Genomic DNA, 57,671 nt, shown 5'->3' with positions numbered 1-57,671 from the left:
GGGTCACCGCCGGCGCCGTGAAGGACTGACCTCTAGGAGAAGGGCCTCCCCTCCGTGTTCTCCCTACGGGAAATCCCGTTCAGCTATCGCGGCTCCTGGTTCGGCTTCTCCCCGGTGATCGCCGAGAAGACGTACGCCGACGAGGTGCACCTGGTCTCGCACCAGACCGGGATGCACGCCGTCCTGCGGCTCGTCGTCGACCCGGAGGCGGCGCTGACCGCCACTCCGCAGCAACTCCTGTGGGAGCACGGCGAGGACCGGATCGAGCTCGCCTACGAGAACGCCGACACGGTGCGGATCCGAGGGCGCGGCCTCGGCCTGGGCCTGGTGGCGGCCGATCCCGTGCTCACCCCGTTCAGCGGCCCCTACTTCTATCAAGAGCCGGCGGACGGGTCGTACGTCTTCACGCTCTACCAGACCGGCCGCCGCTACCGGATCACCGTGCTGCGCGGCGCGGCCGAGCCCGTGGGCGCGCAGTCGCTCGGCGGCGCCGAACGCGGGGTCACCCTGTCGGGCGACTGGGAGATCGCCGTCGAGGAATACGAGACCGCCCGCGCCCCCTACGTCGAGGCCGACACGTTCGAGCAGGTGGTGAAGGCGGCCCGCGCGGAGTTCGACGCCTTCGCCGCGGCGGTGGCCCCCTGGCGCGACGACGCCACCCCGGCGGCCGAGCTGGCGGTCTACGTGTTGTGGTCGGCGACGGTCCGCCCGGCGGGCTTCGTCACGCGTCCCGGGGTGCTGATGTCCAAGCACTGGATGGACAAGGTGTGGAGCTGGGACCACTGCTTCAACGCCATCGCCCTGGCCGAGGGGCTGCCGGACCTCGCGTGGCACCAGTTCCGGCTGCCCTTCGACCACCAGGACGGCGCGGGCGCGCTGCCCGACTCGGTGACGCACTCCGAGATCCTCTACAACTTCGTCAAGCCGCCCATCCACGGCTGGGCCCTCGGCCAGCTTCAGTGGCGGCCCGAACCGGAGGAGACCTACCGCCTGCTGGAGCGGTGGACGGACTTCTGGCTGACCGCCCGGCGGGTGCCCGGCCACGAACTGGCCTACTACCAGCACGGCAACGACAGCGGGTGGGACAACGCCACCACCTTCGACCCCGAGCGCGTCGTCGAGACCGCCGACCTGGCCGCCTTCCTCGTGCTCCAGATGCGCGAACTGGCCCGCACGGCCCCCGGCCCCGCCGAGGCCGCCCGCTGGAGCGAGGCAGCCGACCGCATGAGGAACGCCCTGCTGACCGAGTTGTGGACGGGCGAGCGGTTCGTCGCCCGGGGCGCGCTCACCGGCCGGACCTGGAGCAGCGACAGCCTGCTCGACCTGATGCCCGTCGTCCTCGGCGAGGAGCTGCCCCCCGAGGTGAGCGCGGTGCTGGCCGGCCGCATCGAACGGCACCTGACGGAGTTCGGGCCCGCCACGGAACTGCCGTCGTCGCCGCACTACCAGGACGACGGTTACTGGCGCGGCCCCATCTGGGCGCCCTCGACGATCCTGATCGAGGACGGGCTGCGCCGCGCCGGGCACGTCGCGCTGGCCGACGAGATCAGCGACCGGTTCCGCCGCCTGTGCGAGAGGTCGGGGTTCGCGGAGAACTTCGACGCGCGGACCGGCGAGGGGCTGCGCGACCGCGCGTACACGTGGACGGCCAGCGCCTACCTCATCCTCGCGGCGGCACGGCGCAAGCGTGGCTGACGGTCACAGGGCGTCGAGGGCCTCCCTGGTCAGCGTGCCGAGCGACTTGCCGGTCGAGGCGGCCAGGCGGGCGAGGTCGTCGTACTCGGGCTTGACGCCCCAGGGGCCCTCCTTCATCCGCACGGTCCGGCCGTACAGCTCGACCGTCCGGATCACGCGGGGGACGGTGACCTTGTCGACCCAGCTGCGGCGCAGGCCCAGCGTGCCGGTCTCGGAGAACATCATCGTCTCCATGTGGTCGGCCAGGTCGACGGGCGTGAGCACGTGCAGGACGTGGGCCGGCCGGCCCTTCTTCATGACCGCCGGCGTGACCCACGCGTCGGCGGCGCCGGCCGCCAGCATGCGCGCGATGACGTGGCCGAGCAGCTCCCCGGTCACGTCGTCGAGGTTGGTCGACAGGACGACCTGCCGGTCCTCGGCGGCGAGCGGGCGTCCGAGGGTGGCGACGACGACGTTGGGGCGGTCGGGGAGCCGCCGGGTGCCCGCGCCGTACCCGGTCGCGTGCACCTCCATGGGCGGCATCCCGCCGTAGACGGTCTCCGCCGCGCGCAGCAGGGCGGCACCGGTGGGGGTGACGGCCTCGTGCTCGCCGCCGCTCCGGACCTGGGCGCCCCGGAGCAGGGCGAGGGTGGCCGGGGCGGGCACCGGCAGCACCCCGTGGCGGGTCTCGACGCTGCCGCTCCCGAGCGGCAACGGCGCGCAGTGCACCCGGGTCACGCCCAGGTCGGCCAGCGCGGCGGCGCATCCGACGATGTCGACCAGCGTGTCGTGCCCGCCGAGCTCGTGCAGGTGGACGTCGCCAGCCGGCAGGCCGTGCAACTCGGCCTCGACCCCGGCGACAGCCCTCAGCGCGCGTTCCGCGACGGGCAGGCCGGTGCGGGCGGCCATCTCGATCAGCACCGAGGCCGGGCGCTCGGTCGCGTCGTCGTCGACCTCGACCCGCACGCGGACCGCCATGAGCGCGCCGGTGCGGACGTTCTCGGCCTCCAGCCGCCATCCGGTCAGGCCGGTCCGGGCGACGGCCTGGCGGACGACGTCCACGGAAGCTCCCGCCGACAGCAGGGCCCCGAGCAGCATGTCGCCGGCCAGGCCGGTGAACGGGTTGAGATGGAGGATCACGGCCGCCGCCTGGTGAGCCGGTAGGCGGCCAGCGCCGCGCCGAAGCCCGAGTCGATGTTGACCACGGTGATGCCCGCGGCGCAGGAGGTCAGCATGGCCAGCAGCGCCGTCACGCCCTCCAGGGCGGCGCCGTAGCCGACGGAGGTGGGCACGGCGATGACCGGCGTCTCCACCAGCCCACCGACCACGCTCGCCAGCGCGCCCTCCATCCCGGCGACCACGATCACGCAGTCGGCCTCGCGGAGCCGCTCGACCTCGGCCAGGACGCGGTGGATGCCGGCCACCCCGACGTCCCGGATCACCGTGGTCTCCAGCCCGAGCGCGTTCGCCACGGCCGCCGCCTCGGCCGCGACCGGCCCGTCGGCGGTGCCGGCCGTCACCACGGCCACGCCGAACCCGAGGAGCAGGGCCGGCCGCCAGACCAGCAGCCGGGCCGCGTCGTCGTACCGGCCGCCGGGCACGACGGCGAGGACCTGCCCGGCGGTGTCCGGCCCGACCCGGGTCACCAGGACCGGACCGTCGTTCCGGTCGAGCAGCACCTTCACGATCCCGGCGATCTCGCCGGCCTGCTTGCCCGGCCCGTAGACGATCTCGGGCAGGCCCTGCCGCCTCTCCCTGTCGAGGTCGACCCGCGCGTACCCGATGTCCATCGCTACTCCCCCGCCAGGTAGGGGATCGTCATGGGCCCCTCGGGCAGCACGCACACGCTCCCCGGAAGGTCCCGGACGGTGGCCGCGATGTCGTGGGTCTGCTCCAGGTGGGCGGCGGCCAGGTCGGCGTCGCTGAGATGGGAGGTGTGCACGATGACCCGCGCGTGCCGCTGGATGCGCGCCTGGATCTGCACCTGCCACTGGTCGGGCACCGTCTCCGTGCGGGCGGAGATCTCCTCGAACAGCGCGTCGGGCGAGGCCGCGCCGGTCAGCGTCTCCCGGTAGGAGCCGTGGTCGGGGAAGCCGTCACGGCATTCGGCCGCGCAGATGACGACGCCCCCCGGCCGCACGATCTGCGCGGCGGCGCTCATGCCCTTGACCGCCTGGTAGAGGTTCTGGTCGAGCGGGAACCCGGCGTTGGTCGTGACGACCACGTCGAAGGCCGACGGCACGGGCCGCATCGCGGCCGCGCGGGCGGCGGCCATGGCGGCGGAGTGCATCGGCGCGAGGTCGCCGCCGAAGGCCTGGACGATCTTCTGTTCCCGGTTGAGCACGACGTCGAGGGAGAAGGTGACGCCGGTGCCCGCCGCGATGGCCCGGACGTCGTCGTGGACGGGGTTGCCCTCGGTGATCCCCCACGTCGCGCGGGGGTCGCCGATGCGGGCCGCGTCGTGCAGGGTGAGCACGGTCTCCAGCGCGGCGAGCCCGGGGGCGACCAGCTTGGGGCCGCCGGAGAAACCGGCGAAGAAGTGCGGCTCGACGAACCCCGTGGTGATGCGCACGTCGGCATCGACCCACTCGCGGTTGAGCCAGACCGGCACGTCCTTGCCGAACCGGCCCATCCAGCGCAGCGACGACGCGTCGCGCGAGTCGTGGTTGACGATGCGCACGGCGTCGACGACGGCGTCGCCGAACATGGCGCGCAGTTCCTCGGGGGTGTTGCCGCGGTGGGTGCCGGTGGCCACCAGGATCACCACGTCGTCGAGCGACACGAGCCCGTCGAGCTCGGCCAGGATCGCGGGGATCATCAGGTGCCGGGGCTGCGGCCGGGTGTAGTCGCAGGCCGAGATCGCCACCGTCTGGCCGCGCCGCACCCGGTCGCGCAGCGGCGGGCCCGCGACCGGTTCGCGCAGCGCCCTGAGCACCTCGGCCGCCTCGTCGGGCACCGGGGGCCGGGCGACCGGCGTGATCACGGTGGTGCGGTCGGCGGGCAGGTTCACCAGCAGCCCGTCCGTGCCGTAGGCCAGGTCGACGAGCAGGCCGCTCATGACGTCGCCGGCCGCAGGCGGAGGCCGGCCATCCCGCCGTCGACGGGCAGTTCGATGCCGATCGTCGACCCGGACGCCGGTCCGGCCAGGTAGGCGACGGCGTGCGCCACCTCCTCGGCGGCGACCAGGCGCCCGTGCGGCTGCCGGGCGCGCAGCGCCGCCCGCTCGGCCTCGGGGTCGGGGGCGGCGTCCAGCAGGCGGCCCACCCAGGGGGTGTCGACGGTGCCGGGCGTGACGCAGTTTACCCGCACGCCCTCGCGCACGTGGTCGGCCGCCATCGCCCGGGTCAGCGCGAGCACGGCCCCCTTGGAGGCCGAGTAGAGGGCCCGCTGGGGCAGCCCGGCCGTGGCGGCGATGGAGCAGACGTTCACGATCGCCGCGCTCGGCGAGTTCCGCAGGTGGGGCAGCGCGGCCCGGCTCATCCGGACGATGCCCAGCACGTTGAGGTCCAGGACCCGCAGCCACTCGGCGTCGTCGTTGTCGGCGACGGTGCCCTGCGCGCCGATGCCGGCGTTGTTGACCAGCACGTCGATCCGGCCGTAGCGGTCGGCGACGGCCGCGACCGCGCGCCGGACGGCGGCGTCGTCGGTCACGTCGCAGACGAACTCGGTGCCGGACAGGTCCAGGACCGCCACCTTGGCGCCCCGGGCGGTCAGCTCCTCGGCCACGGCGCGGCCGATGCCGGACGCGCCGCCGGTGACGATCGCGACGAGGCCGTCGAAGTCGCCGCTCATGCCTGCCCCATCCGCTGACGCTGGCGTCCCAGGCCGTCGATCTCGACCTCGACGACGTCTCCGGGCCGCAGGTAGGCCTCGGGCCCCCGGCCCAGGGCCACGCCCGCCGGGGTGCCGGTGTTCACCACGTCACCCGGCTCCAGGACCATGAACTGGCTGAGATACCAGACCACGTGGTGCACGCCGAAGATCTGGTTCTTCGTGCTGCCGTTCTGGCGCAGTTCCCCGTTCACCCACAGGCGCACGCCGAGCGCCTGCGGATCGCCGACCTCGTCGGGCGTGACCAGCCACGGCCCCAGCGGGTTGAACGTCTCGCACGACTTGCCCTTGTCCCACTGACCGCCGCGCTCAAGCTGGAACTCCCGCTCGGAGACGTCGTTGACGATCGTGTAGCCGGCGATGACCCCGGCCGCCTCCTCCGGAGAGGCGAGGTAGCGGGCCGTCGCCCCGATGACGACCGCCAGCTCGACCTCGTAGTCGGTCTTCACGCTGCCGCGCGGCACCAGCACCTCGTCGTCGGGCCCGACCACCGTGTTGGGCGCCTTCATGAAGACGACCGGCTCCAGGGGGACGGCCGCCTTGGTCTCCTCGGCGTGGTCGGAGTAGTTCAGCCCGATGCAGACGATCTTCCCCGGCCGTGCGACCGGCGGGCCGACACGCTGACCGGACGCGGCGGGCGGCAGCTCCCCGGCCGCGAGGGCGGCGCGCACCCGCTCGATCCCCCCGCCGGCGAGGAACCCGCCGTCGATGTCCGCCGTCAGCGACGACAGGTCGAAGACGTTCCCCTCGGCGTCGACGACACAGGGCCGTTCACCGCCCGGACTCCCCAACCGGCACAACTTCACGCTTTTACCTTCTTTCACTCAGAGTCAGGGGGAAGCTAATTCGTATGACGTCTGACGTCAAGACGGCAGCGACCTGGCACCGGGCGGCGAAACGGCCCTTGAGATACTGGAAGGACTTTCGGCAACGAAGGGGATGACCATGTCTTCCAGTACGTCTGCCGCCGCCTCCCCACTCGGCAGCTGGGTGGGGACCGACTACGAGGTCGTCGCCGAATTCGGCGACCTCATGCCGACCGGCGTGACCGTGACCGACGACGGGCGCCTGTTCGTCTCCTTCCCGAGGTGGGGCGACGACGTGCCCTTCACCGTCGCGGAGGTCGTCAAGGGCGAACCGGCGCCCTATCCCGACCCCGAGTTCAACGCGTGGAGCCCCGGGGCCACCGCGGACACCCTGGTGTCGGTGCAGAGCGTGATCACCGACCCGGCCGGGCACGTGTGGCTGCTCGACACGGGCAGCCTGGCCTTCGAGCCGTGGCTGGAGAACGGGCCGAAGCTGGTCGAGGTCGATCCGGCCACCGACCGGGTGGTCCGGGTCGTCCGGCTCGACCCGGCCGCGGCCACCCCGGTGACCTACCTGAACGACGTGCGCTTCGACCTCTCGCGGGGGCCGGGAGGGTACGCGTACATCACCGACTGCGCGCCCGAAGGGGCGCTGATCGTGGTCGACCTCGACTCCGGGGAGACCTGGGCCCGGCTCCGGGGCCACGAGAGCACCTCGGCGGTGCCGGGGTTCCGGGCGATCGTGCAGGGGGTCGTGCGGGAGAACTACCGGGTCGGCGTCGACGGCATCGCGCTGGGCGCCGACGGCTCCCGCCTGTTCTACTGCCCGCTGTCGAGCAGGCGGCTCTACAGCGTGTCGGCCGACGCGCTGGTCGACCGGTCGCTCGACGACGAGCAGGTGGCGGCCACGGTCGCCGACCTGGGCGACAAGGGCGCGTCCGACGGCCTGGAGTCCGACGCCGAAGGGGCCGTCTACGCCACCGCCTACGAGCACAGCGCCGTCGTCCGGCGCGACCCCGGCGGCCACTGGTCGACGCTCCTGCACGCCCCCGGCCTGCTGTGGCCGGACACCCTGGCGCTGGCGGGCGACGGCTTCCTGTACGTCAGCGTGAACCAGCTCCCCCGCAGCCCGCTGTTCAACGACGGGGCCGACACGCGGGTGCCGCCCTACCAGGTCATCCGGGTGCAGACCGGCGCCCGCCCGATCCGCCTGACGGAGGAACGATGATCGTCGCCGGAGTCGACGGATCCCCGTCCGCACTGGCCGCGGTGGACTACGCGGCCGCCGACGCCGCCCGCAGGGGCACGTCACTGCGGCTCGTGCACGTGCGCGAACCGTGGACGGGCATCCGGCTCAGCCAGTTGAACGACGTCGAGAACACCTACGGCGCGGAGGTCCTGGCCACCGCCGAGCGGCGGGCCCGCGCCGGCGCGCCGGACGTCACCGTGACCACCGGCCTGACGACGGGCGGCGTCGTCGCCCGGCTCAAGGAGGAGGCGGCCAAGGCCGACGCGGTCGTGATCGGCAGCCGGGGCACCGGCGGCTTCACGGGCATGATCCTCGGCTCGGTCGGCCTCGGCCTGGCCGGGCACACCTCCGGCCCGGTGATCGTGGTCCGCGAGCCGTCGTCACCGTCCCACGGGCGGCTGCTGGTGGGCTACGACGGCAGCGAGGACGCCGACGTCGCGCTGGAGTTCGCCTTCGCCGAGGCCCGGCGGCGCGACGCCGGGATCAGGGCGGTCTTCTCCTGGCAACCGCCGCCGTTCTCGTCGGTCGGCACCATGTACGACAACCTGATCCACTGCGTGTACGAGGAGCGCACCACCTTCGTCGAGGAGCGCTTCGCCGCCTGGCGCGACCGGCACCCGGGCGTGCCGGTGGAGTACACGAGCGTCTACGGCCACCCGGTGAACGTACTGGCCGAGGAGTCGCGCGAGGCCGACCTGGTGGTGGCGGGCTCGCGGGGGCTCGGCGCCTTCGGCGCGGCCGTGCTCGGCTCGGTCGGCCACGGGCTGCTGCACCACGCCCACTGCCCGGTCGCGATCGTCAGCTCGGGCGAGGGGCCGGCCTGACCCTATCCGCTGACCTATCCGCTGACCTTGTCGCGGCGCCTGACCAGCCGGGAGACGACGAACCAGACGACGGCCACGGCGACCAGCACGATGACCACGTTGGACAACACGCCCGCGTAGTCTTCGACGACGCTCCAGTTCTCGCCCAGGTAGTAGCCCGCGAGCACGAACACCGTGTTCCAGATGGCGCTGCCCAGCGTCGTGAACAGCAGGAACGTCGCCATCGGCATGCGGGTGACCCCGGCCGGGATGGAGATCAGGCTCCGGAAGATCGGGATCATCCGCCCGAAGAACACGGTCTTGCGGCCGTGGCGGGCGAACCAGGCCTGCGTCTTCTCGATGTCCGACAACTTGATCAGCGGCAACTTGGCCGCCAGCCGCATCATGCGCTCCTCGCCGAGCATCGCGCCGACGGCGTAGAGGGCGACCGCGCCCACGACCGAGCCGACGGTCGTCCAGATCAGGACGGCCGTCAGCGACAGGTCACCCTTGGCGGCGGTGAACCCGGCGAGGGGCAGGATCGCCTCGCTGGGCAGCGGCGGGAAGAGGTTCTCCAGGGCGATCGCGAGCCCGGCGCCGGGCGCCCCGAGCGTCTCCATCAGTCCGATGACCCACCCGGCGATGCCGCCGAGGTCGCTGCTCAATTGGTTCCCCCTGGAATTCGGCTCCGTCCACGCTAGGGCCGCGAAGATCAGCGCCGGATGAGCGAGGCGTTAACCCTGCGCTAACCAAGAGCCGGGGGCCACCAGGCCGTGACGGGTCTGCCGCACGATCTCGGCGAGCACCTTCTCGCCCGCCACGGAGGAGTCGAGCCCCGGCCCGACGTGCCCGACGAGCCGCCCGTCGACGGCCTCGACCCGGGCCACCCCGTCGCCGAGCACGAGATCGGCCACGTTCTGAACGCCCGGGACGTCGACCCAGCACGCCTCCGTCCGCACCCAGCCCGTCCCCCGCTCCACCTGCGGAATCCCGAACTCGCCCAGGTCGACGTCGCCGCCGGCGGCCGCGACCACCAGTCGCTCGACCCCGCCGAGCAGCGCGGCGACCTCGTCGGCGGTCGCGAGCCGGGCGTCGACGCCGAGCCCGCAGCCGAGCTTGCCGTCGAGCCGGTAGACGTCGAACTCGACGGGCGCGTCGAAGCTCCGGTCGCCCGCCCCGGCCTCCAGCCCCGACGCCGGCAGGACCACCCGCGAGTGCCCGGTCGTGTTGTTGACGACGACGTCACGGTGGCAGGGCATGCCCCGCGCCCGCTCCGCCGCCCGCATGGCGGCGTTGAGCCGGGCCGAGTCGTACCGGCCGTACTTGTAGGCGGCCAGCGCCGCCGCGTTCATCCGCGCGACCGCCTCGGGGAACGACGGCGTCGCGGTGAACGGGATCCAGGTCTCCTGGGAGATCGTGCCGACGTAGTCCCGCAATTCCGGCGAGAACCGGTTGCTGCACAGGCAGTTGAGCAGGCAGCCCGGCTCCCCCGTCCAGTGGGTCAGCAACGCCGCGAACGCGGCCATCACGACCGCCAGCGGCCGCACCCCCGCCGCCCCCGCGATGGCCGCCACCGCCTCGGCCCCCGCCCGCGACCCCAGCAGCACCTGGTGGTGCCCCCGCCGGTCGGGAAACCGGTGGGGCAGCCCGAGCGAGCACAACGGCCGCTCCTCCAGGTGCCGCCCCCAGTACCGGATCGACCCGTCGAGCTGCCGCCGCCCCGCCGGACTGTGCTCGAAGGCGGCCCGGTCGGCAGGATGATGACCGGCGGCCGGCAACTCCCGCCCCGCCAGCAGAGCGGTCAGCTCGGCACGCAACACGGTGATCGCCGACAGATCGGCCGCGACGTGCGAGACGTGCAGGACGATGAGGAACGGAACCCCGCCCCGGGTGACCACCCGCACCCTGACCGGCAGATCGGCGGCCGGATCGAACACCCGCCCCCCTGACGTCATCCAGTCCCGCTCGGTCCCCGTCGCCTCGACGACCTCGGCGACCAGCGTCCCTTCGGCCTGGACGATCTGCTCCCCGTCACGCAGGAACGTGCGCAGCGCCTCGTGGCGGCCGACCAGCTCGCCGAGTGCCGCGCCGACGGCGTCGAGCGTGCCCGCCCTCGGGACGCGCACGACCGCCGAGAGGATGTCCGCAGGGCCGGGGACGTCGGTCCTGATCCATTCGAGGACGTTCTTCTGCCCTACCGTGAGGGGCCACCGGCCGGAACGCGCGCCCGAGAACCGGATCTTGAGGTCGTTCATGGACGACCCCCGCTAAAGGTGACGGGCCGGAAGAGGCTGCCCTGATCGGCACTGCGCACTGTGACCGGACGGCTCGCTCAAGCCCCACTCCTTCGCACCCCGCCGAGAAATGCCCTCGACATCGGTGGGAGAAGGCTAAATAGCGCTTTTGGGGGCGTCAAGGCGGCGTGTAACTTTCATTTCTTTCGGGTGGCGGGAATTCTTGACATGACGGTGTGGTGAATTGTTACAGAACTCCTCACTGAGGTCCCGCATTTGTGCGGTCCGCATTTCCGGCCGGTCACGGTTCGAAATGCAGACAGGACATGCACCGTGGTCCGCGCCGCTTGAACTGTGACGCGGAGTCCAGCCATGCCGACTCCACGGCGGCCTGCCCATATCACTGTGATCAGCCGTTCGTCAGACGGAAAGTGCTGCCGGATTCCGACCTCAGTGGGCTGCGATCGAGCAGACCGCCACCGTCATCCGCCGACGTGAATCCGCGCCCTCGAACGGGAACTGCCGGTGTCACTCAGAACTGCGCCTTTTCCGGGAAACCGCCACACGAGCCGCACGGTGACTCACGCTGTCGTTACAGCCGGTAGCCCCTGCCCAAGCGGCCGACACCAACCGATCAGCCGGAGACCAGGCCGTCGAGAACCAACCGCCGGGCACGTTTCATCGGATCGCGCCATGAGGCGGCACCAGCTCTCGCCTCCTCAACGCACTGCCTGCTTTCCCAGCGGATAGGTCTCGACCGCCTCATACCGCAACGGGGGCCCAAGATGGCTCACGAACAACTGCGCGTGGTCGGCCGTCCAGAAGGCCGACTCGAAGGTGCTCAAGGCGGCGGCCAGGGGCCCCAGTTCAACCCCTTTGCGGCTTCTGACGAGGGTGAAGTGCGCCCGATAGGGCCGCCCGTCAGGTTGCCCCACGCCCGCCCGCCGTGCCCCCGCCGCCACCGACCCCGCCAGCCGCGCCAACCGGCCGGGCTCGCGCACCCCCAGCCACAACACGCTCACCCCGCCCCGCCCGGTGAACGTCCCCGCCGCGCCGAGGGCCAGCGGCAGCGGTTCGTGATGGCGTGCGGCGCGGGCCAGCCGGGCGTTCAGGTCGGGCCGCGCCCCCTCGGGCACCTCGCCCAGGAACGCCAGGGTGATGTGCCAGTTGGCCGGTTCGATCCACGTCAGGTCGGGCCAGGCGTCCCGGAGCGGCGCCACGGCCCGGATCACCTCTTCCAGCACGCCGGGAGGCGGGACCAGCGCGACGAACATCCTGCTCATTTCCGCAGTATCCACCGGCCGACCCGCACGTCCCGGCACCCTCCCGCCGGGCCGTTCGAGGCCGCCTTTCCCCGCTAAGGCACCCCGCAGCGGAAGTTCTGCTTTTGGTCATTTTGAACACCACCCCGCCGCCTGCCGGTTCACCTCATTGGGCTATCCTCGCCAATGCCTTTATGTCGTCCCAAATGCGGACATTGCCCTCTTGGCGGTCCGTAGACGGCGTACTCCGGCATTCCCTCCGTCCGAAAGGCGACTGGTGCGTTACCGTCTTGCGCCGCTTGCGGCTGCCGCTGTTCTGTCCCTCCCGTTAATGGCCCTCGCGGCCCCCGTTCAGGCCCAGGTCAAGCCTTGCGTCGGCCACGGCACCGACGCCGCGGTGCAGAGCCCGATCGAGATCGACCGGTCGAAGTCGTGCCCCGGGCACGGCCCGGCCATCACGATCCACTACCCGACCTCCGTCGACGGCACGATCCTCTTCCAGGACAAGGCTCCCCTGGGTGAGATCAGCGAGCACGACGACGTCCGGTTCGTGATCGGCACCGGCGGCACGCAGCCGTACATCACCTACGGCGGCGAGCGCTACAACCTCAACAACGTGCACTTCCACGGCCACGCCGAGCACAAGTTCGCCGGCCAGGCGACCGCGCCGCTCGAGGCCCACTTCGTGCACACCAAGGCGACCGGCACCGGCTACGTGGTCTTCGGCGTGATGATCGACGCCAGGACCTTCCTCGGCCAGACCCAGCACGACCGCCTGATCAAGTCCCCGCCCGCCCTCGGCGCGTCGAAGCCCGTCACGGGCATCCACCTCAACGACATGCTCCCGGCGGACCGCGCGACCTACCGCTACACCGGCTCCCTCACGACGCCGGACGAGGTGGGCAACTACTTCCAGCCGGTCAACTGGGTCGTCTTCGACAAGCACTCGAAGGCCCAGCGGCTGAACGTCCTGGGCTACCGCGCCCTGTGGGGCGAGGAGGGCAACTTCCGCGAGCTGCAGGAGAACCACCCGGAGGCGAACATCTACGCCTACCACTGACCCCAGTGGTATGAACCCACGCCGGCCGGGGCACACCCCCGGCCGGCGTGGCCTTTCCGTCCCTGTGCAGGCCCCGTTCTTGGGCAGGCCATACGGGTCGATGGGGTGAGCGCCGCGTTCACGTGAGGCCGATGAACTCGGTGCGTCCCAGGAAATAGGCCGCCTTCAACCCCTCAGGTCCGGCCAGTTCGCGGATCTCCTCGGCGGCCTGGGTGTGCCGTGATTCCACCACATCCGGCACCAGCGGCCCCAGTTCGGCATCGCCGCGCGACGCCTCCACGAACTCGGCGGTCAGCAGCTCCACCACGTCCTCCGTGAGTACCCGCCCGCCGGGCACCGATTCGGCCTTCTCCAGGTAGGCCGGGTGCGCCAGCCGGTGCAGAAGCTCATGCGTCAGCAACCGGTAGAGGTGCCCGGGCCACGCCTCCTCCGGCCCCCATCCGGTCCCGGGCACGGACGCGGGAACGTACGTCCACGTCCCGGTCGTCACATGGGCCGGAGAGTTGGCCAGCAGTACGCCGAGGGCCGGGTCGTCCCACTGTTCGCCGGGCTCGGCCGGATAACCGAACTCGTCGCGGAGCAGGGCCAGCCGGTGGGCGGGGGTGTCGTCGCGGGCGCCGGCGTCGGCGACGCTGCGGGCGAAGTCGAATCCGTCGTGCAGCGGGCCGTCGGGGCGGACGGCGGCGTGGAGGGGACCGTCGTCCCGCATCCATCGCTGCAGGGAGGAGGCCACGCTGTGCAGCCAGGTCAGGCCTGTGAGGCGGAGGGGAGCCTCCCACCATCCCGCCCGTTCGGTCAGTGTGCGGGCCAGTGCCACGCGGGTGGGCCGGGGAGGCGCGGTCTGGTGGATGCGGGCCAGTTCGGTTGTGGTGGCGTCGTCGGGTGGGGTGAGCGCGGCCGGAAGGGTCGCCTCCAGCATGCCCGACACCGACATGACCTCCCGTTCGAAGTACCGTCCTGCCGTGCCGGGATCGAATCGGCGGCGAGGCGCCCGGTCGACCAGCAGGGCGGCGGCCCGGAAGGTGTCGAACTGCGGCCCGGCCTTCTCGGCGGCCTTGGCGACCAGGTCCATGGCGTGCAGGATCCAGCGGCGTTCGGCCGGGTCGGCATGGGCGACGTCGCCCCATCGGGACGGGACCGCCAGTTCTCCGCGCCGCAGTCTGCTCTCCAGGTCGAGGAAGGTCTGTTCCTCGTCCTCCGGGCCGGTCGGCGTGCCGCGTTTGGTCTTGCTCAAGGTCATGCCGGCTCCGTTCATTTCAGGCCGATGGCCGGCATCACGCCGAGGAAGTAGGCCGCTTGCACATTGCGCAGGGAGGTGATCTTGGCGAGCGTGAACGCGTCCTTACCGGCCTTGCCGTAGCCCGGGGAAAAGAGTCTCGCGGGTGGTTCCTCGAAGGGCCGGTCGCCGAGCAGGGCCCGGGCGACCCGGTCGTCGGCCCGGGCGTGGTCGACGAGCAGTTTGAAGTACACCGTCGCGATGAACTCGGTGACCCCCTCGTCGAGGACCTGCCGGTAGCCGATGGTCTTGGCCGCGTCGTGGAAGTTCTGGTGGGTGAGGAAGTGCATGAACTCGTGGATCAGGGTGTGGATCTGGTCCCAGATGAAATCGACCTTGGATACGCCGATTTTGAAGAACGGCTGGATGTAGGTGACCTTGCCCGGTGCGTGGGAGGCGGTCAGCCGGACTACCTTGATCAGATCAGGGACGAATTCCTTGTCCTCCATCATCTCCAGCAGCAGCTTCTCGCGGAGTTGCGTGTCGGCTTCGCGGTTCGGGTTGTAGTTCGCCGCGACGTAGGGGGCGCCCCAGTCCTCGTCCCAGCCGACCAGGTCGCCGCGGTTACGCAACCAGCCGAGCTGGCCGCCGTAACCGGCCACCTTGCTCAGGGTGCTCTCGATCATGTGCCCGTACACGAACCCGGTGTGGTACCGGCTGTCGGGCGAGGCCAGCACGAACTGGGGGAAGCGATCCCTCATCCAGCCCTGGATGTAGTCGGCCACGGCACGGATGTCCTGCAGCGGCCGGGCTTCGGCCGGTGCCCCCGTGTCGGTCTGCCACTGGGACAGCTCACTTCGCACCACCGCCTTGAGCTGCTCGACCAGCTGCGCCTTCAGCACGTCCGGCTTCAGCGGACCGATCTGCGGCGGCGTGAACTTGTTGGCCTTGGCGGGGATCCGACCGGGGTTGTAGATGGCGTCGAGCTGCTGGAGATGGTCCTCCTGGAGCGTCGTGATCGTGCTGAGCACGTGGGCCTGGAGCCAGCCGCTCACCTGGACGACCTGCTGCGGGAAACGTGGGTCGGCGACAGCGACTCGGCAGTCGGCCTTGACGCAGAAGTTGCGCAGGCGGGCTACCGCCGGCCCCACCCCGTGCAGCCGGCGGATCGATTCCTGGTTGCTCGTCAGGAGGCAGAGGGCGGACATGAACCAGGCGACGGCTGCCGGGTCGCCCCCGAACGCCTGGGCGATGAGGACCTCCCCCGCCCGGATGGCTTTGCCGGCCAACCGTGACAGCTGGGCGTCGATGTACTCCGCCTCGCCGCCCTTCGGCACCCGCATCGCGTCGGTCAGGTCGACCGGCACGGTGAGCGTTCCGATGATCAGATCGGGACGTTTCCCGGGCCGGGATGGTAATTCGAGTTCGAGCTCCCGGAGTATGGCGTCGATCTGGGCGTTGACGTCGTGGGTCGGGTCCTGCCGGAGAGGCGTCCGGCTCCGTGTGGTGGTGGTCGTCGTCACCTGCCGCTCCGGGCTCGGCGACACGGGGCGGGTGGAGCCGGGAGAGGGATGGCGAGAGGAGGGTGGTGAGGAGGACTGCGGTCGCGGCCGGGGCCTCGAATCGTTGTCGTCCTGCTCCACGTTTTTCTCCGGCTGGGAGCTTTGGGGCTTCCCTGACTTCTTCTTACGGAACATAGATCTCCCGTGGGGGTGAACCATTGCGCGGGGCGGCGATCGGGGGTCGAGGTCGCGGATGCGCGGCCGTTCCCAACACGCCGGCGGCCGTCATCCGGGCCAGATGGCGCCCTAGGAGGGAAGTTCGGCGTCGTCCTGCCTGATGCGGCGCGGCACGGCCGAGGCCTCGCTCTCCGCCCCGGAGCCGGTGGAGGCGCCGTGGCGAAGATGCTGGCCGGACTCCGCTCGGCGACAGCTCTCGACCTGTGCGTGGGTCGTCCGGACTTGATCGGCCCGGGGTAGCTGCGGATCCGCTACGGCACGTGCCCGCCTGGGCGGGGGCGGCTGCGTGGTCTCAGCCATCGGGAAGCCTCCCTGCTGCACAGATGTGGGAGCACGGTAACTCAGCACAGATCACCTGGCCAGTCGCTCTCACCTCACGGACAGGAACGCCCACCCCATGGACCCCACCTCAGCTGCTGGGAGCTCCTCGGCGATGTGGCGGCGTCGAACGTCGTCAGCTTCCTGCCTTGAGCCCGGCCAGCAGCATCTCCACCAGCCTTCCGATCGCGGCCTCCCGGCTGATCCCCCGCGACCCCCGTACCGACGCGATGGCCAGCAACGCCACCTGTACATCCGGCGGAGAAACCCCCGCCCGTTCGACCAGTTCCCGCAGCAGCAGTTGGTTCGCGCGCCGGTCATCCCCGAACGGGTCTCCCGCGCCCTGTGTCCCGAACAGCGCCTGGACCAGCCCCACCGACCGGGCCTGGTGGGCCGCGAAGCGGCGGATGGCCGAGGCCAGGGCCGTCCACGGGTCGGGTTCGGCGTAGGCGGCGCGCATGTCGGCGCGGCAGGCGGCCACGTGGTCGGCGAGGGCGGCGGTGACGAGGTCGGTGCGGGTGGGGAAGTGGCGGTAGATCGTCGCGACGCCGAGCCCGGCCAGGCGGGCGATCTCCCGGGTCGGCACGTCCAGGCCCTCCCGCGCGAAGGCGTCGCGGGCGACGGCGACGATGGCGGAACGGTTCGACCGGGCGTCGACCCTCTCTTTCCGAGACACTCCGCCCGCACCTCCTCTCACTTCGCCCTGTTCCGGAACACCTGCTTCGGAACCGTGGTCTACCCCAGTGTCGTCCACGAAGGAGAGGCAACCATGCTGGCAGTGCAGTTCGACCGATTCGGCCCGCCGGACGTGCTGGAGATCGGTGTCGCGCCGGATCCCCGTCCCGGCCGGGGACAGGTGCGCATCAGGGTCAAGGCGGCGGGCGTCTCGCCGGTCGACCTGGCGCTGCGCGCCGGGAAGTCCCCGGGGAGCAGGAATCTCGTGCTGCCGCACATCCCGGGCGTCGACGCCGCCGGAGTGGTGGACGAGGTCGGTCCCGGTGTCGTCGACGTCTCCCCGGGTGACGAGGTGTTCGGCACGGTCGCCCTCGCCGCGCTCGGCGGGGCCACCGCCGAGTATGCGATTCTCGACTTCTGGGGACGCAGGCCTGAACGGATGCCCTGGCACGAGGCGGCCGGGGCGGGTTCCGGGGTGGAGACCGCGACCCGTGCCCTGGACCTGCTCGACGTCCGCGACGGCATGACCCTTCTCGTGCACGGCGCCGCGGGCGGGGTCGGGAGCATCGTCGTGCAACTGGCCGCCGCGCGGGGTGCCCGCGTGCTGGGGGCGGCGCGGATGGAGAGCCATCCGTTCCTGGAGTCCCTCGGCGTTCGGCCGGTGAGCCTCGGAGACCTCTCGCAGAGCGTGGACAGGGCGCTCGACGTCGCCGGGGCCGGGGTGCTGGACGACCTCATCAAGATCACCGGCAGCGCGGACGGCGTCGTCACCCTGGCCGACTTCGAGGGTCCGTCCAAAGGCGTGCGCCTGTCCATGGGACAACCGGCCGGGCAGGCCGACGGCCGTCATGGGCTGGTGGACGTCGCGGCGCTCGTCGAGCGGGGGCTCTTCCGGGTTCCCGTACGCGAGGTCTTCCCGGCCCACGACGCGGCGGCGGCCCATGCGCTGGCGGCGCGGTCACCCCGGCAGGGGAAGGTGATCATCGAGGGAATCCGGCCCTCCTGCGATCCCGAGTCAGACTGAATGTCAGTCGGGACTACCGTCCGCTGAACTCGTCGTCAGAGCAGCGAACGGCCGAACGCGGCCACGCCGTTGCGGAGGTCCCTGATCCCGGCCCGTCCCCGCAGCGGATGCACGTTGTTGGTCAGCACGACCACGGTCAGCCCGCGTTCGACGTCCACGACGAGCGACGTCCCGGTGAACCCCGAATGCCCGTGGGCGTCGGCGAGCGGTCCGGTGATCGCCGGATCCCCGATCCGGAAGCCCAGCGCCTGCCGGAACGGCACCCCCGTCACCTGGTGATCGCGGGTCATCTCGGCGACCGACTCCGCCGACAGGACCCCGGCGCCGCCGGTCCGCAGGATCTCGGCGAACCGCACGAGGTCGGCCGCCGTCGAGAACAGGCCGGCGTGCCCGGCCACTCCCCCGAGCGCGTGGGCGGTCTCGTCGTGGACCTCACCCCGCACGACCCCGCCGCGTTCCGGTTTGTACTCGGTCGCCGCGATCCTCGCCAGCGACGACGCCTCCGGGCGGTACCCGGTGTCGGCCAGCCCCAGCGGCCCCGCGACGACCCGCCGGACCAGTTCGTCGAGCGACGTGCCGGAGGCGATCTCGCAGACCCGTCCCAATGTGATCATTCCCACGTCGGAGTAGACGTGGGACACCCCGGGAGGCCCGATCGCCTTCGCCGAGAGCACGAAATCCCAGCGCGCCTCCGGCGCCACCCCGTCGGGCCGCCGCCCCGGCGGCAGCCCCGCCGTGTGCGTCAGCAGGTGCCGCGGAGTGATCGACGGCCGGTCGCCGTAGTACGACGGCAACCACGTCGCCACCGGCTCGTCCAGGGCCAGCGACCCCGTCTCGACCAGTGACATCGTCACCACGGTCGTGAACAACTTCGTCAGCGACGCCAGGTCGAAGACGCTGTCGGCCGCCACGGGAGGCCGTTCGGAGGCCAGGGTCTGCGCCGTGTCGGCGTACCGGACCAGCTCCCCCTCGGCCGCGACGGCCACCGGCTCGCCGTCGACCGCCACCACGGCCACCGCCGCCGACGCCACCTCCGGGACGGCCGAGGCCAGGAGGCGGTCAAGCATGGTGGAGGGCGGCGTCCAGGCGGTTGCCCGAGTCGGCGAGGATGGCGCGGGCCCGGTCGGCCGGGACGGCGCGTTCGATCATGACGACCGCCGTCTTGAGCTCCAGGCCGGCGGCCTCCAGCACGGTACGGGCCTCGTGGAGGCCGGTGCCGGTGATGTCGCTGACGATGCGGGCGGCGCGGTCGGCGAGCTTGGAGTTGGTCGGCGACATCTCGACCATGTGGTTGCCGTACGTCCGGCCGCTCCGGACCATCGTGATGGTCGACATCATGTTGAGCACGAGCTTCTGCGCCGTCCCGGCCTTGAGGCGGGTCGAGCCGGTGATCACCTCGGGGCCGACGACGACCTCGATGGCGTGGTCGGCCGCGGCCGACAGGGGTCCGCCGGTGTTGCACGACAGCCCCACGGTCAGCGCGCCGCGCCGGGCCGCCTCGGTCACCGCGCCGACCACGTAGGGGGCCCGGCCGCTGGCCGAGATGCCCACGACGGAGTCGAGCGGGCCCACGCCGGCGACCGCGCGCGCGCCCGCCTCGGCGTCGTCCTCGGCGCCCTCCACCGACCTGACCAGCGCCTTCTCGCCGCCGGCGATGATGCCGCACACCTGGTCGGGCGAGGTGCCGAAGGTGGGCGGGCACTCCGAGGCGTCCAGTACGGCCAGGCGGCCGGAGGTGCCGGCGCCGACGTAGATCAGCCGTCCGCCACGGGACATGCGCGCCGCTATCGCGTCGATGGCGGCGGAGATCTGCGGGATCACCCGGGCCACCGCGCCGGGCACGGTCGCGTCGGCCGCGTTCATGCGGCGGGCGATCTCCTCGGTGGGGAGCTCGTCGATGCGGCGGTGCCGGGGATCGCTCTGTTCGGTGACCAGACCGCCCAGTGACTGTGTCATGAGAACTCCTTGCGATAGAGCCAGAAGACCCGCTCGACGCGGGCGCCGACGGCCTTGGCGTAGAAACCGATGGGCCCGACCCAGGCGATCTCCGCGGCCGGCAGCCCGGCGGCGGCCATGTCGGCCAGGCAGCGCCGCAGCAGCGCCGTCCCGACGCCGAGGCCGCGCGCCGACGGGGTGGTGCCCATGGGGCCGAACCAGGCGGGACGCGCCCCCCAGGCGGCGAACCCGACGATCTCGCCGTCGACCTCGGCGTGGTAGCAGCGTTCGGCCTCCACGGCCTCCCAGGCCCAGGCCTCGTTCCAGTTCTCCCGGACGAACTCGGCGACCCCCGTCCGGTCGTCGGAGATCGTGAAGTCGCCCGGGGCCGCGGAGAAGTCGCCGTGGAGGTCGACCGTCATGTTGCAGGCGGCCCGGTAGCGCTCGTACCCGAGGCTGTCGGCCAGGCACAACGCCGGCGTGTAGCGGACGTCGATGCCGGGCCAGGCGTAGCAGGGCGGGTTGCCCGCGAACCGCATCTCCCTGGCCCCGTGGGATCGGGCCCACTCCTCGGCCGCGAGCACCAGGGCACGCCCGGTGCCACGCCGCCGGGCGGCCGGATCGACGGCCAGCAGGTCGACATGCCCGATATCTCCCCCGTGGGACATCGAGGCGAACACGACGCCGTCCTGCTTGGCGAAGGACGTCCATATGCGGCCGTCCGGCGGCGTGACCAGGCGGTCCACGAGCGCCTCGGCGGCGTCCGCGTCCCAGGTCAGGGCGTCTCGGAGTTTCACGCGACCGCTTCCACGGGGATCACGTCGCGCCGCTGCGGGTGGTAGCAGGCGTGCCGCTGGTCGCCGTCGGAGACCAGCGCGGGGGCTGCGGCCTCGCACCGGTCGGTGCGGAACGGGCAGCGGCGGGCGAACAGGCAGCCGGTGTCGGGGTGGGCCTCGTTGAGGGCCTCGGTCGGCACGACCCGCTCGGGGCCGGGCCGCTCCACGCCGTGCAGGACGGGGATGGCCGACAGCAGCGACTGCGTGTAGGGGTGGATCGGGCCCGAGATCACGCTCTCGGTCGGGCCGCTCTCCACCACCTGGCCCCGGTAGATCACGTAGAGCTCGCCGTCGCCGCCGATGTAGCGGGCGGTGGCGATGTCGTGGGTGATGAACAGGACGCTCACGTTCAGCCGTTCCCGCAGGTCCTTCAGCAGGGCCAGCACGCCGAGCCGCAGCGACACGTCGATCATCGAGACCGACTCGTCGGCGACCAGCACCTCCGGGTCGACCGTGAGGGCCCGCGCGATCACGACGCGCTGACGCATGCCGCCCGAGAGCTGGTGCGGGTAGCGCGGCAGCACGTAGCCGGGGTCGATGCCGACCAGGGCCAGCAGCTCGCGAGCCCGCTCCTCCATCCACGCCTTGTCGCGGCCGGTCTGCTTGGCGCGCAGGGCCAGCGGCGCGGCGAGGGTCTGGTGGATGGTCCGGGTCGGGTTGAGCGCCGAATAGGGGTCCTGGTGGATGAGCTGGATCCGGCGGAAGAACGGCTCGCGGTGCCGGGGCTTCAGCGACGACATCGGGGTGCCGTCGATGACGATGTCACCGCCGTCGTAGGTCTCCAGCCCGGCGACGATCCGGCCGAGGGTGGTCTTCCCGCAGCCCGACTCGCCGATGAAGGTGACCGCGCCGCCCCTCTCGATGGCGAAGTCGACCCCGCGCAGGGCGGGCACCGCGCGGGCGCCGAGCAGGTTCCCGCGCTGCTTGTACGTCTTGGTGATGCCGCTCGCGGTGATCACACATACTCCTTCGGGACGACCGGGGTGGCGAGCCGCCCGACCGCGTGACAGGCCACGGTGCGGGCGTCACGGGTGATCGGCTCGGGGTCGACGGTGTCGCAGACGGCGATGCGCAGCGGGCAGCGCTCCCGGAACACGCACCCCTGCTTGGGGATGGTGCCCAGCGTGGGCGGCCGTCCGGGCAGCGCCCGCGCCTCGTCGATGTCGCCCGAGAGCCGGGGGATCGCCCGGATGAGGCCCTTCGTGTACGGATGCCGGGGCGACCCCAGCACCTCGGTGGTCGGGCCGTGTTCGACGACGCGGCCGCCGTACATGACCGCGAGGCTGTCGGTGACCTCGGCCGCGACCCCCATGTCGTGGGTGATGATCAGCGTGGTCAGGCCGCGCTCGTGGTGGACGTCCCGGACGATCTTCAGGATCGCCGCCTGAGTGATCATGTCGAGGGCGGTCGTGGGCTCGTCCAGAACCACCAGATGGGCGTTGAGGACCAGCGCGAACATGATGCCGACCCGCTGCCGCATCCCGCCGGACAACTCGTGCTGGTAGGAGTCGAGCACCCGGCCGCCGTCGAGCCCCATCCGGCCGAGCAGCGCCCGCGCGTCCTTCAGCAGGGCGGGCAGGTCGTCGAAGTCGTGGGAGCGGCCCAGGTCGAGCAGCTGCTTGCCCACGGTCTTCAGCGGGTTGAGGGAGTTCTGGGCGGCCTGGAAGACGTATCCGACCTGACGGCCGCGGGCCCGCCGCAGCTCCTCGCCGGTCAGCTTGACGACGTCGCCGAGGCCGTCGATCTCGACGACGCCCTCCTTGATGCGGCCGGGCGGCTGCACCGCGTTGAGCAGCGACAGCGCCAGGGTCGACTTGCCCGAGCCCGATTCGCCGACGATGCCGGTGATGGTGCCGGGCGCCAGCGACAGGGACACGCCCCCGAGCGCGGGCAGCTCCCCGGCGGGGGTCTTGTAGACGACGGTGAGGTCCTTGACGCGCACGCCGGGCGCGGAAGTCCTGGTCATATCGGCCTACTCCTCACGCAGACGTGGGTTGAAGATCTCGTCCATCGCGTCGACGACCAGCACGATGCCGAGCGTCAGCAGCAGGATCGCCAGCAGCGGCGCCAGCAGGTAGGGCAGCGCGGCCGTGCTCGACAACGCGCCGCCGCCGAAGACCGACAGGTTGAGCATCACGCCCCAGTTGTTGGCGTCGAAGGGCAGCACGCCCAGGAAGAACAGGCCCACCTGCGCGTAGATCGCGCCGGTGACCGCGATCAGCATGTTCATCGCGATGTACGGCGCCATCGAGGGCAGCAGTTCCCGCACCACGATGTGGCGGGTCGGCAGGCCCAGGCCCTTGGCCGCCTCGATGAAGCCGCGCTCCCGCAGCGAGAGCGACTGCGACCGGACCGCGCGGGCGATGCCGCCCCAGCCGAGCAGGCCGAGCACCACGCCCATCTCGATCGGGCTGGTGAACTTCCAGACCGTCGAGAGCACCAGCAGCAGCGGCAGGCCGGGGATGGTGAGCTGGAGGTCGGTGAGCCGCATCAGCACGGTGTCCCAGCGCCCTCGGTGGAACCCGGCCAGCAGGCCGATGAGGGTGCCCAGGGCGACCGTGATCACGGCCGTGGCCAGGCCCGCGAGCAGCACGTAACGGGTGCCGGTGACGACCAGGGCGAGCACGTCGGTGCCCTCGAAGTCGGTGCCGAACGGGTGGGCCCAGCTCGGCGAGGCGTAGAGCGCGTTGTCGTCGCGCGGCAGCGGGTTCGGGTAGAGCAGCGGGCCGAACACGCCCATGAACACGAACAGGACGACGATGGCGACGCCGACCATGCGGCTCGGCTTGCGCCGCAGCACCCGCCCGACGCCGCGCCAGAAGTTGCGGCGCAGCGAGATGGGCGCGGGCGCCACGGGGGACGTGACGGTCATGCCTCGGCTCCCTTGCGGACTCGGGGGTCGATGACGGCGTACAGGAGGTCGGCCGCGATGTTGGCGACGACGATGGCGACGGTGAGCACCAGGAACGTGCCGCCCATCAGGGCGTAGTCGCGGGCGCCGATGCTGTTGACCAGCAGCAGGCCCAGACCCGGGTAGTTGAAGATCGACTCGATGAAGATCGCGCCGCCGAAGAGCAGGCCCAGCGACAGGGCCAGGATCGTGAACAGCGGCAGGATCGCGTTGCGGGCGATGTAGCGGAACAGGATGCCCCGGCTCATGCCGCGCAGTTCGGCGGCCATGATGAAGTCGTCGCCGAGCACGGTCGCCACGCTCGACTTCATCGCCAGGATCCACCCGCCGTAGCTGGCCAGCGCGTAGGTCAGCACCGGCAGGGTGGCGTGCTGGATCAGCGAGGCGATGTAGGGCCCGTTGAAGCCCGGGGCGAAGTCGATGTCGACCGGGCCGCCGGCGGGCAGGATCGGCCACAACGTGGAGAAGACCGCCACGACCAGCAGGCCGATGACGTACTGCGGGATGCCGTGCAGCAGCGAGCCGGAGATCGCCAGGGCGTCGCCGAGCTTGCCCGACCGCTTGATCGCCGCGTAGACGCCCAGGGTCACGCCCAGCAGGAAGCTCAGCAGCGTGCCGCCGAGCACCGGCAGGATCGTCCACTTCGCGGCCGACCCGATCAGCGTCGCCACCCCCGTGCCGGGGGTGCTGAGCGACTGGCCGAGGTTGCCGTGGAGCAGGCCGTTCAGATAGTCGGTGTACTGGTCCCACAGGCTCCCCGTCGGCAGGAAGCCGTAGAGGGCCGCGGTGGAACGTTCCGCCTGGTCGGGTGACATGCCCTGTTCGATGAGCTTCTCGTACTGGCCCCTGACGGGGTCACCCGGGATGTTGCGGATGATCACGAAGCTGAGCGTGGTGACCACCCAGATCATGGCCAGGCCGCGAAGCAGGTGGCCGGAGAGCCGCCGGACGACGGTTTTCATCGGGTCCCCTGTTCCTTGATCAGGCCGAGCTGCATCCACACGCCGGCCGGCAGGCGAAGCACGTCGCTGTCGTTGGGCGGCCACCCGGTGAAGCGGGTGTCGTTGACGAACTGGGTGTTGACGTAGTCGTAGAGCTGGATCACCGGCAGGTTCTGGTTGGTCAGCCGGGCCAGGGTGCCGACGATCTGCTTCTGCTGCGCGGGCGTGGCGGCGTTGAGCTCGTTGGTGAGCGCGCCCGGGTTGACCCCGTCGAGGGTCTCGGGGCCGCCCATCCAGTTGCCCTCCTTGCCGGGGGGCACGCGGGTGAGGTTCCCGGCGAGCAACTGCCAGCCGTTGGCCGCGCCGTAGATGCGCTGGTAGATGTTGTACGGCGCGGGCCCGAGGGCCATCAGCCACAGGCCGATGTCATACTTCCCGGCCGCCAGCTCGTCGAGGTAGAGCGTGTAGTCGGCCGAGGTCAGCACCGAGGCCTGGATCCCGTGGTCGTTGAGCTGGCTGGTGATCGCCTTGGCCGCCGCGACCCAGTCGGAGAACGAGGCCGGCACGTGCAGCTCCACGACCCAGGGCGACCCGTCGGGCATGGTCCACCTGCCGTTCTGGAACTTCATTCCGGCGGCCTTCAGCTCCTGCGCCGCCTTGGCGGGATCGGGCTTGTACTGGTCGAGGCCGTTGATCGAGTCGCCCAGCCACGACTTGGCCGCCTCGGCGTGGATGCCGGTCGTGGTCTGCGACGGGGTGCCGCCCTCGGGCGAGGCGACCTTGGTGACCTGCGAGCGGTCGATCAGGTAGGCCAGCGCCTTGCGGACGTGGACGTTGTCGTACGGCGCCTTCGTCTGGTTGAACGCCATCGACACGGCGACCGGCGAGAAGCCCTTGACGACCTCGTTGCCGTCGGTCTGCCGGATGCGGTTCAGCACGCCGCTCGGCACCGCCGTGAAGGGCGCGCTGTCGAGGCGCCCGGCGATCAGGTAGTTCCAGATCTGCTGGTTGCCGGTGTAGTTCAGCACCTTCACCCGGTTGGGGGCGATCTTGTCGCTGGCCCAGAAGTGCTTGTTCTTGACCAGCAGCGCCTCGCCCGGGTTCACCCGCTCGAGCACGAACGGCCCGGCCGAGACGTCCTTGGCCGGGGCGAAGGAGATGACCTTCTGCGCCAGCCCGGTGATCGAGGCCTTGGCCTTCTCGGCGGCGGGGCCGCTCCCCCGGGCCAGCTTGAGCTGGGTCCAGAAGTCGGCCGGCAGCAGCGAGCCGAACACGTGGGCCGGGACGACCACGGTCGACAGGACGTTGCGCAGGAACGTGTTGCTCTTGTTGGCGCCCTGGGTGACCTTCACCGTGTGGGGGTCGACGACGACCACGTCGGCCGCCGCTCCGGCGGCCTTCGGGTCGACCGCGTAGGCGGTGCCGCCCTGGGTGTAGGCCAGGCCGATCGAGGTCTTCACGTCCTGGCTGGTCACGGGCTTGCCGTCGGACCACTTGGCGTTGGGCTGGAGGTGCACCACGACCTCGCTCTGGTCGGGCGTGGTGGTCCAGCTCTGGGCGATCCCCGGGTAGAACTGGTTGGGGTCGACCGGATCGTTCTTGGGCCAGGCCAGCGACATGGCGTCGTAGCCGAGGAACGTGTTGCCCTGCGGGTTGAACGGGTTGATCGGCGCGGTGGCGTCGATCTGCTTGGCTCCGTCGATCGTGGTGTAGACGCCCGCGTCACCGGACCCCCCCACGCCGCTGCACGCGGTGCCCGTGGCGGTAGCGATCACCGCCACGGCTGCGATCGCCGCGAGTCGTCTCATGAACTGCTCCTGGTTGCCGGTTTATCTGGACGATACGGGCGGCTTCCGGAGAGGTCAATTTTTTTCACCCGTGGCGACGGATGTGGAGTTAATTTTTACCAACAGCTATCTAGCTGCGATGACGCTTTTCGGCGTAGCGATCGAGAGCGTCCTTGGTGACCCGAAGGGCGGCGTCGGCGGCGGTGAAGGTGCGCTGGGCGACGCCCACGAAGATGCAGTCGACGATGAGGAGCTGGCTGATCCGGGAGGCGAGCGCGCCCGGCCGGAACTCGGTCTCGCGGCCCGCCGAGACCAGGACATGACCCGCCAGCCCCGCCAGCGTGGAGCGCGGGTTGTTGGTGATCGCCACGACGGTCGCGCCCGCGTCGCGGGCGGCCCTGACCGGCTCGACGACGTCGGCCGTCTCGCCGGTGCAGCTCACCGCCACCCAGACGTCGCCGGGCGTGGCCAGCGCGGCGGCCGTCAGGGCGAGGTGGACGTCGGTGAACGGGTGCCCGGCCCGGCCGATGCGCATCAGCTTCTGCGCCATGTCGGCAGCGACCAGCCCGGAGGCCCCCACGCCGAGCATGCTGACCCTCCTGGCCTCCACGATGACGTCCACGACCTCGCCGAGCCGCTCGGGGGCGAGCTGGGCGGCGGTGTCGGCGATGGCGTCCGACTCGGCGCGGGTGACCTTCGTGATGAGGTCGGCGAGCGGGTCGGAGGGGGCCAGGTCGCCCGGCACGAGCCGGTCGGCCGCCCGCTGCGACTGGCTCTGCGCCGAGGCCGCCGCGAGCGCCAGGCGCAGCTCGGAGTAGCCCGAGAAGCCCAGCGCGCGGGCGGTCCGCACGATCGTGGCCTGGCTGGCGCCGGAGGCGGCGCTGAGCTCGGTGATCGTGCTTCTGGCGACCATCGCGGGATCGTCGAGGATCAGCCGGGCGATCGACCGCACCGACGGGGTGAGCGAGGGCAGCACCGCCCGCACGCTCGCCACCAGGTTCGCGGCTGTCGGTCCGCTCATGGGGGGCTCTCCTTCTCGGGGGGTCGGCGGGCCAGCCGGCGCGCGGCGGCCCTGGCGGAGGCGCGGGAGTTGCCGTGGGTGGCGACGTAACCGGCCCCGGCCGGGGGGCCGGGCAGGCCGGTCTCGACGACGATCGCGTCGGGCCGGGTCTCCAGGGCCCGGGCCAGCACCTCCCTTATCCAGCCGTGCCGGGCGGCGTCCTGGACGACGACCACGAGGGGGCGGTCGGCGCTGAGGTCGGGGAGGGGGTCGCCGACGGTGACGGAGACCGCCTGGGTGCCGGGGAGGAGCTCGGCCAGCGCGCGGGCCACGCCGGGCGGGGTGCCGCTGTCGGCCGCCTGGTGGGGGCGGGCGGTGACCTCCACGACCAGAGGGGCCCGGTCGAGGCGGGGTTCGCCCACCACGAGGAGGGCGGCGGAGGCGGCGGTGAGGCCCAGATCGTCGTCGGGCTCGGCCGCGGCGGCGGCCCTGGCGGCGGCCTGGCCAGCGTGCCAGCCGACGAGGTCGCGCACCCGCTGGGAGGCCTCGGCCAGGCGTTCCTCCGGGAGCCGTCCCTGCCGGACGGCGGCCACGATGGCGTCGCGGAGGGCGTACACGGACGAACCGTCGGCGGAGGAGATGCCCGCGCAGACCGCGTCGGCCCCGACGGACAGGGCGCGCACGGCGATCTCCTCCGGCGGCCAGTGGGCGGCGACCGCCCGCATCTCGATCGCGTCGGTCACCGCGAGCCCCCGGAAGCCCAGCGTCTCGCGGAGCAGCCCGGTCATGACGGCGCGGCTCAGCGTCGCGGGCACGTCGTCGAGGGCGGGCACGAGCAGGTGCCCGACCATGATCGCCCGCACCCCGGCGTCGATCGCGGCCCGGAAGGGGCGCAGGTCGCGTTCGGCCAGGATGTCGGCGGACACATGGACGGTCGGGAGCTCCACGTGGGAGTCGGCGATCGTGTCGCCGTGGCCGGGGAAGTGCTTGGCGCAGGCCGCCACGCCCGAGCCCTGGAGGCCGCCGACCCAGGCGGCGGTGTGCCGGGCGACCAGCTCCGGGTCGGCGCCGAACGAGCGCACCCCGATGACGGGGTTGTCGGGGTTGGCGTTCACGTCGGCGACGGGGGCGTAGTCGAGGCTGATCCCGGTCGTGCCGAGGAGCCGCCCGATCCGGCGGGCGACGTGTTCGGTGACGTGGAGGTCGTCGGCGACGCCGAGGGCCCGGTTGCCCGGCCACGAGCTGCCGTCCCGCGCCTCCAGCCGGGTGACCGACCCGCCCTCCTCGTCGACCGCCACGACGACGTCGGGGCTCTCGGCCCGGATGTCGGCCACCAGGTCGGCGGTCCGCACCTGGTCGGAGAGGTTGCGGGCGAACAGCACGACCCCGCCGAGGCCGTCGCCGAGCGCCCGCCGCAGCCATTCGGGGGGCTCGGTGCCGTCGAACCCCGGCTGGAGCACGCTCATCGCCATCCGCTCAAGCCGCATGCGCGTCCCCGATCACCCGGCGGTGCGCGTCGGCCGACGGGAAGGCCACCCGGAGCGCCAGCGCGGCGGCCCCGGCGGCGTTGTCGCGGGCCGGGATGGTCGCGACGTCGCCGAGTTCGGCCCTGACCAGCCGGGCGAGCTCGGTCGGCTGGGTGAGCAGCGATCCGGCGAGGACCATCGGGCCGGGGCCGGGCCCGAGCGCGCGGGCCGTGGCGGTGAGCCGGCGGGCGGCGTCGACGAGGATGGCGATGGCCGCCTCGTCGCCGTAGCGGGCGGCCTCGTCGACGATCGGCGCGAACCGGCCGAGGGAGGCGGGGCCCTGGTCGGCGACCTGGGCGTACACGCGGGAGACGATCTCGTCGGGCGAGCGGCCGAGGTCGAGCCGGCCGACCAGGTCGGTGCGCACGCCGCGGCCGTCGAGCGACTTCAGGGCCGCCGTCACGGCCTCGCGGCCGATCCAGACGCCGGAGCCCTCGTCGCCGACCAGCCAGCCGTGGCCGTCGGCGACCCGGACCACGTCCCACCCGGCGATGCGGGCCGCGACCGAACCGGTGCCGGAGAGCAGGACGGCGCCGGCGGGCTCGGCCGTCGCCCCGGCGAAGGCCACGAGCACGTCGGCCACGACGAACGGGCGCCCGGGGAGCCCGGCCGCCCGCCAGGCCTCCGCCGCGAGCTTCCCGGCCCGCCCGGAGCCCGAGCCGGCCAGGCCGAACACGCCGGCGACGACCCGCGCGGGGTCGAGCCCCCGCATGGCCTCGCGGAGCGCGGCCAGCAGGCTGGCGGCCGGATCGGCGGCCGAGACCACGTTCGCGCCCGCGGCCCGGCCGCGCCCGGCGACCCGGCCGTCCTGGCCGACGACCACACATCGGGTGCTGGTGCCCCCGCCGTCGACTCCGATGATCAAAGCTGTCACAGCGCATCCCCCTGGAAATACCTTCCAAGAAGGTATAAGAGGATGAAGATTTCCTACAACGACCACGCTGTTAGCCTCGTCACTTCCGGCGGCGCACACCCCATATGCGGTTATGGCTCGCAAGCCGGGTATGGGGATCGAATGGGACACCTGCCCCGGCCCCGAGGGCCGATCTCCGAGGGGATCATCTCCGCGTTGTCCGGCGGGCCCCTGCCGCCCGCCGGAGCCCCCGACCCGTTCGGCGAGGACCTCCAGGTGTCCCTGCACGTCTGCTACGAACTCCACTACCAGGGCTTCGACGGCGTGGACCCCGCCTGGGAGTGGGACCCGGGCCTGCTGGGCCTGCGCCGCGACCTCGAACAGGTCTTCCTGACGGCGCTGCGCGACGGCGTCGAGGGCGGCGCCGACGTCGAGGCCGCCGTCGACGCGGCCATGATCGACTCCCCCGGGGGCGTCTCCCACTTCCTGGAGGACAAGGGCGAGCTCTGGCACCTGCGCGAGTACGTCGTCCACCGGTCGATCTACCACCACAAGGAGGCCGACCCGCACGCCTTCGCGATCCCCCGCCTGACCGGCCAGGCCAAGGCCTCACTGGTCGCCGTCGAGTTCGACGAGTTCGGCGGCGGCCGGTACGCCCGCATGCACTCCAAGCTGTTCTGCGACCTGATGCGCGCCCTCGGCCTCGACGACTCCTACCTGGCCCGGCTCGACGACGTCCCGGCGCCGATGCTGGCCGTGGTCAACATGATGTCCCTGTTCGGCCTGCACCGGTCGCTCCGAGGCGCTCTGGTGGGCCACTTCGCCTCGGCCGAGATCACCACCTCGCCGAGCGCGGCCCGGATGGCACGCGCGCTCGACCGCCTGGGGGTCGCGGAGACGGTGTTCTTCACCGAGCACGTGGAGGCGGACGCCGTCCACGAACAGGTGCTGCGCCGCGACGTCGTCGGCGACCTGCTCCGGCGGGAACCGGAGCTGGCCGGGGACGTCGTCTTCGGTTTCCAGGCCACCGACCTGGTGGAGAGCCGTTTCGGCGCGCACGTGCTCGCCGCGTGGGACGCGGGCCGCACCTCGCTGCGGGAGGCCCCCGATGGCCGATGAGACCCGGATCAGGATGATCACCGGCGGCCCGATCCTGGTGGAGGGCCCGGTGGAGATCACCCTCGACGACGGCCGGGTGATCCGCAGCGACCGCTTCATGGTCGCCCTGTGCGCCTGCAAGCGCAGCCGGACCTACCCCATCTGCGACACCAGCCACCGGCCGAAACACCGCAGGGGAGAGTCATGAACATCGATCTCACGGGCAAGACCGCCCTGGTCACCGGTTCGACGCAGGGCATCGGCCTGGCCATCGCCACCGGCCTGGCCCGCGCGGGCGCCAGAGTGGGCGTGAACGGCCGCAACCCCGAGCGGGTCGAGAAGGCCGCCGCGGAAGTGGGCGGCATCCCGGTCGTCGGCGACGTGGTGGAGGGCGCCGACGAGGTGCTCAAGGCCCTGCCCGACGTGGACATCCTGGTCAACAACTTCGGGGTCTTCGAGTCGCGTCCCGCCCTGGAGATCACCGACGGGGAGTGGCGCCGTTACTTCGAGGCCAACGTCCTGTCGGCGGTCCGGCTGACCCGCGCCTACCTGCCCGGCATGAAGAAGCGCGGCTGGGGCCGGATCCAGTACATCGCCAGCGACTCGGCCGTGGTGACCCCCGAGGAGATGATCCACTACGGCATGTCGAAGACGGCCCTGCTGGCCGTCTCCCGCGGCTTCGCCAAGGAGGCGGCGGGGACCGGGGTGACGGTCAACAGCGTCATCGCCGGCCCGACCCACACGGGCGGCGTGGAGGACTTCGTGTACAGCCTGGTCAGCCGGGACCTGCCGTGGGACGAGGCCCAGCGCGAGTTCATGCGCCGGCACCGGCCGCACTCGCTGATCCAGCGGCTGATCGAACCGGAGGAGATCGCCAACATGGTGACCTACCTGTCGTCGCGGCAGGCCTCGGCGACGACGGGCGGGGCGCTGCGGGTGGACGGCGGGTACGTGGACGCGATCCTGCCCTAGACCAATTGAAGTGACGACATCCGCACGATCATGATGAACGTCGTGGACATCATCTCTTCTCTCCCCGCCTTCGCCCTCGCCGTGGTGCTGATCTCCGCGTCGCCGGGCCCGGCGATGGCGCTGATCCTGCGCCGCGCGGCGCTGCGCGGCTTCTCCGGGGCGGTGCCCACCGTGCTCGGCCTGGAGGCGGGCCTGTACGTGTGGGCGCTGCTCGCCTCCGCCGGGATCGCCTCCCTGGTGGCGGCCTCCGAGGTGGCCTATCTGGCCCTGCGGGTGGTGGGCGGGGCCTTCCTGGTGTACCTCGGGATCAAGGCCTGGCGTTCGGCGTGGCCGAGCCGACGGGGCGAGGAGTCGGTGGAGATCCTCCCGCCGGACGCCGGTCCGGGGTCGTCGTGGTGGAAGGCGTTCGGGGAGGGGGCGGTGGTGATGCTCGCCAATCCCAAGATCGCCGCCTTCATGATCGCGTTCTATCCGCAGTTCGTCCCCGCCGATCGGCCCCTGTTCGCCACGACCGCGTTGCTGGCCGCGTTCCAGGTGGCCATCGAGATCGTGCTGTATCTGGGGCTGGCGGCCGTGGTCGGCCGGGCGGGCGCGTGGTTCCGGCGCCCGGCGATCCGGCGGCGGCTCGACGCGGTCAGCGGTACGGTCCTGCTGGCCCTGGGGGTGCGCATGGCGGCGGAAAGCCGTTGAGGTCTGAGCTAGTTCTCGCAGGTGAGCACCGGTTCGGCGTCGTAGACCGTGTGGAACTTCTCGCGCCGGACCTCCTTGCCGTCCTTCTTGAACACCCGGGTCACGTCGATCGAGAACCCCTGCGCGCCCCCCATCGGCAGGCAGTCGGGCCCCGAGTCCGTGATGGGCGGGGCCGTCGTCACGTTGTACGGCCCTGAGCTCTCCGCCTCGATGTCCCACCGCTTGGTGCTCCAGAACGTCACCGTCACCGACGTCGAGGTGTACGACGTCGTCACCAGCACCCCGTACTTGGAGTCGTTCTTCCAGCGGAAGTCCGGTTGCGGATACGACACCGTCGACTCGCGCCCGGCCGGGTAGCGGGAGATGTAGTACTGGTGCGCCATGTGCTGGACGTCCTCGAAGCCGCCGAAGAAGACCGCGTTGAACATGGTCGTCACGAACTGGGAGATGCCGCCGCCGACGTCGTTGACGAACCGTCCGCTGGAGATCATGGGGGCCGGGACGAAGCCGCGCGCGGTGTCACGCTTGCCGACGGTGCCGTTGAGGGAGAAGGTCTCCCCCGGCATGACCAGGTGGTGGTCGAGGATGTCGGCGATGGTGTGGATGTTGGTCACCCGGGGGGCGCAGCAGGGGTGATGGGTGGTGTACGTCGACACCTTCTCCTTGATGCCGAGCGCCTTGGCCTTCTCCGTCGTCAGTTCCGGCTCGCTGGTGGTGAACGACACCTCGACGGTACGGCTGCCGCCCCCCGTCACCACCGCCTCGACCGAGGTCTTCAGCGCCGCCGCGTCGACCCCCTGGCCGGTCTGCGACGGCACGACCACCGGCCTGCCCTTGACGATCTTGAAGGTGGCGTCCTTGGGGGCCTTGGCCGCGTCGACCAGGCGTTCCTCGACCCCCGCCAGGGCCTTGCGGGCGTTGAAGGCCGGCCGTAACTCGCCCTGCTCGTCGGGCAGGAAGCGGAGGTTGGCCGCGACGACGGCGCTGGACAGTTCGGCCGACCGGCGGCCGTTGGTCAGCGTGATCGGACCGGTCGCCTCCTTGGCGGTGGAGGCGGCGAAGCGGCGCATCACGTCGGCCGTCGTGTACGGCTCGACGACCCCGAGCGGGAGGGAGACGGCCTGGGCGCCGTCGAGATAGGCCTGCCGGAGCTTCCCGGCGGCGTCGGCCTGGTCGACGGCGCGTCCGCTGGCGGGGGTGACGACCCGGGGCGTGAGGCCCCGGTAGAGGATGCCGCCCTGGCGGGCCGGGCGGTCGGCCCCCTCGGCGATGGCGGCGACGGAGGCCTTCAGGCGCTCCTCGTCCACCTTGAGCCGCAGCGGGACCTCCCGCCGCCCGAACAGCGCCTGGAGCGAGTCGACCACGCCGCCCTGCGCGGCGGCCACGGTGCCCTCGAGGTCGAAGGCGAGCCCGGCGTCGCCGGGGCTGACCTCGGTCTCCTTGCCGCCGGCCGTGACCGTGATCGGCCGGTCGGCGCGGCCGGCGAGTTCGGCCGCCAGCCTCTCCCGGGCGTGGGCCGGGTCGAGGCCGCCGATGTCGATCCCGGCGACGAAGGTGTTGCGGGGCAACTCCCCGGCGAACGCCACGGCCGGGCCGCCGACGGCCGCGACCAGCGCCAGGACGACCAGGCCGGTGATGATCAGCGGGGTCCGCGACCGGCGTCCCGGCTCGGGCGGCGGCACGCTCCGGCCGACCCCGCTGGCCCCATCGGTCACGTACGTCACAGCCGCCTCCCACCCATTTCGGGCATTTTATGGGGCTTGGGCGACCTTTCTGACTGCCTACGAAGTCAGCCGGGTTTTTATCTCCGCGATGAGCCCGGGGGCCGCCGCCTCGATCTGGACGCGCACTTTCTCGAAGTCGGCGCGGCCCCCGTAATAGGGGTCGGCGACGTCGGGGGAATCGGCGCCGGGGTCGAATTCGCGGAGCAGCCGGACTTTCTCCCGGTCGGCCTCGCTGGGGGCCATGGAGCGCAGGTCGCGCAGGTGTCCGCCGTCGAGGGCGATGATCAGGTCGTACCGGCCGAACCACAGGGCGCGGAACTGGCGGGCGCTGTGGGCGCTGGTGTATCCCGCCCGGCGCAGGGCCGCGATCGTGCGGTGGTCGGCGGGTTTGCCGATGTGCCAGCCCTGGGTGCCGGAGCTGTCGACCTCGACCTCGACGTCGAGGGCGGCGTCTTCGAGGTGACGGCGGAGGATGTGCTCGGCCATCGGGGAGCGGCAGATGTTGCCGGTGCAGACGAACGTCACGCGAAAGACCACGACGCGAAGCCTATACCTGAGCGATTTGTCACTCAATGTCCGTATAGACCATTTAGTTATCGAAACTTCCCAAATCGGTTGTTTCGACACCTTGACGGTGATCATCTTATGGGCGAAGACTTCAAAAATACTCTGCGTGCCCTCTCCCGCCCGGTAGAACCTCGCCTGGCAGGCACGCTCACCTGGAGGAACTTCAGTGAGGATCGTTCCCCGAAGGAGGAGCCGCCAATTGGCGGTCGGCCTCGCCATCCCCATCGCCCTGGTGCTCAGCCCGCTGCCGAGCCTCGCCGACCCGGTGCCACCGGTCAGCGCGGTCCCCGCGGACCGGCAGCCCGCCGGCGCCCAGAACGGTGTCGCGCTGATTCGCATCGTCGTTCCCGACCAGGCGGCCGTCGACCGCCTGAACGAGCTGGGCGTCGACCTCGCCGAGTACAAGAAGCCCGTCGATGAGGGCCTCGAGGTCCACGCGGTGCTCAGCCCCGAGGAGGCCCAGGCGCTCCGCGACCAGGGCTTCGACCTGCGCGGCACCATCTCCGACCAGAGTGACGTCGCCGAGAACCAGGCGCAGCGGCGCCAGGCCCTCGCGCGCATCGCGGCGGCGGAGGCCGCCGACAGCGACAAGCTGACCGTGCTGCGCTCGGAGTGGTTCACCAACACCGGCAACCAGCGGTTCCTGTCGGTCGAGGTCAAGTCGAGCGCCGTGGACGCCGAGACCGTGCTCACTGTGAGCTGGGACAACGGACCGGGCACCGAGCCCGGTTCGGGCGGCACCGCCACGATGAGCCGCTTCACCGACGCCGGCCAGTACATGTACCACCGCTTCAACTCGCCGCTGCCGATCAACACCGCTCCCTCGAAGGTGACGATCACCAGCAACCGCGGCGGCACCGTCACGGTCGACGTGAAGGAGTGGCTCGGCGCGCCGCAGAAGGCGCCCAGCCCCCACTACGTCTCGGACTTCATCGACCACTACATGGACCCGACGGAGATCACCGATCGCATCGTCGGCCTCGCCGCCGAGTTCCCGAAGATCGCCGAGATCGTCGACCTGCCGTACAAGACCAACGGCTACCGTCGCCTGGCCCAGGCGCAGTTCGGCGGCACCGGCGCGTCCGCGTTCTACGTGAGCTCCAAGGTGTACGGCCACGAGGGCGGCAACGACATCACCTTCGCGCTGACCAACCCCGGCAGCGCGAGCAGCCCGCTGTCCGTCGCGGTCAACGGCAAGGCGATCTCGGTCAGCCTCGGCACCGACGCCGCCGGCGCGGTCAACAGCACCTCCAAGCAGGTCGTGGACGCCGTCAACGCCAGCGCGCCCGCCGCGGCCCTGGTGAAGGCCAGCCTCTACCGCACCAACACCGGCGCCGCCGTGGCGCCCACCGCCGCGACGACCGCCCTGACCGACGGCCTCAAGGCCCCGGCGAACATCTCGCGCGAGCCCTTCCAGACCAAGGCGATCCGGATCGGCCGCGACCGCGACGGCTCCAAGACCGGCGTCTTCCTGTACTGCCAGGAGCACGCCCGCGAGTGGGTGACCCCGATCACCTGCCTGGAGACCGCCGAGCGGCTGCTGCGCAACTACGCGCACGACCGCACGACCAAGGACCTGGTCGACGACCTCGACATCTTCGTCCTGCCGGTCACCAACCCCGACGGCGCGCACTACAGCTTCTACGACTTCAACTCGCAGCGCCGCAACATGACCAACCACTGCCCCGAGAACAACGGCGACCCCGGCCGCCGCAACTCGTGGGGTGTGGACCTGAACCGCAACTTCTCCGTCGGTTCGCTCACCGACGGCTACAGCGGCGCCTCGGCCTCCTGCACCAGCGACACCTTCGCCGGCCCGGCGGAGCTGTCGGAGCCGGAGGCCAAGAACGAGGTCTGGCTGACCCACCAGTTCCCGAACATCAAGTTCGCGATGAACACCCACTCGTACGGCGGCTACTTCATGTGGCCTCCCGGCGCCTACAAGGCGGCCGGCCGTGAGCTGCTGCCGCGCGTCGACTTCGGCACCGAGAACTACTTCTGGGACGCCTCGTCCGAGATCCTGTCGGCCGTCCAGGCCTGGCGTGGCACGGGCATCTGGCCGGGCCGCACCGGCCCCGTCCCGGACGTGCTCTACTCGGCCGCCGGCAACAGCGCCGACGAGCACTGGTACAACCGCGGCATCATCGGCTGGGACTTCGAGGTCGGCGCCGACCTCTGGAACCCGACGACCAAGCGCTTCGAGCCCGTCGGCTTCCAGCCGCCGTTCGCCGAAGGGCACCAGGAGGCCATGGAGTTCGCCAACGGCCAGATCGCCATCCTGAAGGTCGCGAGCGAGTTCGCCGACGACGGCAAGCGGCCCACCTCCAGCCTGGTCAAGGTGTCGAGCGGTCCGGGCACCGCGACCTTCACCTTCTCGGTGAACGAGGCGGCCAACGTGTACTACACCCTCGACGGCGGCAAGCCGACGCTCCAGAGCACCAAGCTGGAGCAGGCCGGCATGCGCGAGGGCGCGGCGCACATCACCGTCGACAAGGACACCACCGTCAACTGGTTCTCGGTCGACATCGCCGGGAACGTGGAGCGGAACTACGACCCCGCCACCGGCACGGGCAACTACAGCTCGAAGGTCGTCAAGGTCGGATAACGCGTCACCAGATGGCCGCCGGGAACCCCACCCGGCGGCCATCGCCGTTCCGGTTTGATTAGAGGTTTCCCGACAGCTGGCGTGAAAAGATCAGATCCGGTACGTTCCAGCACGGCGGGCCGCATTCCCGGCTCCCCGTGCCCTCACCAGAAGCCAAGGATCAATGCTGTCCACTACCAGGCGAGGATTCCTCGCGGGCACCGGCGGTGTGTTCGCCGCCGGCCTGGCCTCCGCGAGCGTGGCCCAGCCGGCGGAGGCGCGTCCCCGCGCTCCGCGCAACATCGTCCTGATCCTCGCCGACGATCTGGGCGTGAGCGAGATCGGCCCCTACGGCCAGCAGATCATCGCGACGCCGAACCTCGACCGCATGGCGGCCCAGGGAGTGCGCTTCCGCAACGCCTTCGCGGGCTCCTCGCTCTGCGCGCCCTCGCGCTGCTCCCTGCTCACCGGCCTGCACACCGGTCACGGAACGGTCCGGGAGAACCCCGAAGGGGGCCCGCAGCGTGCGCTGAACCCGGGCGACCTGACGTTCGCCGAGGTCGCGCGGCTGGCCGGTTACCGCACCGCCCTCATCGGCAAGTGGGGCTTCGGGCCCGAGCAGCCCGACCAGGACTCCCACCCGAACGTGCGCGGCTACGACGAGTTCTACGGCTACATCACCCACATCCACGCCCACCAGTACTGGCCGACGTACCTGTGGCACAACCGCGAGATGGTGGCCTTCGACGGGGCGACGTACAGCCCCGACTTCCTGCGCGACCGCGCGGTCAAGTTCATCGACGAGTCGGCCAAGGACGGCAAGCCGTTCCTGCTCCAGTTCGCCACGATCCTGCCCCACTCGCCGAGCGAGATCCCCGGCGACGCGGGCCAGTACGCCGACAAGCCGTGGACCAAGGCCAACCGCCGCCACGCCGCCCAGGTGACCCGGCTCGACGCCCACGTGGGCGACATCCTGCGGGCCCTGCGCCAGGCGGGCGTGGCCGACGACACCATCGTGATCTTCACGGCCGACAACGGCCCCCACCACGAGAAGGGCGTCGACCCGAACATCTTCAACTCCAACGGCCCCTACCGCGGCGTCAAGCGCCAGTTGTACGACGGCGGCATCCGCATCCCGATGATCGCCTACAACCCGTCGTTCAGCCCGAAGGTCGTCGAAGACCCGGTGGCGCTGTGGGACATCCTGCCGACGGTGGCCGACATCGCGGGCCTGCCGGCCCCCGCCCACCTCGACGGACGCTCCTTCCGCGGCCTGCTGACCGGCGACCGCTACGCAGGCCACCCGTTCCTGATCTGGAACCGTCCACGGAAGATGCAGGCGATCCGGCGCGGCCACTGGAAGCTGATCCGCTTCAACCCGAACATCGCCGGCGCCGGCCCCGAGGGCCGCAACGAGCTCTACGACCTGCGCGGCGACCGGGGCGAACGCCACAACGTGGCCGACCGCCACCCGAAGCTGGTCGAGGAGCTCAACGCCCTGCTCGACGGGTCGATCGGCCCCGACCCGCGCATCCCCTACGGCCTGTCGGCCCGCGAGGAGGCCGGCGGCGTGGTGGTCTCGCTCGCCAACGGCTCGTCCGGCCCGTGGACCAAGGTCCGCCTCTACCTCGACAAGGACGACGACAAGAGCGTCGGCCAGGAGCGCCTGGTCAAGGCCGAGTCGTTCGTGGCGACGTTCCCGAAGAAGGGCAGGGTCGCGCACGCCCGCTTCGTCGTGGACGGCGAGGAGATCCACTTCCGGACCAAGGTCCAGAAAGCCCCCTTCTGACATGCGGATCATCGAAGGCGCCGGCGTGTGGGCGGGCGCGGACGGCGACTGGACCGAGCAGCTCCGTACCCCCGACCTGTCGGTGGGCACCTACTGCATCCCGGCGGGCGGCGTCGACGACCAGAGCCCCCACACCGAAGACGAGATCTACGTCGTGACGACGGGCCGCGCCCGCATCGTGACCCCAACGGGCGAGGCGGAGGTCGGGCCGGGCGCGGTCATCTTCGTCCCGGCCGGCGAAGACCACCGCTTCGTCGACGTGACCGAAGACCTGACCCTCCTGGTGGTGTTCGGCCCGGCCTACGGCTCCCGCGGCTGACCTGTGCACTCCCGGCTCCCCCCGGCGCTCGCCAAGGCCTACTGCCTCACCTACGTCCGCGGCCTGACGCCCGACCGGCTGCTGACCCGGCTGGGCGCCGGGCCCGGCCGCGCCGAGCTGACACTCGACGAGCTGATCCGGGGGCAGGCCCGCGGCGCCGTCGCCCTCGGAGAGTGGGCGCTCCTCGTCGAGTCGTACGGCGGCCTCGGCAGCACCGAGGAGGTCGTCCTGCCGTTGTCGGCGGGCACCCGCCTCGTCTCGCACTCCTACCTCGACGTCGACGACATGGACCACTTCCACTGGGTCGACGACGGGAGGATCCGGTTCCAGTTCCTGCCCGAGGAGGGCTACTCCCACGGGATCGTGGACGGGAGGATCCGGTTCCTGTTCCGGCCGCACGAGAGCTACTGCGGGGAGCCGCCGGACGAGATCGCGGACCTTCTGGAGCAGATGCACTCCCCGGTCCACCCGCTCCCCGAGCAGCCTCATCGGGGACCGGCGTTCTCGCTGGCCGAGCGCCTCACGGGGATCACGATGACCCCGCGGCTGCTGGAAGAGTCGAGGTACCTGACGGCTCATTAAGTAAACTTTCCTATTGACAGTGTGGATGACACGGGTGTTACATCCTCTTAATTTAAGCCGTAAAGCGCACCCGGAGGACTCCCATGCGCCGACCGAGGCTGCTCCTCGCCCTGTTAACCGCAGTCGCCACGCTCGTCAGCGGGCTGGTGGCCATGCCGCAGGCCCAGGCCGCCATCGGGCCTGTGACCTGGTCTGATGAGTTCAACGCCCCGGCGGGCACGTCGATCGACGGGTCCAAGTGGAAGTTCGACATCGGCGGCGGCGGCTGGGGCAACAACGAGCAGCAGTACTACACGAACTCGACTCGCAACGTTTACCACGACGGCGCGGGCAACCTCGCGATCACAGCGCGGCGGGAGAACCCGTCGAACCTCCAGTGTCACTACGGGACCTGCCAGTACACCTCCGGCCGCATCCTCACGGCCGACCGGTTCACGCAGGCGTACGGCCGGTTCGAGGCGCGGATCAAGATCCCCCGGGGGCAGGGCATCTGGCCGGCGTTCTGGATGCTGGGCGGCGGCACGTGGCCCAACGGCGGCGAGATCGACATCATGGAGAACGTCGGCAACCAGCCCAACACGGTCTACGGCACCGTCCACGGGCCGGGCTACTTCGGCGGCACGGCGGTCGGCGGGAACCGCTCGATCGGGGCCCCGCTCGCCGACGCCTTCCACACCTACCGCGTCGACTGGTCGCCCAACCTGATCATCTGGTACGTCGACGGCTCGGAGTACTTCCGCGTCACGCCCTCCAGCCTGCGCGGCAACGCCTGGGTGTTCGACCACCCGTTCTTCATGATCCTTAACGTGGCGGTCGGCGGTTACTGGCCCGGCTACCCCGACGGCACCACCCAGTTCCCGCAGACGATGCTGATCGACTACGTCCGCGTCTCGGCCTGGCAGCCCGACGGCGGGGGCGGCACCGGCGGCAACCTGCGGTCCGCCCTGAACGGCAAGTGCATCGACATCCCCGCCGCCAACCCGGTCGACGCGGCCAGGCTCCAGATGTACGACTGCAACGGCACCGCCGCCCAGCAGTGGTCGATCAACGCCGACGGCACGGTCCGCGCGATGGGCAAGTGCATGGACGCCGCCGCGGCCGGCACCGCGAACGGCACCCCGATCCAGCTCTACACCTGCAACGGCACCGCCGCCCAGCGGTTCACCCTGTCGGGCGCGGGTGACCTGGTGAACGTCGCCGCCAACAGATGCGTCGACATCGTCGGCCGCAACACCGCCAACGGAGCACAGCTCCAGCTGTGGGACTGCACGGGCGCCTCCAACCAGAAGTGGTCGCGCTCGTAACGTCCATCCAGAAACAGGAAGGGGCGCCCGCGATCCGGGCGCCCCTTTCTTTCCACCAACCGCACAGCGCCCTTCGTGAACGCGGTCCGTCGTGCGCACCGGCACCGGCCAGTCCCAGTCGACCGTCACCGAAGTCGGCGAGGAGCTCGACGGCCGGTCGCGTGACGCCGATCCAGCGCGGCACCGGGTGATCGAGTGGCCGCAAGGGGGTCGGGTGGCCGGCCAGGCGGAGCCGTAACGGAAGAAAGGCGTTTCGAACGAAGCGAGCGGCCTTCCGAGCGGAGCGAGGCCTGTCCGGGGAGGGCGAGGGGCGGAGCCCTTCGCGCGGGAGCGGCAGCGACCCCGGAGCGCAGCGACGCCGGGACCGCGGAGCGGGCCGGGGGAGCGTGAGGGGGCGGAGCCCCCTGACAGCGGGGGCTCGGGGGGTCGTCCCCCCGTTGACCTGGGTATATGTTCGGATTATGTATGACGACGGACTGGTGATCTGCACGGACACCGAGCTGATCATCAGGACGTACTACCTCTGGGGCGGCGACAAGAGCATCTCCCTGCGGGCCATCCGGGCGGTCAACGCGGTTCCGCTGCCCCACGGGAGCCGGCGGTTGTGGGGCACCGGCGACTTCGTGCACTGGTACAACCTCGACCGTGACCGCCCCCGCCGCCGGATGGCCCTGTGGATCGACGTGGGGGCGCGGATCGTGCCGTCGATCACGCCCCGGGATCCGGGGCGGTTGATCACTGAGCTGGCGTCGAGAGGGATTCGCACGAATCGGGCTGGGATGGTGCAGCGTGGTCAGGGCTGGATGCGGCTGGCCTGACGCGCCGGCCCGTCGCGAGGTCGACCACGGTGCCGTGGCGGCTGGTCGCGGCGTGGGCGGCGGCGTACAGGATCAGGACGTTCATGAGCTTCAGGAACAGCAGCATGCCCACCGCGCCGGCCACCACCGTGTAGGCCGGGTTCGACGAGCTCAGGTTGAAGTAGAGCTGCCCGGCGGTCTTGAGCACCTCCAGCCCCACCGTGATGATCAGGGCGGGGCCGATCACGCGGCGCGGCGACAGGCGCAGTCTCGGCGCCAGTGTCAGCAGCGCGGCCGACAGCAGCAGGTTGACCGCGAAGCCCAGTCCGAACGCGGCGGCCTGGAGGGCGAACCGGGCGGCCGGGGCGTCGGGGCCGACAGTGTGGCCGGTCACCCACAGCAGCGCCGACTGCGCGCCGAACGACAGTGCCAGCGACGCCGCGAGCAGCAGGCCCAGCGCCGCCAGCACGCCCAGGTCGATGAGCCAGCGGGTGAGGAAGCGGCCCGGGTATTCGTTGAGGCCCCACACCGCGCGGCTGGACGACCGCATCGAGTCGACCCAGAACAGGCCGGTCAGCGGGAGGCCGAACAGGGCGATCCAGCCGGCCGTGTCGCGGGCGTCGCGCAGGGCCGCGACGTCGAGGCGGGGGAAGGTGTCGGCCAGGTAGTCGGCGACCTGGGCCAGCGCGCCGGGGGTGTCCCAGACGTGGCCCATGATCACGAAGGCGAGCAGGCCGAGCGCGAAGATCGCGAAGAAGGCGTAGTAGGTCATGCCCGCCGAGAGGCGGCCGCCGTCGGCCTGGTCGAACCGCAGGACCGCGCGGACGTGGTGGTCGATCCAGGGACGGCGCAGGCGGAGATCGCTCCATCGACTCACCCGCATGGCCCCTTATTACCCGAGACGCGCTGTTTCAGACGGTGCCGCCACTGCGCCAGTAGACTCCGTCCTCCCTGGACAAGAGGTCATTATCGATGAGGTAGCGGCGCAGGGCGGCGTAGTCGTCGAAGAAACCGACGAGGACCTCGTTGACCTCCTTCTCGGAGTAGCGCACCCCGATCTCGAACGACTGGGCGACACGGTCGAGGACCGCCAGGCGCACCGCGTGTTTGGCGGGCATCTGCACCAGGCGGCCCCCGACCAGGAACCTGTCGATGACTTCTCGGCTGATCTCGGCACTCATGCCTCGATCGTAGGGCGGCTCCCGGTTACCAGAGGAACTGCGGCGGGATGCGGAACCGCCGGACCGGGGCCGTCACCGTCCGGACCACGACCGGCACGTACACCTCCCGCTCGTAGCAGCCGCGGGCGTACTTGCAGGCCTCGTTGTAGCCGTTCTCGACGTTCAGCGCGGTGCCCCAGTTGTCCCAGGCCCGGTCGCGGGCGCGGGCCCGGGCCTGGGCGGCCAGCGCGCGTTCCCGGTCCTTCTGGGCCTGGATCATCTTGAGGCGGTTCTGGTAGAGCCGCTCGGCCTCGATGTCGACCTTCATACCGGGTTTGGCGTGCCCCATGACGGCCTCGTCGATCGTGATGTCCTGTCTCCTGGCCTGGATGCGGTTGTCCGCCTCTCTGATCGCCTTCTTCGCCGCGTTCTTGGCCGGGCCGTTGGCCAGCACCTTGCCGAAGGGCACGAGCCCGGCCGCGCCCACGGCGCAGTCGACCTTCTTGCCCTCCTTGCACGACTTCACCGTGTCGATGACGCCGGTCACGGTGGAGACCGCGCCGAGCACCGCCGCGAACGGCTGGCCGCCGGGGATCACCGCGGCGGCCATCGCCGCGTACCCGGTGACCGCGGAGATCTTGCCGGAGTGCTCCCAGAGGAACTTGCCGGCGCCCTTGACCACGTTGACCTGGTGGTTGATCGCCGTGACGGCGACCGCCTTGGCGACGTTGGTGACCTTGTCCATCCAGGCCGGCTTCTTGATCCCGAACAGCAGTCCGTCGGGGTCGGTGAAGGTGAGCGGGTTGCCGTTGGAGTAGCTGTAGCCGTGCATCTGCTGCGGGTCGAGCGGGTCGATCACCGGGTCGACGCTGATGAAGGCGCCGAGCAGCGGGTCGTAGTCGCGGGCCCCGATGTTGACCAGGCCCGTGGGGTCGTTCGTGCCGCCGACGAAGCCCTTCTCCCCCGCCCAGAAGGCGGGGCCCGCGCCGCGCTGGGCGCCGAAGGGGAGGCTGCGCTTGCGGGTGGCCGACAGGTCCGCGGCCTTGATCATCGCCTCGGCCGTGTTGTGGTGGTCCTGGGCCAGCCAGAGCAGGCCGGTGAGCCCGGTCCCGGTCCGCACCGCGACGGTGTCGTCGCCCTGCGTGTAGTAGCGGGTGCCGGTCACCGTGGTGCCGACCGCCTTCACCTCCTGGCCGTGGGGCAGGTAGGCGGTGATCGCGCCGGGCTCCTTGCGGATCAGGCGGGCGCCCTCGGTGTCGTACAGGTAGGAGGTGGTCTGGCCGTTCTGGACGGTGGTGGCCAGGTCGCCCTCGGCGTCCCAGGTGAGGGTGGTGGCGGCGCCGTCGACGGTCCGGCTGTTCATGTTGCCGGCCTGGTCGTAGCCGTAGGAGTCGGAGCCGCCGGTGGACTTGTCGACCCGGGTGACGGCGTGCGGCTTGGAGCCGGCGGCGCCTCCCTGGGCGGGCTGGACGAAGTCGCGGATCGTCGTGGTGGTGGCGGTGCGCCAGGTCTCGGTGTCCCGGCTGCCCGTGGTCGTGTAGGCGTAGCTGTGCCAGTAGGGCGCCGGGCCGCCGAGCGTGCCGGCCGAACGGGCGGCCGGATTGCAGTCGCCGTTGGCCGGGGTCCAGGCCTCGGTCATGCGGCGCAGGTGGTCGGTGGTGAAGCACTGGTGGTCGGCCTGCTGGCCGCCGTTGGGCCGGTCGCTGACCTTGGTGACCGAGCCCATCTGGTCGTACTCGTAGTTGAAGTTGACCGTCTGGTTCTTCAGCTCCGGCGTGGTCGAGCTGGTCACCAGGCGGCCGGTGGGCTCGTCGTAGGTGTCGGTCTGCCAGACCCGCTTGTCGTCCTGACCGAGGATGCGCTGGATGCGCCCGCCGATCTGGTTGTAGACGGTGTCGTTGACGTAGATCTGCACGCCGCTCTTGATGTACGACTGCTTGCCGACCGCGTTGTAGCCGTACTCCAGCTTCTCCTCGGACAGGTTGCCGACGGCCGGCAGGGTCAGCGTGGCGGGCTGGCCGTCCTGCTTGTAGGAGGTCTTGTACTCGTACGTCTTCGCCAGCGCGCCCGTCTCGGCGGGCAGGGTGACCGTCATGCCGGTCGCGTAGCCGCCGGCGTCGTAGCCGCTGATCAGGGTCGAGTACTTGGCGGTCCCGTTGTACCTGATCGAGCCGGCGGGCTTGCCCAGGCCGCCGGGGGCGGTGTCGTACAGCCACTCGGAGCGCAGCGGGCCCGTCGCCGAGTCCTCGCGCAGCGTGGTCTTGCGGCCCAGCGGGTCGTAGGTGTACGCGAGCACGACGCCCCGCGCGTCCTTGACGCTGGTGAGCTGCCCGGTCGTGTCGAAGGTCTGCTCGCTGACGCCCTTGTCCGGGTCCTCGATCTTGATCTTGTTGCCGCGGACGTCGTAGGTGGTGCGCCAGACGTTCCCGGCCTGGTCGGTGATGGTCGCCAGGTCACCCTTGTCGGTGTAGGTGTACAGGGTCCGGTCGTAGGTGGCGGCCGTGAACGAGTGGAACTGGCGCAGTTCGACGGTCCGGCCCCGGGCGTCCTGAACGGTCTCCGTCTTGGTCCCGCCGATCGGCGGCGTGACGATCGTGCCGGTGCCGGTGTAGGCCGTCGTGGTCGCCCACTTGGTCACGCCGTAGGCCTTGAACTCGGCCTTGGTGACCCGGCCCGCGCCGTCGTAGGTGTTGGCGGTGACCGACGGGATCGCCTTGGTCGGCACCGCGATGGCCTCACCCGGCCCGGCGGTGTCGTGGTAGTAGGGCTCGGAGGTCCATTCGACCAGGCCGCGCGAGTCGTAGACGGTGTCGGCGATGACCCGGCCGCCGCCGACCGCCTGGCTCTGCGCCTGGCGCTGGCGCAGCAGCGCGTCGAACAGCACGGTCGAGGTCTGGTAGCGCCCGGTGCCGTCGGGGAGCAGCTTCTTCGTGGTGGTGACCGACGGCGCGTTGTTGCGCACCTTGTAGGCGTACAGGATGTTGGCGGCCTCGCTCCTGGCCCGGCCCGGCAGCCAGACCTTGGTCAGCCGGCCCGCGCCGTCGTATTCGAGCTCGGTCTTGCGCCCGCCCGCGTCGGTGACGGTCGTCGGCACCTGCCAGGCCGCCTCCATCAGCGAGGAGGCCGTGTGGTTCAGCGCGTTGGTGGTCTTCAGCTCGGTGACCGGGCCGGCCTTGTCCGGGATGTACTGGGTCTTGGTCGTCCGGTTCAGGGAGTCGGTGGCCGAGGTCGCGCGCCCGTTGGCGTCGTAGGTCGTGGTGGTGACGGCGAACCACTGCGGGGTGGCGCCGTTCCAGCCCTTGAGCTCCTCCTCCTTGACGACCAGGCCGCGGGTCGGCGCGGTGCCGAGCGGCTTGGCGGGGTCGTCGTAGTAGTTGCGCTCCTGCATGATCACGTCGCCGGGGATCGCCGGGGTGGCGGAGCAGGCGACGCCGTACTGGTCGGTCTGGAGCACCTTGTCCTTGATCCACAGGGTGCCGTTGTGGACGTAGGACGTCCTGGTGCACTGGTCGTCGGCGGGGGTGGACTCGTCGCCGAGGTCGCTGACCTCGGTCGGCAGGTTCTCGGCGTTGACCTTGGTCAGCACCTTCGACCACTGGGTCCCGCCGTCGGCGAGCCGGGTGCGGGTGAGCTGCACCGGCGTGTGCACCATGTACGCCTTGAGCGACCCCGACGCGCCGGTCTGGGTGAAGCCGGGCTCGGTGAGCTTCCCGGTGATCCACTGGCCGCCGACGCCGTCGAAGGTGGTCTGCTCGCGCAGCTGGCCCTGGTAGGCGTCGTGGTCCTCGATGCGCTTGGAGTGGGGGTCGCCGGTGCCGTCGAGGCTGTCCTTCACCCAGACGTCACGGGTCTTGTCGTCGGGCTGTCTGTCGCCGTCCATGCCGCGGAAGTAGCGGTACTCGGTGACCGACTGCGGCCCGGTCTCCAGGCCGACCCTGACGCGGACGTGGCCGTAGCCGCGCCACTGGCCCCAGGTGCGCTTCTTCTCCTCGACGAGCTCGCTGTCGTCGTACTTCCACATCGGGGTGTCGAGGTAGTCGTAGTTGGTCTGCTCGTGGGTGAAGCCGCCGCCGTTGTCGTACAGGTCGATGCGCTTGACCACGTACTTGTTGAACCAGTCGAGCGTCGGATCGGTGCCGTCCTGGGTGGCCCACTGCGGGAAGCAGCGTTTGCCGTTGGAGTGGACCGCGGGCAGGGAGGCGCGGGTGCAGTCGCCCGGCAGGTAGGCGACGCCGATCTGGGCGCCGGTCTCGGTGGTGATCGACACGACGCGGAAGCGGTTGAGCGCGGTCCGGCCGTCGTCGGCGCCGTCGACCCGGTTGGGGAACGGGTCGGCGCCGGGCGAGAAGGTCACCGGCGGGTCGGTGACCGTCGTACCGCCCTTGATGCCCGAACCCGAGTGGGTGATCGAGTCGAGCCACATGGGCACGCCCTCGTTCTGGCTCACCCCGGCGTTGAGCCACGAGTGCTTCAGCGTCCATGACTCCACGGTGCGGAAGCCGCTGCCGTCACGCACCTGGGCGCGGACCGCGGCCAGCCGCTTCTGCGTCCAGAAGGTGGGCGACATCTGCTCGGTGCACTTGTCGCGGCAGTACTGGTCCCACGGCACATCCGGCCACGACGCCGCGACCGCCTTGCCGTCCGAGTCGAAGCAGGTCGCGCCGGGCAGGCAGCGGTCGGCCACCTCGAACGCGATCCGCGCGGAGGCGGTCGGCTGGTCGGTGCGGGTGCCGTAGTCGATGGTGGTCAGGTAGCCGCCGCGGTCGTAGGTCTGGCGCTTGTCGGCGTCGAACTCGCGGCCGTAGGCGCCGGTCTCCTTGCCGTAGCTCAGCGTCATCGTGTTGCCGTGCGGGTCGACGACGTGGTCGAGGTTCCAGCGCCAGGCCTGGGTCTCGCGGCTGCCGGCGAAGTCGCCGGACTCGTAGCCGGGGTCGCCGGGGTGGTTGCCGTACACCTGGGTGGTCCAGGCCGAGTCGGTGCGGCGCCCGAAGAAGTACTGGGTGCCGTCGATCGTGGTGACCTTCCAGTGCTCACCGTTGTAGACGCCGTTGGAGGCGTCCGGCAGCAGTTCGACGCGGGAGCCGTCGTCGCCGGTGCCCTTCCACTTGCCACCGCCGAGGTCGATCAGCTCGGTCGAGCTGCCGTTGAGGCTCATGGTGGCATTGGGCTTCCACCAGCACTGGTCGCCGGTCTTCTTGTCCTTGTTGTTCGGGTCCTTCCCGCCGACCGCCTTGGTGTCGTCGAGACAACTCTTGTACGTCCGCTCGATGAAGCCGGTCCACATGTCCCAGCCGTCGCCGACCCACGACCCCTGCCCGTTCTGGCCCGAGGTCTTGCCGTCGACCGCCTGCGACGAGTAGGAGAAGGCCAGCGAGGGCGCCGGGCCGCCCACCGCGGGCGGGCTCTTGATCGGGTACTTCCAGGAGAACGCGCCCGTCTGCTGCGACACCTGCCACGTCGAGGCCGGGGTCAGCGACGTCGCCTTGTAGTCGCCGTTCGGCCCCGCCGGGGCGGCCGCGGCGGCCAGCAGCTGGGGCGCGCCGTCCGCGGGGAGGGCGACGTCGGCCGTGAGGGTCCGCGTCGCGGCGTCGTTCTTCGCGTCCACGCGAAGGGCGGCGTCCAGGCCGCAGCCCTTCGCGCCGGGGGTGGTCAGGGCGCAGGCCGGGAGCCGGACGAGCCGCAGGCGGCTGGCCCAGTCGCCGCCGAAGGCGCCCGCGAACTTGGAGTAGTCGAGGTTGACGCCGACCGTGCCGGCCGACCGCCGGCCGTCGCTGCGCGCCACCGACATCATGACGCCGCTGATCCCGGCGGTCTCGGCGGCGGCCCGGCCGTACACCCGGACCCCGACTCTCCCCACCGAGGCCGCCGCGGCGACCGTGACGGGCTGGCCGGCGACGGCACGCGCGCCGGGGGTGATCTGCGCGGCGGTGTCGGCCGGCCAGGTGATCGTGAAGGGTTCCTTGACCCGGGGCGGTTGGGCCGTCTCGACGACGGTGCGCCGCGTCTCGTCCTCGACGGGGACGGGGGTGACGTCGACCGGGACCGGGGGCTCCCAGTCGGCGAGGGCGTTGGCCGTCCCCCCGCTGACGATTCCGGCCCCCGACAGTACGAGGGCGATCAGTAACGCGGCCGGTTTCCTCATCCCTTGGCTCCGTCCGTGACGATCTCACTCTGGGTCAGTGCCTTCTGGTAGGCGCCGACCCTGTCGACGGCGCCGGTCCAGTACTGCGTGAGGGCGCCGGCGTCCTTGGCCCGGCCGACCGACCAGCCCTGCGTCGCCGACCACGTTGAGGTGAAGGGCACCTGGTCGGCCTCCTCCCAGTTCAGGCCGTTGACGTAGATCCGCAGGCGGGTGCCGTCGTAGACGCCGGCCAGGTGGGTCCAGCCGGTGCCGACCGACTCGGTGGAGCAGGCCCTGGTCTCGGCGCCGCCGTCGGCGGCGTACATGGAGAAGCACCAGCCCTCGGCGCGGTAGCCGAGACGGAAGCCCGAGCCGGTCGCGCCGTGGGAGGACACGGCGGTCATCGGGCCGCTCACGGTGGTGGAGTTCAGCTTCACCAGGGCGGTCACCGTGAAGGGTGTCTTGGTGTCGACGACCGGCTGGGTGGTGGCCCAGGCCGAGGCCCCGTCGAGGGCCAGCGCGTAGCCGCCGCTCCTCCCGGCGGTGCGGGCGGCCGGACCGGCCTTGCTGTCGAGCGTGGTCCCGGCCGGGTCGGAGGCGGCGGTGGTGCCGGACGCCTCGTTGAAGCCCCACCCGACCGCCTTGGCCGGGACGGGGCGGACCAGGAACTCGTAGGTGAACGGACTGCCGGCGACGTTGCCGGCCGCGTCGGCGGCGCGGGCGGTGAGCAGGTTGACCCCGTCGCGGTCGGGGGTGAGCGGGCCGGTCCACACGTCGCCGGTGGTGTTCACCCAGCCCTTGTTCACGCCGTTGAGGGTCAGCTCGAAGCGGTTCGCGCCGGACGCGGAGATCGTGAACGTGCCCGCCTGGCCGGCCGCGCCGTTCCAGGTGCCGGCGCTCGCGGGCGGATACTCGGCCGAGGTCACGCTGACGTTCGTGGGCGCGGTGGTGTCGACGGTGAAGTCGAACCAGCCGCCCCAGCCGCCGCAGACGTAGGCGTCACAGCCCCGGACCCGCCAGGAGTACGCGCCCTCGGGCAGCGCCGGCGTGACCTTCCACGCCGCGGCCTGGCCGGAGGCGCGGTTGGAGACGGCCGAGCCGGACGCCGCCTTGCGGCTCGCGCGGGCGCGGTCGTACACCTCGAACTCGACCCGGGCGAGGGTGCCGCCGTTGGGGTCGGCGGCGACCGCCGACAGCGTGGGCGTGCCCGAGCGCACCCAGGCGCAGGAGATGCCGCAGTCGGTGGTGATCTTCAGCGAGGTCGGCACCGACGGGGTGTGGTTGTAGGTGATGATCAGCGCCACCGAGCCCGGGATGAAGTTGCTCCAGCCCATGTGGTCGCCCTCGTCCGACGAGATGAGCGCGAAGGTGGTCTGCGAGGCGCGGGCGTTGGCCTGGCTCTGCATCCGGCCTTCCAGCACCTTGGCGCTGCCGTCGTCGTAGACCTTCCTCTGGTCGCCCGAGGGGCAGCTCGACTCGTTGGCGTCGAACTTCTCGGTGCCGATGGTCTGCACGTTGCCGCTGCTGGTGCTGTTCCAGGTCGCGGTGTTCATGGCGGAGATGTTGTTGCGGAACAGCAGGTTGGTGTTGGCGCCCGCACAGTTGGCGACGTGGTCGGCGGTCACCGCGAACTCGGCGGCCTGGATCGTCGCGCCGGCGAGCTGGGCGGTGTCGAACCGCATGTAGGCCCGCCACTTGCACGAGGTGTTCCACTGGCGGCCGACCCGCAACTCGCTGCGGTAGCTGGTGTAGAAGCTGGTGCCGGGCGAGCAGCTGTTCGTGTGGGTCCAGTTGCCGCCCATGCTGGGCTTGCTGAACGCCGGGTCGATGTAGATGGGGAAGGTCGCGTCGGGCGCGGTCAGCAGGGCCTGGTCGGGCACCACGACGAGCTCGTGCGCGGACACCTCGACGTCCATCTCGGCGGTGCGGCCGGGCGCGCTGTCGGCGCCCTCGTCACCCGCGCCGTCGGCGTCCCACATGAGCGCCGAGCCCGACGCGAACAGCACGTTCCCGGCGGCGTCGACGACCTCCAGGGCCGACTCGTTCTCGCGGATCGACGCCCCGCCGGACGCCTCGATCGGGAAGGCGATGCGGGCCAGCTCCGAGTTGGCGGCGGCCGTCGGCGTGTTCACCACGAGGTACTGCGAGAAGCCGTCGGGTTCGGCCCGCAACCGCAGGTCGACGCCGGGCAGCACGTTGACGTAGGTCGCGGTGTCGCCGTTCAGGGAGGGCGTGGGAAGGTTCCACGGTGACTTGATCCGGATGGAGGCAGCGCCCTCGGTGAGAGTCACCATGGGGTCGGCGCCGCCGGTGGAGAAGCGCACGTCGGCCGAGGTCGCGACCGGAGTCACGCCGCCCGACAGACGCAGGTCCGTGTTCACGTCGGTCCAGACGCCGTTCTTGACGACCTGGGTCGGGTAGAGGGAGGTGACGGACTCCAGCGTGCCGTCGGGCTGGGCGAAGACCTGGCTGGTCTCGGTGCGTTCCGAGAGCACCTCGACCTCGGTGCCGCACTGGGCGGCCATCCCGGCGGCGCCGTCGGGGTCGTCGGCGGCCGCGACGCACGTCGGGGCGGTCGGGATCGGCACGGGCACGGCCGCCGCCGGAGCGGGGAGGGCCACGACCGTGGAAAGGGAGAGAAGGACGGCTAAGGAGGCCGCCCGGGAACGGGACACCACGATGTCTCCTCAGGTATGGCTGGGGCTGAGGCACACCATGAGGCACCTGCGTATTTTTGCCGTATAGGCGATGTGAGAGGCGTATATAGCCTTGTGGACTTTCGTGGGATATATGGCTCTTGAACCAGATCCGATAATGAATAAGGCACATATAACGTTCGACCGGTAAGGTGCATCTCACTCCCGGAGATCACCCCCGAAGGTGGCGATGAGGCTTCGCGTTCTCGGTCCCCTCGACATCACGATCGACGGCGCGCAGGTGCCGCTGCGGTCGGAGAAGCAACGGCTGCTGCTGGCCGTGCTGATCGGCAACGCCAACGCTCCCACGGCGGGTTCCCGCCTGATCGGGGCGCTCTGGGAGGAACCGCCGGCCTCGGCCCACGAGAATCTCCGCCTGTACGTCTACCACCTGCGCAAAGCCCTGGGCGACCGCGACCGGGTGGTCCGCCACCCGTCCGGCTACGCCCTGGCGGTCGGCCCCGGCGAACTCGACGCGGCCGACTTCGAGGCCCTCACGGCCGAGGGCGCGCGGGCGATGAACGGCGGCGACCCCGCCACCGGGCGGCGGCTGCTGGCCAGGGCCCTGGAGATGTGGCGCGGCCCGGCCTACGGCAACCTCGCCGACCACCCCGCGATCTGGCCCGCCGCAACCCGCCTCGAAGAGGCGCGGTTACGGGCGGCCGAATTGCGGATCACCGCGGACCTGGCGCTGGGCCGCCACGAGGACCTCATCGGCGAGCTGACCGGCCTGGTGGCCGAACACCCGACCCGCGAGCGGCTGCGGGCCCACCTGATGCTGGCCCTCCACCGGGCCGGGCGGCGGGCCGAGGCGCTGGAGACCTTCCGCGAGGGGCGGCGCGTCCTCATCGGCGAGCTCGGGCTCGAACCCGGCGCCGAACTGCGGGCGCTGCACGAGGAGATCCTGCGCGGCGACTCCGGCACGTCCGCGCCGCGCCCGGCCGAGCCCAAGGCCGGGCCGACCCTGTTCCCCACCCCCGCGCAGCTGCCCCACGACGTCGCCGACTTCGTCGGCCGGGCCGAGGAGCTCGCCGAGCTCGACCGGCTGCTCGACCTGCGGCAGAGCCAGGGTGTGCCGGCCTTCCTCGGGCTCACCGGCATGGGCGGCGTCGGCAAGACCGGCCTGGCCGTCCACTGGGCCCACCGGGTCTCCGGCCGCTTCGCCGACGGCCAGCTCTACGTCGACCTGCGCGGCTACGCCGAGGACGCCGAGCCGCTGGCGCCCCGGCAGGTGGTCGACCGGTTCCTGCGGGCGCTCGGCGTGCCGGGCAGCCGGATCCCCGACGACGTCGACGAGCGGGCCGGGCTGCTGCGCAGCGTGTTGTCGCGGCGGCGGGTGCTGCTGGTGCTCGACAACGCCCGCGACGCCGGGCAGGTCCGGCCGCTGCTGCCCGGCTCCCCCGGGTGCGCGGTCATGGTGACCAGCCGCGACGGCCTCGACGGGCTGGTGGCGCAGGAACGCGCCGACATCCTCCAGGTCGGCACCCTCGGCGACCTGGAGGGCGTGGCGGTGCTGGCGGGCCTGGCCGGGGGCGCGGTCGACCCGGCCGACCCCGAACTGGCGCGGCTGAGCGAGTTGTGCGGCGGGTTGCCGCTGGCGCTGCGCATCGCCGGGGCCCGGCTGGCCGGGCGCACCCGCCTCACCGCGGGCGTGCTGGCCGGTCACCTGGCCGACGAGCGCAACCGGCTCAGCGAGCTCAGCCACGGCGGGGTGCGGGTGCGGGCCAACTTCGGGCTCAGCTACCGCGACCTCGACCCGGCGGCGGCGACGCTGTTCCGGCGGCTGAGCCTGCTCGGGGTGCCCGACTTCGGCGAATGGGCCGGCGGGCCGCTGCTGGGCATCGGCCGCGAGCCGCTCGGGGAGCTGTTCGAGCAGCTCGTCGCGGCGCAGCTGCTCGAAGTCGTGGCGCAGGAGGGCACGGGCGGGGTGCGCTACCGCTTCCACGACCTGGTCCGCCTGTTCGCCCGCGAACGCGCCATGGAGGAGGACGACGCCGCCGCCCGCGCCGAGGCGATGGGCCGCTCGCTCGCCCTCTGGTTGTCGCTGGCGCAGGAGGCCCACCGGCGCGAGTACGGCGGCGACTTCGCCGTACTGCGCGGGAGCACGCCGCGCCGGGCGCCCGATCCGGCGCTGGCCGACGCGCTGCTGGGCGAGCCCATCGAGTGGCTGGCCGCCGAGCGGGCCGGACTCGTGGCGGCCGTCTCGCAGGCCGCCGACCTGGGGCTGGCCTCGCTCGCCTGGGAGCTCGCGATGACGTGCGTGACGCTCTTCGAGGCGCGCAGCCTGTTCGACGACTGGCGGTCCACCCACGAGGTCGCGCTCGCCGCCGCCCGCGCCGCGGGCGACGCGCTCGGCGAGGCCGCGATGGTGTACGGCCTGGGCAGCCTGGCCCTGTTCCGGCAGGAGTACGCCACGGCGGCCGAACTGCTGGAGGACTCCGCGGCCCGGTTCGAGGCCCTCGGCGCCGACCACGGCGTGGGGCTGGCGCTGCGCAACCTGGCGCTGCTCGACCGCATCACCGGCACCCCCGAACGGGCCCACCATCGCTACAAGGAGGCGGCCGACCTGCTCAGCGAGGCCGGCGACCGGGCGGCCCAGGCCCACTCGGGCATCGGGATGGCCCAGATCCGGCTGGAGGAGGGCGTGTTCGCCGAGGCGGAGACGCTGCTGCGCGACGCGCTGCGCACCTTCGAGGACATCGGCAACCGGCGCGGCCAGGCGCAGGCGCTGTTCCGGCTCGGCGACGCCTACCTGCGCCAGGAACGCCCCGAACCGGCACGCGACGCCTTCGCGCAGGCGCTGCCGCTGGTGCGCGCCATCGGCGACCTCGTCGGCGAGGCCTACCTGCTGCGCGGCCTCGGCCAGGCGCAGCTCGCCTCCGGGGAACGGCGGGCGGCCGAGACCTCGATGAAGGCCGCCGTCGCCGCCGCGCAACGGGTCGGCGACCAGTTCGCCGAGGCCAGCGCGTCTCTCGGACTCGGCTCCCTCTTCGAGTCCGGCGATGACCTCGGCGCGGCGGTCCCCCATCTCGAGCGAGCGGTGACGTTGTTCGCCGAGATGGGCAACACGACCTGGCGGGCCCGCGCAATGGACGCCCTCGCCGTCACCCTCCGCAGGATGGGCGACGAGGAGGCCGCGCGGGCCCTGTGGGAGACGGCTCACTCCCTGCTGCTCGGCCTCGACTCCCCCGAGGCCGAGAAGCTGGCGGCGAGGCTCGCGCCCCGCTCCGAGTAGACCGGTCCCGTCCGCCGTCCACCCACCGTCTGGTGGCCGGCGGAAGTCACTAGACGCATTCGCCGTTGCCCCAGTGCATGTTCTCCGGGCACAGGTTGACGATGGCCTCGTTCCACGGCACCGCCGCGGCCGGCCCGGCGAGGCCGACCAGTGCGCCGACGGCCAGCGCCACGACGATCAGTCCGGCTTTCACACTCTTCTTCATGGTGATCCCCCGTCAGGATGGGACACCGTCCCGCGCAGCCGAGTCAGTCGCTGGGACGTTCGTTGCCCCAGTGCATGTTCGGGTCGGGCGGGACGACGCAGTCGTCGGAGTCGACAGCGTAGTCGCACGGCGGTGGCGGCAGCGGCCCCGGCGCCGCGAGGGCCGGCGCCCCGAACACCCCGAGCGCGCCCACGGCCAGCGCGGCGACGAGCACGGCCTTCTGACTGGTCTTCAGCTTCACTCGGCGCCCCCATGAGAGGTCTCGTCGATGTCGTCGGCGCAGTACGGGTTGCCCCAGTGCATGTTGTCCCCGCATGCGATGGGGTCGTGGTGGTACTTGGTCGGGTCGGTCTTGATTCCGATGATGACGACCCCGCCGACCGGCTCGGCCGCGGCGGCGGGCGCGCTGAGTGCCCCGAGAGCCCCGACCGTCAGCGCGACGGCGGTCAGGGCCGTTTGTGCTCTTTCTCTCATCTGGTCCCCCGTCAGAGGTGAGAGGCCAGAGTGGCACGTTCGCGTATATGAGGCGTATATCCGCTGCTTACGGACGGTGGACGACGACCTCCACGCCCACCCCGAGATCGCCGAGCGTGCGGGCGGCGTCGGCGAGCGACAGCCGGACCAGCGGGAACAGCCGCTCCGGCGGCACCGGGGTGACCGACAACACGACGAAGACCACCCGGTCGGGACGGGCCCCGCCCGCGAACCGCCCGCGCGCGGCGGACACCGCGGCGGTCACGACCGGGCCGAGGCCGGCGGCCGTGGTCACGTAGACGAGGTCGCCGCGTGCGGTGAGGAGGTCGCCGAGGTCGCCGCCGGGCAGGGCGAGCAGGTCGGGGCGGAGGTTGCCGGCGTTGGCCGCGTAGACGCGGGGCGACTCCCCCGGGTGCCAGGCGGGCAGGCCGGGGTCGGCCGTGAAGAGCGGGCCGATCCGGACGAGGGCGTCGGCCAGCCGGGCGGGGTCGAGCGCGGACCACTCGCCGTCGACCAGGGCCCAGCGGTCGTCCATCACCGCCTGGAGCCAGGCCGGCACGCGGGCTCCGCCGATGTCCGTCCGGCCGGCGTACATGCGGATGATCCCGGACCGGAGCGCGGCCACCCGCCGGCCGGCGGGCTGGAGGAGGGCACGCTGCAGCACGTAGGCGGCGTCGACCGACGAGCGGTAGCCGGAGACGCTGCCGACCTTGACGCGGAAGCGGTCGGCCCGCGCGTGGGCGGCGCGGCAGGCGGGCGGCACGACCACCGACCACCTCACGGCGTCGCCGTCGGGGCGGGTGTCGATGCGGGCGTCGAGCCGGGCGTCGAGTTCGGCCCGGGATAACGGGGGGCGGCAGCGGCTCATGGGTCGTCTCTCTTCTCGCGGGTGTCTTCAGTTGTGGAAATGTAATGCTGGAAATTACTGGAAGCAACTGGAATAGCTTGGCTTTCCCTGGGGGCGCTGTTAAGGTGCGGAAACGTGGATCTGGACGGGCTGGAAGCACAGATGGGGAAGCTGAGGAAAGCCATCCGGCAGGCGACGGCGGCCGGGCGGCACGCCGAGGCGCGGGCGCTGCGGGCCCGGCTGCGGGAGGCCGAGCGTCAGTGGGACGCCGAGGTCGAGCAGCCCGCGACCCAGCCTCCGCTGGTTCCGGTACGCGAACAGGTCCACCGGGCGCTGACCCTGCTCGGCGCCCCGACCGCCGCGAGGATGATCGTCGCGGTCGACGAGTCGTTCTTCGGCGGCCAGATGGCCAACACCCAGCTCACCAGCCTCCGGCGGGACGAGGAGAAGTCCTACCGGTCGGCGCCCGGCGCCCGGCCCTACTACCTGTGCGCGGCGCTGACCTCCGAACTGCTGTCCCCGGCCCGCGGTTTACTGGCGCTCAGCACATGGGCGCTGCCGCAGCGGATCATCGGGCCGCTGAGCCCGCGCACCGACTTCCTGACCTCGGCCGTCCGGCTCGCCGAGCACCTGATGCGGCTCGACGACGCCTCGCCCGGCGCGTTCCGGCTGCTGGGGCAGTTCGCGCAGAACATCCCGGGCGCCGGCGACGGCTTCGGACCGGCCGATCCGGCCAAGGTGATCGCCGCGGCGGGGGCGGAGCTGGCCGTACACCAGGAGAGGGATCAGATGGACAGGCGGGAGGCGGCCGCGCGGGCGGCAGATCG

Annotated in this window: 50 protein-coding genes (2 of these 50 cut by a window edge); 18 read left to right on the top strand and 32 right to left on the bottom strand. The window is 71.5% G+C overall.

Features of this window, described 5'->3' with window-relative positions; all coding sequences use genetic code 11:
• On the top strand, positions 1-29 hold the final stretch of the coding sequence (locus GT755_RS36420; RefSeq protein ID WP_161484111.1) for a carbohydrate ABC transporter permease. Its footprint begins 778 nt before the window's first position; only the last 29 of its 807 coding nucleotides appear in the window; its start codon lies beyond the left edge, outside the window; its stop codon occupies positions 27-29.
• Positions 30-54: 25 nt separating this feature from the next.
• Positions 55-1,695, top strand: coding sequence for an amylo-alpha-1,6-glucosidase (locus GT755_RS36415; protein ID WP_161484110.1), 1,641 nt, complete (start codon positions 55-57; stop codon positions 1,693-1,695).
• 3 nt (positions 1,696-1,698) lie between these two features.
• Here the strand turns inward: GT755_RS36415 and larC are convergent, their stop codons facing one another.
• The 5 genes from larC to GT755_RS36390 are packed head-to-tail and all read right to left on the bottom strand — an operon-like array spanning position 1,699 to position 6,311.
• Positions 1,699-2,814 carry a nickel pincer cofactor biosynthesis protein LarC gene (gene larC / locus GT755_RS36410; RefSeq protein WP_161484109.1) on the bottom strand — a complete coding sequence of 372 codons (1,116 nt, stop codon included), beginning with the start codon at positions 2,812-2,814 and terminating at the stop codon, positions 1,699-1,701.
• Positions 2,811-3,464, bottom strand: coding sequence for a nickel pincer cofactor biosynthesis protein LarB (larB, locus tag GT755_RS36405; RefSeq protein WP_161484108.1), 654 nt, complete (start codon positions 3,462-3,464; stop codon positions 2,811-2,813). The genes larC and larB overlap by 4 nt, the downstream gene beginning before the upstream one ends.
• Positions 3,465-3,466: 2 nt before the next feature.
• Positions 3,467-4,732 (bottom strand): nickel-dependent lactate racemase, encoded by a 1,266-nt coding sequence (larA, locus tag GT755_RS36400; RefSeq protein ID WP_161484107.1) that lies wholly within the window; start codon positions 4,730-4,732, stop codon positions 3,467-3,469.
• Positions 4,729-5,466 carry an SDR family NAD(P)-dependent oxidoreductase gene (locus tag GT755_RS36395; protein WP_161484106.1) on the bottom strand — a complete coding sequence of 246 codons (738 nt, stop codon included), beginning with the start codon at positions 5,464-5,466 and terminating at the stop codon, positions 4,729-4,731. Before GT755_RS36395 ends, larA begins: the two co-directional genes overlap by 4 nt.
• Positions 5,463-6,311, bottom strand: a complete 849-nt coding sequence (locus GT755_RS36390; RefSeq protein ID WP_161484105.1) for a fumarylacetoacetate hydrolase family protein — start codon at positions 6,309-6,311, stop codon at positions 5,463-5,465. The genes GT755_RS36395 and GT755_RS36390 overlap by 4 nt, the downstream gene beginning before the upstream one ends.
• 139 nt (positions 6,312-6,450) lie before the next feature.
• Between GT755_RS36390 and GT755_RS36385 the strand changes: the two genes are divergently transcribed.
• Both GT755_RS36385 and GT755_RS36380 read left to right on the top strand, forming a co-directional pair.
• Entirely contained in the window at positions 6,451-7,539 is a 1,089-nt protein-coding gene (locus GT755_RS36385) for an L-dopachrome tautomerase-related protein (protein WP_202610935.1), read from the top strand.
• Positions 7,536-8,384: a universal stress protein gene (locus tag GT755_RS36380; protein WP_161484103.1), complete on the top strand. Its 849-nt coding sequence runs from the start codon at positions 7,536-7,538 to the stop codon at positions 8,382-8,384. The genes GT755_RS36385 and GT755_RS36380 overlap by 4 nt, the downstream gene beginning before the upstream one ends.
• Positions 8,385-8,398: 14 nt before the next feature.
• Here GT755_RS36380 and GT755_RS36375 read toward each other — a convergent pair whose 3' ends face one another.
• The 3 genes from GT755_RS36375 to thpR form a co-directional block, all read right to left on the bottom strand.
• Positions 8,399-9,028, bottom strand: coding sequence for a DedA family protein (locus tag GT755_RS36375; RefSeq protein WP_407929448.1), 630 nt, complete (start codon positions 9,026-9,028; stop codon positions 8,399-8,401).
• A 69-nt stretch (positions 9,029-9,097) separates the two neighbouring features.
• A complete protein-coding gene (locus GT755_RS36370) occupies positions 9,098-10,618 on the bottom strand; it encodes a condensation domain-containing protein (protein ID WP_161484102.1) in 1,521 nt (506 codons plus the stop codon).
• A 698-nt stretch (positions 10,619-11,316) separates the two neighbouring features.
• Complete coding sequence (gene thpR, locus GT755_RS36365; RefSeq protein WP_161484101.1) at positions 11,317-11,880, bottom strand: RNA 2',3'-cyclic phosphodiesterase; 564 nt, start codon at positions 11,878-11,880, stop codon at positions 11,317-11,319.
• 310 nt (positions 11,881-12,190) lie between these two features.
• On the opposite strand from thpR, the gene GT755_RS36360 reads away from it, so the two are divergent.
• On the top strand, positions 12,191-12,919 hold the full coding sequence (locus GT755_RS36360) for a carbonic anhydrase family protein (RefSeq protein WP_161484100.1): 729 nt from the start codon (positions 12,191-12,193) through the stop codon (positions 12,917-12,919).
• Between the two features lie 118 nt (positions 12,920-13,037).
• On the opposite strand, the gene GT755_RS36355 is transcribed toward GT755_RS36360, so the two are convergent.
• The 3 genes from GT755_RS36355 to GT755_RS36345 form a co-directional block, all read right to left on the bottom strand.
• The gene (locus GT755_RS36355) at positions 13,038-14,159 is read right to left on the bottom strand and encodes a hypothetical protein (RefSeq protein ID WP_161484099.1); all 1,122 of its coding nucleotides are present in this window, start codon (positions 14,157-14,159) and stop codon (positions 13,038-13,040) included.
• Positions 14,160-14,170: 11 nt separating this feature from the next.
• A complete protein-coding gene (locus tag GT755_RS36350) occupies positions 14,171-15,658 on the bottom strand; it encodes a hypothetical protein (protein WP_161484098.1) in 1,488 nt (495 codons plus the stop codon).
• 670 nt (positions 15,659-16,328) lie between these two features.
• Complete coding sequence (locus GT755_RS36345) at positions 16,329-16,868, bottom strand: TetR/AcrR family transcriptional regulator (protein WP_161484097.1); 540 nt, start codon at positions 16,866-16,868, stop codon at positions 16,329-16,331.
• A 93-nt stretch (positions 16,869-16,961) separates the two neighbouring features.
• On the opposite strand from GT755_RS36345, the gene GT755_RS36340 reads away from it, so the two are divergent.
• The gene (locus GT755_RS36340; RefSeq protein WP_161484096.1) at positions 16,962-17,891 is read left to right on the top strand and encodes an NADP-dependent oxidoreductase; all 930 of its coding nucleotides are present in this window, start codon (positions 16,962-16,964) and stop codon (positions 17,889-17,891) included.
• Positions 17,892-17,926: 35 nt separating this feature from the next.
• Here the strand turns inward: GT755_RS36340 and GT755_RS36335 are convergent, their stop codons facing one another.
• From GT755_RS36335 to GT755_RS36285, 11 genes are all read right to left on the bottom strand, one after another.
• Entirely contained in the window at positions 17,927-18,958 is a 1,032-nt protein-coding gene (locus GT755_RS36335; RefSeq protein ID WP_161484095.1) for a serine hydrolase domain-containing protein, read from the bottom strand.
• Positions 18,951-19,847, bottom strand: a complete 897-nt coding sequence (murQ, locus tag GT755_RS36330) for an N-acetylmuramic acid 6-phosphate etherase (protein WP_161484094.1) — start codon at positions 19,845-19,847, stop codon at positions 18,951-18,953. Before murQ ends, GT755_RS36335 begins: the two co-directional genes overlap by 8 nt.
• Positions 19,844-20,623, bottom strand: a complete 780-nt coding sequence (locus tag GT755_RS36325; protein WP_328794738.1) for a GNAT family N-acetyltransferase — start codon at positions 20,621-20,623, stop codon at positions 19,844-19,846. Before GT755_RS36325 ends, murQ begins: the two co-directional genes overlap by 4 nt.
• The gene (locus tag GT755_RS36320; protein WP_161484093.1) at positions 20,620-21,621 is read right to left on the bottom strand and encodes an ABC transporter ATP-binding protein; all 1,002 of its coding nucleotides are present in this window, start codon (positions 21,619-21,621) and stop codon (positions 20,620-20,622) included. Before GT755_RS36320 ends, GT755_RS36325 begins: the two co-directional genes overlap by 4 nt.
• Positions 21,618-22,628 carry an ABC transporter ATP-binding protein gene (locus tag GT755_RS36315; RefSeq protein WP_161484092.1) on the bottom strand — a complete coding sequence of 337 codons (1,011 nt, stop codon included), beginning with the start codon at positions 22,626-22,628 and terminating at the stop codon, positions 21,618-21,620. The genes GT755_RS36320 and GT755_RS36315 overlap by 4 nt, the downstream gene beginning before the upstream one ends.
• A gap of 6 nt (positions 22,629-22,634) precedes the next feature.
• Positions 22,635-23,534, bottom strand: a complete 900-nt coding sequence (locus tag GT755_RS36310; protein ID WP_030453918.1) for an ABC transporter permease — start codon at positions 23,532-23,534, stop codon at positions 22,635-22,637.
• Positions 23,531-24,535 carry an ABC transporter permease gene (locus GT755_RS36305; RefSeq protein WP_030453919.1) on the bottom strand — a complete coding sequence of 335 codons (1,005 nt, stop codon included), beginning with the start codon at positions 24,533-24,535 and terminating at the stop codon, positions 23,531-23,533. The genes GT755_RS36310 and GT755_RS36305 overlap by 4 nt, the downstream gene beginning before the upstream one ends.
• The gene (locus GT755_RS36300) at positions 24,532-26,322 is read right to left on the bottom strand and encodes an ABC transporter substrate-binding protein (RefSeq protein WP_161484091.1); all 1,791 of its coding nucleotides are present in this window, start codon (positions 26,320-26,322) and stop codon (positions 24,532-24,534) included. Before GT755_RS36300 ends, GT755_RS36305 begins: the two co-directional genes overlap by 4 nt.
• 109 nt (positions 26,323-26,431) lie before the next feature.
• Positions 26,432-27,322: a MurR/RpiR family transcriptional regulator gene (locus GT755_RS36295; RefSeq protein ID WP_161484090.1), complete on the bottom strand. Its 891-nt coding sequence runs from the start codon at positions 27,320-27,322 to the stop codon at positions 26,432-26,434.
• The gene (locus GT755_RS36290; protein ID WP_161484089.1) at positions 27,319-28,788 is read right to left on the bottom strand and encodes a glycoside hydrolase family 3 protein; all 1,470 of its coding nucleotides are present in this window, start codon (positions 28,786-28,788) and stop codon (positions 27,319-27,321) included. Before GT755_RS36290 ends, GT755_RS36295 begins: the two co-directional genes overlap by 4 nt.
• On the bottom strand, positions 28,778-29,701 hold the full coding sequence (locus GT755_RS36285) for an N-acetylglucosamine kinase (protein ID WP_328794737.1): 924 nt from the start codon (positions 29,699-29,701) through the stop codon (positions 28,778-28,780). The genes GT755_RS36290 and GT755_RS36285 overlap by 11 nt, the downstream gene beginning before the upstream one ends.
• Positions 29,702-29,842: 141 nt before the next feature.
• Between GT755_RS36285 and GT755_RS36280 the strand changes: the two genes are divergently transcribed.
• Genes GT755_RS36280 through GT755_RS36265 form a run of 4 tightly spaced genes read left to right on the top strand, consistent with a single transcriptional unit; the run spans position 29,843 to position 32,440 of the window.
• A complete protein-coding gene (locus GT755_RS36280) occupies positions 29,843-30,799 on the top strand; it encodes an iron-containing redox enzyme family protein (RefSeq protein WP_161484088.1) in 957 nt (318 codons plus the stop codon).
• The gene (locus tag GT755_RS36275) at positions 30,789-30,986 is read left to right on the top strand and encodes a CDGSH iron-sulfur domain-containing protein (RefSeq protein WP_161484087.1); all 198 of its coding nucleotides are present in this window, start codon (positions 30,789-30,791) and stop codon (positions 30,984-30,986) included. Before GT755_RS36280 ends, GT755_RS36275 begins: the two co-directional genes overlap by 11 nt.
• A complete protein-coding gene (locus GT755_RS36270; RefSeq protein WP_161484086.1) occupies positions 30,983-31,750 on the top strand; it encodes an SDR family NAD(P)-dependent oxidoreductase in 768 nt (255 codons plus the stop codon). The genes GT755_RS36275 and GT755_RS36270 overlap by 4 nt, the downstream gene beginning before the upstream one ends.
• A 42-nt stretch (positions 31,751-31,792) precedes the next feature.
• Complete coding sequence (locus tag GT755_RS36265) at positions 31,793-32,440, top strand: LysE family translocator (RefSeq protein WP_161484085.1); 648 nt, start codon at positions 31,793-31,795, stop codon at positions 32,438-32,440.
• 8 nt (positions 32,441-32,448) lie between these two features.
• Here GT755_RS36265 and GT755_RS36260 read toward each other — a convergent pair whose 3' ends face one another.
• Together GT755_RS36260 and GT755_RS36255 are read right to left on the bottom strand one after the other, a co-directional pair.
• Positions 32,449-34,164, bottom strand: coding sequence for a VanW family protein (locus GT755_RS36260; RefSeq protein ID WP_161484084.1), 1,716 nt, complete (start codon positions 34,162-34,164; stop codon positions 32,449-32,451).
• Between the two features lie 57 nt (positions 34,165-34,221).
• Positions 34,222-34,701 (bottom strand): low molecular weight protein-tyrosine-phosphatase, encoded by a 480-nt coding sequence (locus tag GT755_RS36255; RefSeq protein ID WP_161484083.1) that lies wholly within the window; start codon positions 34,699-34,701, stop codon positions 34,222-34,224.
• A 229-nt stretch (positions 34,702-34,930) separates the two neighbouring features.
• On the opposite strand from GT755_RS36255, the gene GT755_RS36250 reads away from it, so the two are divergent.
• The 6 genes from GT755_RS36250 (at position 34,931) to GT755_RS36225 (ending at position 42,127) form a co-directional block, all read left to right on the top strand.
• A complete protein-coding gene (locus tag GT755_RS36250; protein WP_161484082.1) occupies positions 34,931-37,336 on the top strand; it encodes a M14 family zinc carboxypeptidase in 2,406 nt (801 codons plus the stop codon).
• Positions 37,337-37,499: 163 nt separating this feature from the next.
• On the top strand, positions 37,500-39,104 hold the full coding sequence (locus GT755_RS36245; protein ID WP_161484081.1) for an arylsulfatase: 1,605 nt from the start codon (positions 37,500-37,502) through the stop codon (positions 39,102-39,104).
• A 1-nt stretch (position 39,105) separates the two neighbouring features.
• Entirely contained in the window at positions 39,106-39,423 is a 318-nt protein-coding gene (locus GT755_RS36240; protein WP_161484080.1) for a cupin domain-containing protein, read from the top strand.
• 3 nt (positions 39,424-39,426) lie between these two features.
• Positions 39,427-40,005: a DUF6461 domain-containing protein gene (locus GT755_RS36235; protein WP_161484079.1), complete on the top strand. Its 579-nt coding sequence runs from the start codon at positions 39,427-39,429 to the stop codon at positions 40,003-40,005.
• A gap of 83 nt (positions 40,006-40,088) precedes the next feature.
• A complete protein-coding gene (locus GT755_RS36230) occupies positions 40,089-41,309 on the top strand; it encodes a glycoside hydrolase family 16 protein (protein ID WP_161484078.1) in 1,221 nt (406 codons plus the stop codon).
• Between the two features lie 461 nt (positions 41,310-41,770).
• Positions 41,771-42,127 carry a hypothetical protein gene (locus tag GT755_RS36225; RefSeq protein ID WP_161484077.1) on the top strand — a complete coding sequence of 119 codons (357 nt, stop codon included), beginning with the start codon at positions 41,771-41,773 and terminating at the stop codon, positions 42,125-42,127.
• On the opposite strand, the gene GT755_RS36220 is transcribed toward GT755_RS36225, so the two are convergent.
• From GT755_RS36220 to GT755_RS41460, 4 genes are read right to left on the bottom strand one after another with little or no spacing between them, the layout of a single operon-like run.
• Positions 42,045-42,983, bottom strand: coding sequence for a YihY/virulence factor BrkB family protein (locus GT755_RS36220; RefSeq protein WP_328794736.1), 939 nt, complete (start codon positions 42,981-42,983; stop codon positions 42,045-42,047). The genes GT755_RS36225 and GT755_RS36220 overlap by 83 nt on opposite strands.
• Positions 42,984-43,017: 34 nt before the next feature.
• Entirely contained in the window at positions 43,018-43,287 is a 270-nt protein-coding gene (locus tag GT755_RS36215) for a DUF2087 domain-containing protein (protein ID WP_161484075.1), read from the bottom strand.
• 25 nt (positions 43,288-43,312) lie between these two features.
• Positions 43,313-49,408 carry an RHS repeat-associated core domain-containing protein gene (locus GT755_RS36210; RefSeq protein ID WP_161484074.1) on the bottom strand — a complete coding sequence of 2,032 codons (6,096 nt, stop codon included), beginning with the start codon at positions 49,406-49,408 and terminating at the stop codon, positions 43,313-43,315.
• The gene (locus tag GT755_RS41460; protein ID WP_161484073.1) at positions 49,405-52,065 is read right to left on the bottom strand and encodes a LamG domain-containing protein; all 2,661 of its coding nucleotides are present in this window, start codon (positions 52,063-52,065) and stop codon (positions 49,405-49,407) included. Before GT755_RS41460 ends, GT755_RS36210 begins: the two co-directional genes overlap by 4 nt.
• A gap of 208 nt (positions 52,066-52,273) precedes the next feature.
• Between GT755_RS41460 and GT755_RS36200 the strand changes: the two genes are divergently transcribed.
• Positions 52,274-55,318: an AfsR/SARP family transcriptional regulator gene (locus tag GT755_RS36200; RefSeq protein WP_161484072.1), complete on the top strand. Its 3,045-nt coding sequence runs from the start codon at positions 52,274-52,276 to the stop codon at positions 55,316-55,318.
• 49 nt (positions 55,319-55,367) lie between these two features.
• Here GT755_RS36200 and GT755_RS36195 read toward each other — a convergent pair whose 3' ends face one another.
• The 4 genes from GT755_RS36195 to GT755_RS36180 all read right to left on the bottom strand — a co-directional run bounded on the left by GT755_RS36195 (position 55,368) and on the right by GT755_RS36180 (position 56,865).
• The gene (locus tag GT755_RS36195; protein ID WP_161484071.1) at positions 55,368-55,523 is read right to left on the bottom strand and encodes a hypothetical protein; all 156 of its coding nucleotides are present in this window, start codon (positions 55,521-55,523) and stop codon (positions 55,368-55,370) included.
• A 43-nt stretch (positions 55,524-55,566) separates the two neighbouring features.
• Complete coding sequence (locus tag GT755_RS36190) at positions 55,567-55,764, bottom strand: hypothetical protein (protein ID WP_161484070.1); 198 nt, start codon at positions 55,762-55,764, stop codon at positions 55,567-55,569.
• Positions 55,761-55,997, bottom strand: a complete 237-nt coding sequence (locus GT755_RS36185) for a hypothetical protein (protein WP_161484069.1) — start codon at positions 55,995-55,997, stop codon at positions 55,761-55,763. Before GT755_RS36185 ends, GT755_RS36190 begins: the two co-directional genes overlap by 4 nt.
• A gap of 67 nt (positions 55,998-56,064) precedes the next feature.
• Positions 56,065-56,865: a hypothetical protein gene (locus tag GT755_RS36180; RefSeq protein WP_161484068.1), complete on the bottom strand. Its 801-nt coding sequence runs from the start codon at positions 56,863-56,865 to the stop codon at positions 56,065-56,067.
• Between the two features lie 114 nt (positions 56,866-56,979).
• On the opposite strand from GT755_RS36180, the gene GT755_RS36175 reads away from it, so the two are divergent.
• Positions 56,980-57,671, top strand: partial view of a serine/threonine-protein kinase gene (locus GT755_RS36175; RefSeq protein ID WP_285582286.1) — the 5' portion only. It continues 58 nt past the right edge of the window; 692 of the gene's 750 nt are visible here — the first part of the coding sequence; its start codon is at positions 56,980-56,982; the stop codon falls past the right edge of the window.

The organism is Herbidospora solisilvae, from assembly GCF_009901565.1.
Taxonomy (GTDB): domain Bacteria; phylum Actinomycetota; class Actinomycetes; order Streptosporangiales; family Streptosporangiaceae; genus Herbidospora; species Herbidospora solisilvae.
This window is presented reverse-complemented; position numbering and strand designations above follow the sequence as displayed.

Coding starts and splice junctions, on each gene's coding strand:
- GT755_RS36225 (WP_161484077.1), top strand. CDS start 41,771: ATGTATGACGACGGACTGGTGATCTGCACGGACACCGAGCTGATCATC.
- GT755_RS36310 (WP_030453918.1), bottom strand. CDS start 23,534: ATGACCGTCACGTCCCCCGTGGCGCCCGCGCCCATCTCGCTGCGCCGC.
- GT755_RS36315 (WP_161484092.1), bottom strand. CDS start 22,628: ATGACCAGGACTTCCGCGCCCGGCGTGCGCGTCAAGGACCTCACCGTC.
- GT755_RS36355 (WP_161484099.1), bottom strand. CDS start 14,159: ATGACCTTGAGCAAGACCAAACGCGGCACGCCGACCGGCCCGGAGGAC.
- larA (WP_161484107.1), bottom strand. CDS start 4,732: ATGAGCGGCCTGCTCGTCGACCTGGCCTACGGCACGGACGGGCTGCTG.
- GT755_RS36240 (WP_161484080.1), top strand. CDS start 39,106: ATGCGGATCATCGAAGGCGCCGGCGTGTGGGCGGGCGCGGACGGCGAC.
- GT755_RS36210 (WP_161484074.1), bottom strand. CDS start 49,408: ATGAGGAAACCGGCCGCGTTACTGATCGCCCTCGTACTGTCGGGGGCC.
- GT755_RS36185 (WP_161484069.1), bottom strand. CDS start 55,997: ATGAGAGAAAGAGCACAAACGGCCCTGACCGCCGTCGCGCTGACGGTC.
- GT755_RS36270 (WP_161484086.1), top strand. CDS start 30,983: ATGAACATCGATCTCACGGGCAAGACCGCCCTGGTCACCGGTTCGACG.
- GT755_RS36380 (WP_161484103.1), top strand. CDS start 7,536: ATGATCGTCGCCGGAGTCGACGGATCCCCGTCCGCACTGGCCGCGGTG.
- murQ (WP_161484094.1), bottom strand. CDS start 19,847: ATGACACAGTCACTGGGCGGTCTGGTCACCGAACAGAGCGATCCCCGG.
- GT755_RS36290 (WP_161484089.1), bottom strand. CDS start 28,788: ATGCGGCTTGAGCGGATGGCGATGAGCGTGCTCCAGCCGGGGTTCGAC.
- GT755_RS36295 (WP_161484090.1), bottom strand. CDS start 27,322: ATGAGCGGACCGACAGCCGCGAACCTGGTGGCGAGCGTGCGGGCGGTG.
- GT755_RS36230 (WP_161484078.1), top strand. CDS start 40,089: ATGCGCCGACCGAGGCTGCTCCTCGCCCTGTTAACCGCAGTCGCCACG.
- GT755_RS36180 (WP_161484068.1), bottom strand. CDS start 56,865: ATGAGCCGCTGCCGCCCCCCGTTATCCCGGGCCGAACTCGACGCCCGG.
- GT755_RS36275 (WP_161484087.1), top strand. CDS start 30,789: ATGGCCGATGAGACCCGGATCAGGATGATCACCGGCGGCCCGATCCTG.
- GT755_RS36340 (WP_161484096.1), top strand. CDS start 16,962: ATGCTGGCAGTGCAGTTCGACCGATTCGGCCCGCCGGACGTGCTGGAG.
- GT755_RS36370 (WP_161484102.1), bottom strand. CDS start 10,618: ATGAACGACCTCAAGATCCGGTTCTCGGGCGCGCGTTCCGGCCGGTGG.
- GT755_RS36245 (WP_161484081.1), top strand. CDS start 37,500: ATGCTGTCCACTACCAGGCGAGGATTCCTCGCGGGCACCGGCGGTGTG.
- GT755_RS36195 (WP_161484071.1), bottom strand. CDS start 55,523: ATGAAGAAGAGTGTGAAAGCCGGACTGATCGTCGTGGCGCTGGCCGTC.
- GT755_RS36385 (WP_202610935.1), top strand. CDS start 6,451: ATGTCTTCCAGTACGTCTGCCGCCGCCTCCCCACTCGGCAGCTGGGTG.
- GT755_RS36200 (WP_161484072.1), top strand. CDS start 52,274: ATGAGGCTTCGCGTTCTCGGTCCCCTCGACATCACGATCGACGGCGCG.
- GT755_RS36335 (WP_161484095.1), bottom strand. CDS start 18,958: ATGCTTGACCGCCTCCTGGCCTCGGCCGTCCCGGAGGTGGCGTCGGCG.
- GT755_RS36305 (WP_030453919.1), bottom strand. CDS start 24,535: ATGAAAACCGTCGTCCGGCGGCTCTCCGGCCACCTGCTTCGCGGCCTG.
- GT755_RS36215 (WP_161484075.1), bottom strand. CDS start 43,287: ATGAGTGCCGAGATCAGCCGAGAAGTCATCGACAGGTTCCTGGTCGGG.
- GT755_RS36280 (WP_161484088.1), top strand. CDS start 29,843: ATGGGACACCTGCCCCGGCCCCGAGGGCCGATCTCCGAGGGGATCATC.
- larB (WP_161484108.1), bottom strand. CDS start 3,464: ATGGACATCGGGTACGCGCGGGTCGACCTCGACAGGGAGAGGCGGCAG.
- thpR (WP_161484101.1), bottom strand. CDS start 11,880: ATGAGCAGGATGTTCGTCGCGCTGGTCCCGCCTCCCGGCGTGCTGGAA.
- GT755_RS36395 (WP_161484106.1), bottom strand. CDS start 5,466: ATGAGCGGCGACTTCGACGGCCTCGTCGCGATCGTCACCGGCGGCGCG.
- GT755_RS36300 (WP_161484091.1), bottom strand. CDS start 26,322: ATGAGACGACTCGCGGCGATCGCAGCCGTGGCGGTGATCGCTACCGCC.
- GT755_RS36360 (WP_161484100.1), top strand. CDS start 12,191: ATGGCCCTCGCGGCCCCCGTTCAGGCCCAGGTCAAGCCTTGCGTCGGC.